The organism is Achromobacter marplatensis (assembly GCF_002209535.1).
GTDB classification, from domain to species: domain Bacteria; phylum Pseudomonadota; class Gammaproteobacteria; order Burkholderiales; family Burkholderiaceae_B; genus Achromobacter; species Achromobacter marplatensis.
Map to the genome: position 1 here is coordinate 1 of NZ_NJIG01000005.1, position 57,671 is coordinate 57,671.

Genomic DNA, 57,671 nt, shown 5'->3' on the forward strand with positions numbered 1-57,671 from the left:
TTGAGCGTGGTGTCGCCGCCCGACTGCATCGCCAGCACGTTGCCCGCCGTGATGTTGCTGTTGGTCCAGCTTTCATCGCGGCCGTTGGCGTTGCCCCGGCCGACCGAGGCGCCCAGTTCAAGGGTGAAGCCGTTCTGCTGGCCACCTGTCGAATAGCCGATGCCGATGCTGGCGCTGCTGCTCTTGCTGTCCGTCTTCTGCTCGAACGCATTGCGCGCCGCTTGCAGCACGATGTCGCCTTCGGCCTTGAGCACCGCATTGTTGCCCGCAGACAGGTTCGACCCCGTGACGGTAATGTCCGAGTCCTTGCCCGCGCCCTGCGCCACGATCGTCAGGTCTTTGCCGGCCGACACCGTCGAGCCGAATGCGCTGGACGAACTACGGTCGGTCGTGCTGCTGCTCTTGCTGGTGCCCAGGCTAAGCTTGATGCTGACGCCGCCAACCTTGTCGATCTCGTTGGAGGAACCGGGCTTGGCAAGTTCAGCCGCCGCCGCGGCTTTGGCCGAGGCCTGCACGGCGTCATACGCATTGACGGCCGCCAGGCCAGTCGTGGCGCCAGCCAGGCCCTTCATGACGGCGTTGTCCGTCTTGCCCGCAGCATCCGCCATGCGCACGCCGGTCTGCACTGCGCTGACCATGGGATTACTGGCGGTAAGCGTCACCCCCGTCTGCTTGATCTCGTGGAATTCCTTCTGCTGCGTGGTGTCCAGCGCCGCGCCGATGTTGACTTCCTTGCCAATCAGCGTGATGTCGCCTTGCCGTGCGACGACGTTGCTGCCCATGATGTTCAGGGCGCTGCCGGCGTTGATCAGCACATCGCCTTCGACGCTGCCGACGGTGCTGGCGTTGTGGTAGACCTTCTTGCTATCCAGCGAATCCGTCTGTTGGCTGGTGCCGTAGCTGAAGCCGCCCATCGCGCCGAAGCCCGACTTCTTGACCATTTTGTAGTCGTAGCCGTCCTCTGCGTTCTGGCCGGCCAGGATGTTGACGTCGCGGTCGGCCGACATCACCAAGTCCTTCTGCGCGCCAACGTTCGAGCCCGCCACGGTCAGGTCGCGTCCGGCCATCAGCACGGCAGTGTCGCCGGTGAAGGTGGTGGCCAAGGACTGCTCCCAGTCGAGGGCTGTCTTGGTGTGCGTGGTCTTGGACGAAAGGAAGCCCGTGGTCTTGTAGCGGACCTCGTCGTAAGCCGATCCGGTTTCTGCGCCGGCGATCAGGTTGATGTCGCGCCCGGCCCCCACGGCGAGCTGCTTGCCAGCGGTGACGTCGGCCGCACGCGCAGTGACGTCCTGGCCCGCGATCATCGTGAGGTTGCCGCCCGCGGCCAGGGTCGAGCCGATCTCCGTGCTGGTGCTCAAGTCGTGGCGGTTCTTGGCGTTCAAGACCAGGGATTCGCCGTGGCTTTCGGTAAGCGTTTCCAAGGCGATGTCGCGGCCTGCCTGCAGGCGCGCGTCGTCCTTGACGGAGACCTGCGCGGCAGTCAGGGTGATGTCGCGCCCGGCCTGCATGCTGAGGTTGCCGGCATCCACGCGGGCGACGCCGCTGATGTGCGAGCCCCAGGTGCTGCCGAAGTCCTCTGAGGCCGCGGTGGACGTAAGGGCGATGTCTCGTCCCGCCTTCAAGGCAACGTTGTCGCCCTTGATCAGCGAGACCAGGTTGGTCAGGTCTTCGCGCGCGGCAAGATCGACGGTGGATCCCTGGATCAGGCCGCCGGCCTGGTTGACGATATTGCCCGCCGTCATGACGGTGGCGTCGCGCGAGCCGATGGTGCCGCTGTTGACGATGTCGCCTTCGGCCGCCAGTTTGACGTCCCGGCCGGCCATGAGCGTGCCGTCGCCCTTGAGGTCGCCGTCGCGCACCAGCAGGTAGACCTGGGGCACGAGCACGCTTTCGGTGGTGCCGTCGGGCAACGTGACGGTCTGCTCCACCAGCCAGACCAGGTCGGTAGCCAGATGGCGCTGCTGCTCCTCGGTCAGTGCGACGCCAAGCTGGATGCCGTTGTCGCGTGCAAATTGCGCGCCGGCGGCGAGCAGAGCCTTGTACTGGCTGTCGTTGTCGCCGTAGTTTTCGAGGAAACGCTGGCCGGTGGTGGCCAGGATCTGGTCAGACACCAGCTTTTGCTCGTAGAAGCCGTCGCCCAGGCGCTTGGGCTGGCCCGAAGGCGTCAGGAACTTGGCGCCCGGGGGGACCAGGGAGTCCCAGCTGCCCAGGCGCGCACCCGACAGGTTATTGCCGCCGGCGACGGCGGCTGCGCCGCCCGCCGAGAGCGCGCCGCCCGCGCCCAGCGTGGCGCCGGTCGGGCCGGACGCGCCTTGTGCGTCCAGACGCTGGCCGTCCAGGCTGCCGCTGGCGCCGACCATGGCGCCGCCCTGGCCCGCACCCGAGACCGAGCCGGCGCCCACGCCGACGTTGACGGGTCCGGTGCCAACCTGGCCGTCCTGGCGCAGGCCGTCAAGACCGCCGCCCGAACCGGCGCCGCCGCCGATGATGGTGCCCGGCAGCGCGCCGGGCTGGTTCAACAGGTCGAGCAAGTAATCGCTGGAGACGGTGGGCCGCTGGCCGACGAAACGCGGATCGGTGGCGACGATGTAGGGCGCATCCGGCCGGCCGTTGACGGTGTAGAGCTGGCTGTCCGGAATGCCGGCCGGGTTGGAGACGGTGCGCACCACCGTTCCGCCGGGCAGGTCGACGCTGGCGACCAGCACCGGCCTGGGTCCGCTTCCCCCGTTGCTGGCGCCAGGTGCGGAACCGTCGAGCTTGACTGCGACGTAGCCCCCAGACGTGCCGACCGGAAGCTCGATGGGCTGGCCCGCCAGGGTGGCGTTGTACGCACTGGCGTATTCCTTGCGATCGCTCGAGCGCGCTTGGGTCACCGTAGCGGTGCCGACTCGCGTGACGATGCGTTCGCCGCCCGCGCCAATGTTGTTGATGGCGGGACCGGCGACGGTGAGCGCGCCGCCTGCGGCGATCTGGCTCTTGTCGTTGGTGACCGAGCCGGTGAGCGTCATGGCTCCGCCCGACAGGATCTTGCCGGGGTCGGAAGAAACGGTACGGGTCTCGGTGACGGTCTCCTGCACACGGTAGTAGGTGAACGTGCCCACCAGGCGGTTGCTGAAGTCGGCGTTGAAAGCGCGAATGCGCGCGTCCAGCAGGTCGTGCCGGCTCTCGTCTCGCGCGATCGCTGCGTCACGCTCCGGCGTGGACACCATTTCGCACTGCACGCCTCGGCACGACTCGACCATCGGCGGAATATTGCCCTCCGGCGGTGGCACCCCGAATACCGACCAGATCCTGTCTCCCGGCGCATAGCGCGTCTTTCCGACACAATTCTCGGTATTGACGCCGCTTGCCAGGCATTCGCGCAAATTCGCGATGCGCGCCGGAGCAATCGGTGCATCCTGCCCCGCCTTCCCTTTGTAGGAAGGCGCGTAGTCAAACGGGGGGCCGTACTGCGACGCCGGATACGTAGTCGACGGCAGCAGGAACATGCGCTCCGGATCGTCGTCCAGCCAGGCCGGATCCTTGCTGCACATGGGCGTCACTTCATCGCACAGCCAGTTCGTTTCGGCGTCATACATATCGGTGGTGCCGGCCGGTGTGAAGTACACCTTGGGTGTGGTCGACACCTGCACCGTTTCGCTGACATAGCGATCGTTCTGGTTGCGGATGGACGCCGCCGAGATGTTGGCGTTGCCGGCAGCCTCGATAGTGGCCGAGGCGTTCAGCAGGGAAACTGCCTGGCCCGTGGCACGGCCGGCGGCATCCAGCGCGCCGCCGATGCGCAGGTCAGCGCCCGTGTAGACCAGCGCGTGATCGCGGTTGACCAGCGAGCCCACGCCCAGGTCCATGCTGCCGCGCGAGGCGATGACGGCGCCGCCGCCCGCGCCCGCGCCGTTGACCAGCGAGCCTGCCTGGATCGCGACGGCATCGCCATAAATGCGGCCCGTATTGTCCAGGCTGCCCGCGGTGATGCGGGTCGAGCCGCCGTCGATCAGGCCGGCGTTGTTCAGGCCCTGGGCCACCTTGATGGTGTTCACGCCGCCGGCCAGCAACGCTCCGGAAGCCTGGTTGTTCAGCGAATCCGCCGTGATGCTCAGGTCGCGTGCAGCGGTGATCTTGGCGCGGTTGTCCATCGCGCCGCCGACCGACAGGTTCAAATCGCGGCCGCTGGCGATGTCGCCTTCCTGGTTCAGGGACCCGGCGTATTGGAACGACAGGTCGCCCGCCGATTGCAGCGTGCCCAGCCCCTGCAGCACCTGCGTAATGACCGTCAGGCTCTTGCCCGCCTGCAACTTGCCCTGTGCGTTCTTGAGCGTGTCGGCGATGATGCTGGCGTTGCCCTGCGAGGCGACTTCACCGCCTGTGTTGTCCAATTCCTTGGCGGTCAGGGTAAGGTCCTCGATTGCCTCGATGGAGCCCGCCTGGTTGTTGACGCGGTCCGCCACGATGGAGACCACCTTGCCCAGCACCCCCTTGGGCGGCGCGTCCGCGGCGCCCAGCGTACCGCTGTTGTCCAGACTGGCCGCGTTCAGGGTCAGCGCGTTGTCTGCCTGGATCAGGCCGCCGCGGTTATCGATTGCGCCGGCAGCGGTAAGGGTAAGATCTCGGGCGGCCAGCGTGCCGTCGCGGTTGACGATGCTTGCGGCTTCAATATGCGCGTCACCGGCTGCGGCAATCAGCCCGCCGGTGCTGTCGAGTTGCCCGCCCAGCTTGATCGCGGCGTCGCCCGTCGCGGTCAGCTTGCCGCCCTGGTTACGCAGATCGGCGCCGGTGATGTCCAGGGTTGCCCCCTGCACGACGGCATTGCTGGTGTCTATGTTGCCCGGTGTCGCCAGGGCAAGCTTGCCGACCGCGGACAGTTTGCCGCCCGCCAAATCCAGCCCTCCCGCGGACAAGGTCACATCCTTGCCGGCCAGGCTGGTGCCGCGATGGACGATGGATCCGGCCGTCAGCGCAATGCTGCCCGGCAGACTGAGCGAGCCGTCGGCGCCCACGCCAGCGACGAACCGGCCGGCGTTGGAAAGTTGCCCCAACGTGGTGGCGACCAGATCGCCGCCCGCCAATACCGACCCCGTGTTGTCCAGCATGGATCCGGCCGACAGGCGGGCGTCCGTGCCCGCCGAAGCGACCCCGGCGTTGCTCAGCGCGCCGCCGGCGCTCAAGTCCAGCGCCGCACCCGCCTGCAGGCGGGCATCCTCCAGGACGGAGAGCTTGCCGCCGGCGTTGACGATGAGGTCGCCTGCTTGCGTAGCGGCAATCCCGCCCAACGTTGCGTCCGTGCCTGCCCGCAGCGTCATGCCTTGTTCCGCCGCCGCCGCGCCGAAGGCGCTCAACGCGCCACTCGCTTGCGCGGTCAGCGATCCTCCCGCCTGCAGGCGCGAATCCGCCCCCAGCGATAGGTCGCCGCCCTGCGCGTGCAAAGACAGGTCGCCCTGCAAGGCGGCGACGGTGCCGTCCACCGTCATGCGGCCGCCCGCAGTCAGCGATTGCGCGCCGCCCGCCAGCAGGCGTCCGGCCGCTTGCAGCGAATCTTGGGCGGTGGCGATCAGATTGCGACCGGCCTGCGCCAGACCGGTGGCGCCGACCGCGATGTCACGGCCCGTCAGCGTCAGGTCCGCGTCCGTGGCTGCGGTGCCGTCCACGCGCGCGTCGCGCGCGGCAGCCAGCGCCATGTCACCCACCGAGCTCAGGGCGCCCGCCGCGTACAGGTCGCGGTCAGCGCGGGCAGTCAACGTACCCGCGGCCTGGACCTGGCCATTTTGCTTTGCGATCAGGTCGCGCCCGGCCGTGATCGTGGCATTACCCGCCGCGCTCTCGCCCAACGCGGCCACGACGCCGCCCAAACGGGCGTCGCCGGTTGCGGTAAGCGTCAGGCCGCCGCCGGCGGCAATGACGCCATCGGCGTCCAGGTCCGCGCCCGCGCTGGCGCTCAAGCCACCCGAAGCCTGCATTCTGCCGGCGGTGCCAACGCGCAGGTTCTCGCCGGCATTGGCCGTCAGGCCGCCTTCAAGCGCGGTGGCGATGCCGTCGATGCGAATATCGCGCAAGGCGCCCAGGACGATGGGCGAGCCAGCGGTCGCCGTGCCCGTGATGAACAGGTCGCGGCCCGCCTGGGCTTGCAGCGTGCCGCCGCCGCCGCCCGCACCCGCTGCGGTGCCCGCAGTGCCGGCGATGCGCAAGTCCTGGCCTGCGTTCAGCAGCAGCTCGCCGCTGCCCTGGGCCAGGCCCGCCTGGCCGATGGTCAGATTGCCGCCCGCGTCGGCGCTGAGACTGCCGTTGGCCACCGTCTTGCCGTTCAGCTCAGCGTCCGTGCCGGCCTTCAGAACGATGTCTTGCTGGCCGGAGATCGTGCCGTTCGCCAGCAGCTTGCCGCCAGCTTGCGCCTGCAGCAGCCCGCCCGCTTGCAACGCGCTTTGGCTGCCCAGCTTGATGGCGCCGCCGCTGCTGGCCTTGAGCGCTCCAGCATCGGCCAGAACCGTGCCATCCACCGACAGGTCCTTGTCGATTTGCAGTGTCGCGGATTGCCCCGCCACCAGCATGCCGGCCAGCGTCGCGCTGTCGACCTGCACGTCGACCGAGCCGTCGGCCTGCTGGCGCGAATCCGCCGCGGTAGCCAGCGCGCCGCCGGACAGGATCGTCAGCTTGCCCGCGGCCAGACTCTGCCCTGCAAGGCTGATGTCGGAGACCGCGTCCAGTATCACGTCCGCCAGCGAGGAAACCGTGCCCGCCGCCGACAGCGTGCCGCCTGCGCGCGCTTGCAGCATGCCGCCCGCCAGCGCCCGGCTACCGGCCGACAGCGCCATGTCCAGGCCCGAGATCAGATCGAGCGTACCGTTGGCCGACGCGGCCGTTCCGGACAGATCCATCCGGCCGCCAGCTTCCAGGCGCACGCCCTTGTCGCCGCGCACGGCCCCGGCCAGTTCCAGATTGCCCGCAGCCGCCAATCGCGCCTGCTCCGAGGCGTCGAGCTGCGCCGCTGCGCCGAGGCGCATGTTGCCCCCTGCACTGAAATCCAGCGCGCCGTCGGCGCCCAGTCTTCCGTCCACGCGGACGTCGCGCACCACGCGCAACTCCGCATCGGCGGAGGACACAAGGATGCCGTCCAACGCCAGATCGCGGCCCGCTTCGGCCTGCACGCCCTTGCCTTGCAACTGACTGGCGGCGCTCAGCCGCATATCGTTGCCGCTCTTCAGGTTCAGCGCACTGCCATAGGCGAGCGCGTTGCCGTCCACGCGCAGGTCGCGCGCGGCGTCCAGCGTCATGCCGCCTTCGGCCAGCGCCGTGCCTGCAAGGTTCAGGTCCTGCCCCGCCTGCAGCGTCATCGACGCGTCGGATTGAAGGTGCGAACCGGCCGCGGCCGTCAACGTCTGGCCCGCGCTGATGTCCAGGCCGCGCGCCGTGTAGACCTGCCCCGCCAAGGTCGCGGTACGCGCGGCCTGCATGGTCAAGGCGTCCAGCGAACTGAGCGCGCCCGCCACGCGCAGGTCGCCAAGCGTCGTCACATTGACCGGACCCTTTGCCGCCACCCGCGCAAGTTCGCTCATCGACAGGTCGCCTCCGGCGTCCAGACTCAGGCGGCCGCCGTTGGCGGCAAGCGCGCCATCGACGGACAGCTTGCCCGCGGCCGTCATGGTCATGTCGCCGTTGCCGCGCCATGCACCGGCCAGCGTCATATCGTTGCCGGCCCGGGCCTGCGACGCCCCTTCGGCATCCCATTGCGCCGTCGTGCCCATGGCGAGGTCGCGCCCAGCGACTAACGACAGGTTGCCAGTGGCCGCAGCCTTGCTATCGACGCGCGCGTCGCGTCCCGCGGTCAGCAGAATGTCGCCGCGTGACGCCATCGCGCCGCCCGCCAGCAAATCGCCGGTGGCGCGCGCCGACACGCCATTGCCCTGCGTGCGGCTGGCGTTGCCCAAACGCAGGTCGTTGCCTGCATCCATCGTCAACAGGCCGCCATAGGCCAGCGCCGCACCGTCCACGCGCAGATCGCGCGCGGCCTCCAGCGTCAGGCCCTTATTGGTTTCGGCCTCGCCGGCAAGGATCAGGTCCTGCCCGGCACGCAAGGCCATGCCACCCTCGGATTGCAGGCGCGCGTCGGCGCCCGCCAGCAACTGTCCCATTGCTTCCAGCAACAGCGGGCCGTCGGCCAGCAGCTTGCCCGTGACCGTGCCATCCGTTCCCGCTTGAGCCGTCAATCCGGCCAGCGACGACGCCGTGCCCGCGACGCTCAGCGCGCCCTTTGCGATCATGGACAAAGGCCCGCCCGCCTGCGCGCTGCCGCCCACCGCCATGTCACCCTCGGCGGCCAGGGTCAACGCGCCTTGGGCCGCGCCGGCCGTGCCGCTGACATCCAGCGCGCCGCCGGCGCGGACATCGGTGCCCTGGTTACTCAGCAGGCTGCCCGACAAGGCCACGTCGCCCCCGGCGTGCAGGCTGGCCCCTCCCGTCGTTTCGACCTGACCCGTGAGCGTCGCCTTGTCCTGCGCACGCAGCATCAACCCGCCATCGACGCTGAGCTTGGCGCCGAACACCGCGTCGCGGCCGGCGGTCAGGGTGGCCGATCCTACCGACACCATCTCGCCGCCGGCGATGAGGTCCCGCGCCGCCAGGGCGGTAACACCCTTGCCCTGCGTCTTGCTGGCATCACCCAGCAGCAGATCGCTGCCGGCGTTCATCGCCAAACCGCCGCCGTAGGCCAGCGCGCTGCCGTCCACGCGCAATCCGCGCACCGCGTCGATCGTAATGCCGCCGTCACTCAAGGCCGTGCCCGCCAAGCTGGCGTCCTGACCCGCGCTCAACGTCATGTTCTTGGACGATTGCAGTTGCGCGGCTGGGCCTGTCTGCAAATCCGTGCCTGCATGCAGCAACAAGGTATCGCCGGAGAGAAGTTTTCCGCCCACCTTTGCGCCGCCCGCCGATACCAGGGTCAACGCCCCCTGGCTGGCCAGTTCGCCGTCCACCGTCAAGGCGCCACCGCTTTCGCCGCGCAACGCGCCGCCTGCCTGCGCCTTGCCCTGGCTGCCCACCGTCAGGCCACTTCCTGCCAGCAGATCGATCCCGCCCGAAACCGCCAAGGTTTCACCGTCCAGCCACAAGGCGCCGGCGGCTTCGATGCGGTTTCCGTTGTTGCTGCGCACGGTGCCCGCCAGCGCCGCATCCTGCCCCGCCTTGAGTTCCGCTTTGCCTTCGGCGTCCAGTTGGGCGCCCTGCGCAACGGCCAGATTGCGGCCGCTTTCGAGTTTCACGTCGTTCGTGGCCGCGGCTTTGCCGCCCAGGCTGGCATCGCGGCCAGCGTTCAGCGCGATATCGCCGCGCGCGGTCATTGCGCCATCCGCCTGCAGATCGCCACCGGCACGCGCCGTCACGCCTTCGCCCTGCGCACGGCTGGCGCTGCCCAGCAGCAAACCGTTACCTGCGTTCAGGGACAACTCGCCGCCATAGGCCAAGGCGGCGCCGTCCACGCGCAGGTCACGGCTCGCGTCCACGTTCAGGCCCGCATTGGTTTCCGCTATGCCGGCCAGGGCCAAGTCGCTCCCAGCGCGCACTTGCATCGCACCTTCCGATTGCAGGCGCGAGTCCACGCCCGCCGCCACCCGGCCTATCGCGTCCAGCAGCAACGGGCCGCCGGCCAGCAGCTTGCCGTTGACGGTGGCATCGCCCGCGGCCTGGGCCGTCAGCCCGGCCAGGGATGACACGGTACCGGCCACGTTCAACGCGCCCTTCGTGTCAAGCGTCACCGGGCCGCCTGCCTGCGCGCTGCCGCCCACGGTCAGGTCGCCGTCCGACGCCAGGGTCAACGCGCCTTGGGCCGCGCCGGCCGTGCCGCTGACGACGAGCGGCCCGGCCGCGCGCAGCTCCACGCCCTGATTGCCGCTCATGCTGCCCGTCAGCGTGGCGCCGTCACCTGCTTGCAGCCGCGCGCGGCCTAGCGATTCCAGCTGTCCGGTCACCGCCGCGGCACCTTGCGCACGCACATCCAGGTCTCCGCGCGCCAGCACTCGCGCGCCTACCGCGGCATCGCGTCCCGCCTTGAGTTCTACCGTGCTCTCGGACACCAGTTCGCCGCCGGCCCGCAGATCGCGCGCCGCGTCCAGTCCGACGCGCGTGCCCTGCGCCTTGCTGGAATCGCCCAGGCGCAAATCGCCCCCGCTCTTCAAGTTCAGCGCGCCGCCATAGGCCAGCGCGCTACCGTCCAGGCGCAAGTCTCGGGCGGCCTCGATGGCCAGCGCACCATCCGTCAGGGCCGCTCCGGCCAGCGTGACGGCCTCGCCCGCCCGTATCGTCATGCCGCGTGCCGACTGCAGCTGCCCCCCGGCATCGGACACGACATTCGCGCTAGCCTGCGCCTGGAACGTGCCGGACGCGTATACCTGATTCGGCAACACCAGGTCACGACCCGCCTGCAGCGTGACGCCTTCCTTTGCGGACACGATGCCCGCCGCCATGGAAGCGCCGCCCCCCTGCCCACCGGGCGTGACGGGATCCGGCGTTTTACCGGATTCACTGCCAGCGTTTCCCGTACCCGTACCGGAACCCGTACCCGTACCGGAGCCCGTACCCGTGCCGGAGCCGTTTCCGCCGGCATTGCCGCCGGTCCCGCCCTGGCCCGGCTGCGGCGCGACCGCCTGGCCCGCCACCTTCAGGTTGCGGCCAGAGGTCGCGCTCACATTCTGATCGGTGGTCAGCAGATTGCCCGACAGCGACAGATCCTTGCCGGCAGCCATGCGCAAGGCGCCTTGCGTGCGCAGGCTGCCCTGCGTACCGACAAGGGCGTCACCGCCGGCCGCCACGCTCAAGGCCCCGCCCGCCGCGACGGCGCCCTGGACGGAGACGTTGCGCACCGCGGCGAGCGCGGCGGTTCCGCCGGCCTGCGCTGCGCCCTGCACGGCCAGATCACGGCCGCTGTCCACGCGCAGATTGCCCGCCGCCTGCACGGTGGCGCGCGGGGCGATGCGGACATCGCCCGCGGCGTTGACCTGCAGGTCGCCGGTCAGGGCGACCAGATTGCCGCCGATGTTCACGCCTACCCCTGCCTCGGTGCCGATCAGGCGCACACTGTTGGCGTACATGCCGCCCAGCGCCGCGCTATCCAGGGCGACCTCGGGCACCGCCCCGTCGCCCACCTGAGCGGAAACGGCGCCGGACGCGTAATCCACCCGGGCCGCGCCCGCGCTCACGTTGAGCCGGTCGGCCCAGACGTCCGCATTGATTTCCAGCGTGCGCGCCAGCAGGTCCACCTGACTCAGGTTGGTGCCGTTCAGCCCCGCGCCTTCGACGCGGATCTTGCCGGAGGCGATGTCGAACCCGATGCCGCCGTCGGCGCCGACCTGCGGCTTGCCCGTGGTCAAGGTGGCGCGATCGGCGTTGAGAAAGCCGCAGCCATTGCAGGTGATGCCCGCGGGATTGGCGACGATAACGTTGGCCCGGTTGCCGGCCACTTCCAGGATGCCAAGCAATTGGGACGGATTGGGCGCGGTGACCTGGTTCAGGATGGTGCTGGCGCGCTGATTGCCCAGCATGGGGTTGCCGCCCACCTGGCCCGCCAGTTGCGTCTGGCTTGCGCCGCCGCTGTTGTTGAGCACGGCGCCCGACGGGCCAACGTTGAATTGCGTGTAACGGTTGTTGGATACGCCGCCAGCCGAAGGCGGCGCGATGTTGATGACGGGTACGCCATTGTTGACGCCCACCGAAGGCTTGGCGCCAGGCACGCTCTTGTCTACCGAGATCGGCAAGGTCTGCGCCAACACCGGCGTCCAGATCTGCGTGAAGACAACGGACCAGACAATCAGAGAGCGTAGTTTGAACATCATGCGCATCCGGTGGAAATGAGATCAGAACTCGAACATCAGGACCGCCGCGAACACGGTCGAGGCGGTCTTCAGGGATTCAGGCTTTTTCAAGGGCCAGCCAGCTGACAGGTCGTAGCTGGCATTGACATAGGGCATGCCGACCCGCCCGCGCAGCCCGGCGACGGCGCCGACCAGCGTGCGGCCGGACAGCGACGCGGCAGACGGACCGCCCACGCGGCCCGCGTCCAAACCCGCGTACAACTGATGGCCAGGCACGTGCAAGAGCTTGTCCAGGCCTAGCGACAAGTCATTGCGAAGCGTCCAGCCGTCCTCGGCAGCCAATGTCAACTGCCCGTCAAAACCCCGTACCGCGTAACGATTGCCGATGGTGAAGTAATCGGACGGCACAATCGGGGTCTTGGCATGCTGGATCTGCCAGTTCACCTGGTAAGCCCAGGCCTGGTCCGCCAGTTCAAACGGCAGATGCAGGCCTGCATTCGCCGAGAGAATCGTGCTGCGGCCGTTCCAGTCCGGATCACCGTAGACGTAGCCAGGCCTGTCCGACAGGCCCGCCAGTGTGCCGCGCACGCCCCCACCCACGTCCAGCACTGCCCGGCCCAGATAGTGGCGGTGTCCCAGGTTGAACTCGTAGCCCGTGACGTCGCGCCGCTGCACGTCGATGTCTACGTCGTTAAGCGTGCTGGTCGTGCGCTTGCGCAGCAGCGTCAAGGACGACGAACCCTTGTAGGAAGGGCCGCGATAGGGCACGGCGGACACGCCCGCCTGCACCTGCTTGGTGGTGCCGCCGTAGATGATGGGTTCGTCGAAGCCGGCTACGGTTTGCCGGTAGGTCGACTTGCTGGTGCCCGCGAAGAACGCCCAATAGCCGAAGGGAATGCTGTAGTTGATGGACGCCGCACGCGTGTTTGAATTCGAGTCGCGCCAGCGCGCGTTGCTGTTCCAGGACACCGACAATTGGTCATACAGGAACAACGGTGAATCCAGTGTCAGCCCGGCATTGACCTGATACTTGCCGATGGCATCCATGCCACCGTTGTCGCCGCCAACATAACCGTGCCAGCGCTTGCCGGAGCCTGGGCGAATGACAATGTCCGAATCGCCCAGTTCGGGGCCGGGCGCCACGTCTATCGTCGCGTCTGCCTGACCGCCCAGCCGGCGAATATTCTCCAACGCCTGATCCAGATCGCGCTGGTTCAGTTCGCCGCCTGGGCCCGTCGGCACCGCCGTACGCCACCAGCCAACGGTGTTGTCGCCTTTGACGCCGGATATCCGCCCCGGCACATAGCGCAGCGTCAGCCTGCCCTCCGCCAACGATTGTTCGGGCACCAGCACCCGAGCGGTCACCCTGCCGCTGTCGATCAGTTCACTGGTCAGATATTCCTGCAATGTCCGCAAGCCTTGCCCGCCCACGCAGTGATCCACCACCGCGCGGCTGGCTTGCAACACGAATGCGGGCGGCTGTGCGCCAACCCAAACCAGTTGCTTGATGACGAAGCAGGGAGTCTCGGCCGGAAATTGCAGGGCTTTTGCGGCAGGCTGACCTTCAGGCGTCAGGACGTCAGGGCGTTCAGCGGCCCGCTGGCGTTGTGCATCGATTTCAAGTTCCTGCCGGCGCTGGATTTCGGCGGCGCGCCCGCCATCAGGCAGAGGCTGAGCAAAAGCGGCTGCCGAAGAACCGATCACGGCGACTGCAGCCAGCCCTCTCCCTCGCCTGAAAAAAGCAACTCCCATATGTATGTCTCACTGCAAAAACCGCGATGTTTTGTCTATTTTGGATATTTATAGTTACTTATTTGCCACACACGGACGATATGTATCTATTTGTCTCCTTTTATATTGAAACTTTCGCCCCCCCCCCAAATTAGAAGAACTTGCGCGAAAAAGAAATCAGATGAATCCGAATTTCGAGCCTTATCGCGGGTTCCAAAATATCGGTAGCCGTTTCCGATCTCTCAGGTGACGCACCCGCCCCCTTATTCCCTCGGGTTATCCCGAATGCCTCCATATCGACAAATCGTCAATAATTCGCCAACATTTTGTCATCGATCCGTCCCTCAGCTACCTTGTCCATGTCCGTATCCGTCCGGGACGCCATTGTTTCCTCCGCCCATCTCGCCTCGTCCGCCCCGGAGCTGTCCGAGGTGGAATTCGGCCTGATCATCGCGTCCCACGCCTTCAACCGCTGGATGGTGCGCTGCATGGCGTGCGCCGGCTTGCCCGAACTGACCTCGCTGGACATCCTGGTGCTCAACCACGTGTTCCATCGCGGCCGAGGCAAGAAGCTGGCGGACATCTGCTTCACGCTGAATGTCGAAGACACCCACCTGGTGAACTATTCGCTGAAGAAGCTGGAACGGCTGGGCGTGGTGCAAAGCGCCAAGACGGGCAAGGAAGTGATCTACACGACCACCGAAGCCGGCGCCGCCGCGATCCAGCGCTACGCCGAAGTGCGCGAGCAATGCCTCGTCAAATCGTTCATCGACTCCCCCGCCGCGGACGACGCCAACCACCAGTTGGCCAACACCCTGCGCACCCTGTCGGGCCTGTACGACCAGGCTGCCCGCGCCGCCACCTCGCTGTGAGAATCCACGTTGTCTAGCACTACTGCCTCTTCGTCCGCCCCGTTGCTGTCCGTACGCGGCGTATCGGTTGATTTCAATACCGACAACGGCGTGTTCCGCGCCGTCGACGGCCTGGACTTCGATGTCCGGCCCGGCAGGACGCTGGCAATCGTCGGCGAATCGGGCTCGGGCAAGTCCGTCACGTCCATGGCGATCATGCGGCTGACCGACTACACGAGCGGCCGCATCGCCACGGGCCAGATCCTGTTCCGCGACAACGACGGCCGCGAGACCGACCTGACGAAGGCCACTGACGAGCAGATGCGCGCGATCCGCGGTAACGACATCGCGATGATCTTCCAGGAGCCGATGACCTCGCTGAACCCGGTCTTCACGATCGGCGACCAGATCGTCGAGGCCATCATGCTGCACCAGCAGCTGTCTCGGTCCTCCGCCCGCCAATCGGCGCGCAAGCTGCTTGAGAAGGTACGCCTGCCGGACGCCGAGCAGCTGCTTGACCGCTATCCGCATCAACTATCCGGCGGCATGCGCCAGCGCGTGATGATCGCGATGGCCCTGTCGTGCCAGCCGCGCCTGCTGATCGCCGACGAACCGACCACTGCGCTGGACGTGACCATCCAGGCGCAGATCCTGAACACCATCCGCGAATTGCAGCGCGACCTGGGCACGGCCGTCATCTTCATCACGCACGATATGGGCGTGGTGGCCGAGATGGCCGACGACGTGGTCGTGATGCTGCGCGGCAAGAAGGTCGAGCAAGGCACCGTCGACGAGATCTTCAACGCGCCCAAGCATCCCTATACCCGCGCGCTGCTGGCCGCCGTGCCGCGGCTGGGCAGCCTGACCGGCAGCGACCTGCCGCTGCGCACGCCGCAGACCGTGCTGGATGGCGACACCCTGCGCGAAGTGGGCGAAACGCGCGAACAGGACACGGCGCGCTACGACGAACCGGTGCTGCGCGTTGAAAAGCTGACCACCCGCTTCGATGTGGGCCACAACCTGTTCGGCCGCGTCACGCACCGCGTGCATGCCGTGGAAGAAGTGAGCTTTGACGTCTACCCGGGTGAAACGCTCGCGCTGGTGGGCGAATCGGGCAGTGGTAAATCGACCATCGGCAAGACCCTGCAGCAGCTCGTGGCCCCCACCTCGGGCGCGGTGCGCTACAACGGCCAGGACATCTTTTCGATGGACGCCGCGGGCCGCCAGCGCCTGCGCCAGGAAATCCAGTACATCTTCCAGGATCCCTACGCGTCGCTGGATCCGCGCAAGACGGTGGAGTTCAGCATCGCCGAACCCATCCGTACGCACGGCCTCCTCGCCGGCGACGCCGCCATTGCCCGCCGCGTGGGCGAACTGCTTGAGCAGGTGGGCCTGAAGCCCGAACACGCCAAGCGCTATCCGCACGAATTCTCGGGCGGCCAACGCCAGCGCGTCTGCATCGCGCGCGCCCTGGCCAGCAACCCCAAACTGATCATCGCCGACGAATCCGTGTCGGCGCTGGACGTGTCCATCCAGGCGCAGATCCTGAACCTGCTGATGGACCTGCAAAAAGACCGCGGCCTGTCCTACCTGTTCATCACGCACGACATGGCGGTGGTGGAAAAGGTCAGCCACCGCGTCGCGGTGCTGTATCTGGGCCAGATCGTGGAACTGGGCACGCGCCGGCAGATCTTCGAATCGCCGCAACATGCCTATACCCGCAAGCTGCTGGCCGCGGTGCCGGTCGCTGAACCCGGCCGCCACATCGACACGTCGTTGATCGAAGGCGAAATCCCCAGCCCGGTCCGCCGTGTGGGCGACGAACCCGCCATCATCCCCCTGATCGAATTCGCGCCCGGCCACCAAGTGGCCCGGGCGGCTTGAATCCCCCTTTTTCCCTCGGCCCGACCCGACTTCCCGTCCCTGGAGCGAACATGCAATCCCTACGCACCACCTTCACCGCCGCCGCCCTGACCCTGGCGCTGGGCGGCGCGCTGCCCGCCGTCTTCTCGACCGCGCATGCCGCGGGCACGCTCAGCGTGGCCATCAACCAGGACCCGGGCAGTTGGGATCCGATCGACACCTTCGTGACCTTCTGGGGTTCCGTGGGCGGCAACCTGTACGACGGCCTGACGATGCGCGGCGCCGACCTGAAGCTGCAGCCGGGCCTGGCCACCAGCTGGGAATACCTGGACGAGAACAAGCGCCTGCGCTTCAAGCTGCGCGAAGGCGTCAAGTTCCACAACGGCGAACCCTTCAACGCGGAAGCGGTGAAGTTCACCTTCGACCGCCTGCTGGGCGCGGAAGGCGCCAAGGGCCCGCAAAAGTCCAACTACGACTCGATCGGCGAGGTCAAGGTCGTGGACGAGCACACCGTCGACTTCATCCTGAAGCAACCCGACCCCGTGCTGCTGACCAAGCTGGCCGGCTACGGCGCCATGATCGTGCCGCCGAAGTACATCAAGGAAAAGGGCGAAGACTTCTTCAACACGAACCCGGTCGGCACCGGCCCGTTCAAGTTCGAAAGCTACCAGCCCAAGGTCAATGTGACCCTGGCGCGCAATGACGAATACTGGGGCGGCAAGCCCAAGCTGGACAAGGTCGTGTACCGCTTCATCGGCGAACCCGGCACCCAGGTCGCCGAACTGCAGGCCGGCCGCATCGACATCGCCACGCTGATCCCGCTGGGCCTGATCGACACCGTGAAGAAGTCCGGCAACGCCGACGTGATCTCGACCGGCGGCCCCGTGGCCTTCGCCCTGCGCTACAACACCAAGGGCGGCATCACCCAGAACCGCGACGTGCGCCGCGCGCTGATCATGGCCGTCGACCGTGAAGCCATCGTCAAGCAGCTGCTGCTGGGCCAGGCCAAGGTCATCGCCAGCTTCCAGGGCCCGCAGTCCTTCGGCTACAACCCCGAACAGAAGCCCCTGCCGTTCAACCCCGCCGAAGCCAAGAAGCTGCTGGCCGCGGCCGGCGTGAAGCCGGGCGCCACCGTGCAGATCGACGTGCGCGGCAGCGACTCGAACTTCCGCGAAGTGGCCCAGGCCGTGTCGGGCTACCTGCAAGCCGTGGGCGTGCGCGCGACCATCAAGCCGTACGAAACCGGCGTGCTGCTCAATGACATCATCCCGGGCGGCAAGACCGGCGAAATGTGGCAGAACCAGTGGGGCGGCTGGACGTACGACTACGACAACACCGCCTACCTGATGTACCACACGGGCCAGAAGTGGAACCCGTACGACAACGACGCCAAGCTCAACGGCATGCTGGAAGCGCAACGCACCGTCTACGACGTGAAGAAGCGCGAAGCCATGCTGCAGGAGATTGCCGGCTACGTGGCCGACCAGGCGCTGGAACTGCCGTTGTACAGCCTGAATACGATCGTGGGCGTGAACAAGCGCGTGAAGAACCTGGAAGTCCCCGGCGACATCCGTTTCCGCTTCCTTGAAGCCAGCGTAGATTGAACCCACCCCCGAAGCGCTCACGCGCTTCCCCCTCAAGGGGGCATGCCTAAGGACCGGCGGAGCCGGCTCCTTGGCATCCCACTGGCACTGTGCCCCTTGTGAAGCAATAACATTACCGACCCTCTCCGGCGCAAGCCGGGGCGGCGCCTTATGACCGGATTTCTCATTAAACGCGTGTTGCAGGCGGTCTTCGTGATCGTCGCCGTGACGCTGCTTGTCTCCTATGCCGTGCGCCTGACCGGCGACCCCGCGCTGATGCTCAGCCAGGGCTCGGGCAGCGTCACCGAACAGGACCTGGCCAACATCCGCCAGGCGCTGGGCCTGAACCGCCCCTTCCACGAGCAATACCTGTCGTACATGCAGGGCCTGTTGCACGGCGACTTCGGCCGCAGCTTCATGGGCGGCACGTCGGTCGCCAAGCTGATCGGCGACGCGCTGCCCGCGACGCTGATGCTGGCTTTCACGTCGCTGATCTTCTCGATCCTGATCTCGCTGCCGCTGGGCATCCAGGCGGCCATCAAGCGCGGCAAGACCACCGACCAGGCCATCCGCATCCTGTCGCTGGTGGGGCTGTCGTTCCCCAACTTCTGGCTGGCGCTGATGCTGGTGCTGCTGCTGTCGATCACGTTCCCGCTGCTGCCGCCTTCGGGCTGGAGCGGCCCGGCCAGCCTGATACTGCCGTCCCTGACGATGGCCATCATCCTCAGCGCCACCAATATCCGCCTGGTGCGCACGACCATGCTGGAAACGCTGTCGGCGCAATACATCATGGTGGCGCGCAGCAAGGGCTTGAAGGAACGCGTGGTGCTGTACAAGCACGCGCTGCGCAATTGCGCAATTCCGCTGATCACCTACCTGGGCCTGCAGTTCGGCGGCCTGATCGGCGGCATCGTCGTCATCGAGATGGTGTTCAACTGGCCCGGCCTGGGCACGCTGGCGTTCGACGCGATTTCCGGCCGCGACTACCCGGTGCTGCAAGGCACGGTCACCGTGCTGGCCACCGTCATCGTCCTGGTCAACCTGATCGTCGACATCGCCTATGGCATCGTCGATCCCCGTATCCGCACGCGGTAAGCATCATGCAGACAACCACCCCCACCGCCGCCGCTCCCAAGCCCTTCAAACCGCGCAGCCGCTACCGTTCGCTGGAATTCGTGCTGGGCGCCCTGCTGACCGGCGTCATGGTCCTGCTGGTGCTGACCTCCGGCTGGCTGTTCCCGGACGGCGGCGAATCGATGGACCTGGCCGCCCGCCTGATGGCGCCCTTCTCGTCCGCCGCGCATCCGTTCGGCACCGACCCGCTGGGCCGCGACGTGCTGGCCCGCGTGATCGTCGGCGGCAAGATTTCGCTGATGGTGGGCTTCGCGTCCGTCCTGGGCGGCGCCCTGCTGGGCATCATCATGGGTCTGATCGCCGGCTACTACCGCGGCTTCTGGGACATGATCGTCATGCGTTTCGCCGACGTGCAGCTGGCGCTGCCCTTCATCCTGGTGGCGATCACGTTCATCGCCATCCTGGGCGGCGGGCTGTTCAACGTCATCTTCTTCATGATCGTGTCGCAATGGGTGCAATATGCGCGCCTGGTGCGGGCGCAGGTCCTGGCGCTGCGTGAACGCGAGTTCGTGCTGGCCGCCCGCGCCTTTGGCGTGCGCGATCTGGCGATGATCCGCCACCACATCGTGCCCAATCTGCTGGGTCCGCTGGTGATCCTGATGACCTTGAACGTGGCCAACAACATCCTGCTGGAAAGCAGCCTGACCTTCCTGGGCCTGGGCGTGGATCCGATGATCCCCAGCTGGGGCGGTATGCTTGCGGATGGCCGCACCTACATGCAGACCGCATGGTGGGTCAGCGTCTTCCCGGGCCTGGCGATCATGCTGACCGTACTGGGCCTGAACCTGCTTGGCGACTGGCTGCGAGACCGCCTGGACCCCACCGGCAAGGTGTAAAGCACAAATGCCCCGCAAGGGGCATTTTTCCCATTGCCGGGTGACGAAAGAACTCCGAAGGAACACAAAGCATGTCTTTGCTGGAAAAAACATTCGACCGCACGCTGGACGCCTGGACCCACGCCTACATGGCGCCCGCCTGGCGCGGGGCGGTCGTGGAAGGTTGGCTGTTTGAGGGCGTGGACGCCCGCCGCGCGGCGGAAGCCCGGCTGGCGCAGGCCGGTGTGACGGCGCGCTTTCGCAGCGCGTACAAACCGCTGGTGCATTTCTTCCTGGAAGACGTCGAGCGCGAGGGCCTCGTGTCCGCCCTCGTGCGTTACCCGTTGCACGAGCATGCCCAGGCCAAGCGCTTCACGCTGGAAGCCTACCCGCTGGTCGCCCTGATGGAAGGCGTGCGCGTGGTGATGCAGGCCGGCGCATCCGACCTGCACTATGACGTCACGCTGACCTACGCCGACGGCCGCAAAGTAGAGACGCGCGTCTTCGCCCCCAACCAGCTGGGCCAGGCCCAGGACGGCAAGCCTGAACTGTCGCCCACCGGCTGGCTGCGGGTACGCGACGCCGATGGCCAGGTGCAGACCGATGCCGCCCAGGCCACCGAATACCAGCAAGTGTTCCGCAGCATCGTCGACACCGTGCGCAACCACCCCTGGGGTGCGCACGAGCCGTACTTCGACCGCCTGGAAATCCGCGTCGACCTGCCGGGCATGGACTTCGCCCTGCCCGTGGACGAAGAGATCGTCAGCACCTTCGAAGCGCTGCACGAGGATGTGTATTTTTCGTTGCTGGAACATTTCCAGCACCACTCCGGCCGCCCCTCCGGCGACCGCGGCCTGCAGCCCGGGCAGATCATTCCCGACATCCGACGCCATGACGGCGCCGCGCGCGTGCAGATTTCGGTCGAACCGTTCGAGGCGCCGGCGCCCGTTGTGGCCACCCCGCTTGACGCCCCGCTGGACCAGCGCCGTGAACCCCTGACGGCCGGCCAGATCGCCGGCTGCATGGCGGCGTTCGGCGGCGATGCGTTCCAGGCCGTCTCCCGCCAGGGCCGCCCGGTGCTGGGCACCTATGTGCGCGGCCCCGGCCCCGCCGTCTTCATTTCCGGTGCGCAGCACGCCAACGAGACCTCGGGCGTCGTGGGCGCCCTGCGCGCCGCGCAGACGCTGGCCGCCCGCGGCAACGCGCACTTTGCGCTGATCGCCGCCGAGAACCCGGATGGCTACGCGCTCTTTAACCGCCTGCGCGAACACCATCCGCGCCACATGCTGCACGCGTCGCGCTACAGCGCCCTGGGCGACGACATCGCCTACCGCGAACACGCCCCATTCTTCGAACGCGACGGCCGCCACCAGGCGCACGCGATCAGCGGTGCGCAGCTGCACATCAACCTGCATGGCTACCCCGCGCACGAATGGACGCGTCCGCTATCCGGCTACCTGCCTCGCAATTTCGAACTGTGGACGGTCCCCAAAGGCTTCTTCCTGGTGTTGCGCCATCATCCGGGCTGGAGCGAACGCGCGCGCCGCCTGATCGAAGGCGTGACGGCCCGGCTGGCCCGCAATGTACCGGGGCTGGTGGAATTCAATGCGCGCCAGTTGGAACTCTTTCATGCGCACGCGCTCGAATCCGGCTTCGACGTGCTGAACGGCATTCCGGTGCAGATCACCGAGAGCGATCGCGAAGAGCTGCCGCTGGCGCTGATCTCGGAGTTTCCGGATGAAACCGTGTACGGCGACCGCTTTGTTTTCGCGCATACTGTGCAAATGGAAACCGTCCTGGCGGCTACCGAGCTTTACCGTTCAGGACTGTAGGCAGGATGAAGGCGCGGCGGCCAAGGACCGCGGCGCCTTTGGACAAACAGAATCAATAAGAAAATGAATATCCGAGAACGCAATCACGGCGACGACCTGGTCCTGGCGGACATCTGGCTCCGTTCAGTGCGCGCCACGCATTCCTTCCTGACCGAAAAAGAAATCCAGGCCATGTACCCGCAGGTGCTCAACACCTACCTGCCATCGGTACGCGTGTGGGTCTGTGAAGACGATGCCGGTGAACTCGCCGGCTTCATGGGCCTGTCCGGCAACAAGGTGGAAATGCTGTTCGTGGACGCCAACAAGCGCGGCAAAGGCGCCGGCCGCCGGCTGCTGAACTTCGCGCGTTCGCTGCACGGCACCCTGCTGGTGGATGTGAACGAACAGAACCCGCAAGCTCACGGCTTCTACAAGCACTACGGATTCGAAGACGTGGGCAGGTCGGCCCAAGACGACGCGGGCCGACCGTTCCCGATCATCCACATGAAGTTGGCAGGTTGACCTGCACTTCGTGGCGGGCGCGCCAGGCCTTTAGCGCCTCGCGGTAGGCTTCCATGGCCTCGTCATAGCGGTCGTATACGCAGGGGATGCAACCGCTGTTGCAGCATTCCTCGGGCGCGGGGCGCTCCGGCGGAACGGGCTGCGGGTCGTTGTCTTCGGGAAGGGTCGTCGTGCTCATGACGCAATGTTAGCGCCGATCCGCCCGCCCTCAGGCACTGGCTGGCGCGTGGGCGGCCCGCCATTCCCTGCGCCGGATTTCATAGCGGACCTTGGCGCTGGCATCGTCACCCCCCGTTTCGCCCACATACCGCAAGCCGGTCTTTTCCATGACGCGGCGAGACGCCGCATTGGAGCGCAGCGCCACGGCTGACAGCACGTCCACCGGCAACAATTCGAACCCCATTTCGATCAACGAGGCGGCGATCTCGCCCGCGTAGCCCTGCCCCCAGCAGTCGGGCTGAAAGGCGTAGGCAAGCTCGATGGCGCCGTGGTCGCCGGACACCGTGTACTTCAGGCCGGCACGGCCCGCCAGCGCACCCGTGTGGCGATCTTCCAGCACATACATGCCATACCCGTACTCGTCCCAATGCGAGACGTTCTGCGCCACGTAGAGCCGGCTGGCGGCGGCGTCGCGGGTACCGCCCATCGTCTCCATCAGATCGGCATTGGCGTGCATGTCGGTGATGAACGGCAGATGCCCCTGCCGCATGCGCTGCGCGCGCAGCCGCGGAGTCAGGAAAATGTCAGGAAACACGGATTGCGGCATGACAAACGGGCCTATGAGGTGACGGCTCCATCATAGCGTCGCCGGGCCGCTACCGGCATCATGTCTGCCGGTGCGACCCGTGTCTTACGCCGCCGTCGAAGCCGAAAACGGTACCCGGCTTACTTGGGCGGAAGCGCGCGCGCCGCCAACGGCGGATCAGCCTTCAGGATGTCGAAAATGCGCTTGCCCACGCGGCCGTCCTGCGGCAGGTTGCGGCGCTCTTGCTCGGCGCGCACCGCGTCGCGGGTCTTGGCGCCGGGAATGCCGTCCGCCACGCCGATGTCATAGCCGCGGCCATAGAGGTCTTCCTGCAGTTGCTTAATCTCGGCGCGCGACAGGCCGGGATCGTCGGTGGGCCAGGCCGCGACGATGCCAGGGCCGCCCTGCAAGCGGTTCAGCAGCAGCGACACGGCCAGGCCGTAGCGGCGCGACTGGTTGTAATGCAGGATGGCGTCGAAATTCACCGTGGCCAGGAACACCGGGCCCTTGGCGCCGGTGGGCGCAAACAGATAGGCCTGCTCGTCGTTGCCCGACGGCAGCTTGAGCACCGAGCCGTCGCCTTGTTTCAAGCCTGCCTGGGCCCATTGCGCGATGCTGCGGCGGTCTTGCGAACCCACGTACTCCGCGTCGGGCTCGGGCGGAATCGCAGCGGCGATTTCAGCCGGCACGCGCACTTCCACGACAGCCGGCAGGCCATGCGTCCACTTGGCGCGGCGCTTGCGCAAATGGTTGGCGGTGGAGGCCAGCGCATCGGGCAGCGAGTTGTAGAGGTCGATACGGCCATCGCCGTCGCCGTCCGCGGCCAATTCGTAGAACGAGGTCGGGATGAACTGCGTCATGCCGAATGCGCCGCTCCAGGAACCCACGAAACTGTCGGCGGGGACCGTGCCGTCGCGCAGCAGGCGCACCGAGGCGTAGGCGTTCTTTTCCCACAGCGTCTTGTTTTCGGTGCAGGCGCGCGTCAACCAGGCGTTGAGCACGTCGGTCTTGCCGATCTGGCGGCCGTAGTTCGTTTCGATACCGAAGATGGCGACGAGCGTGGCCGGATCCACCTGATACTGCTGGCCGATCGCATTCAGTTGCGGCCCGACCTTCTTCATCACGGCGCGGCCGTCGTTGACGCGTTCATCATCAACCGTCTTGGCGATGTAGTCCCACCAGCTTTCGCGCCCTTCCGGCTGGCCCTTAGCGGATGCCACGGTCGTCGGCAACAGCTTGGCGTTGGCGGTGTACTTGTCCCAGTCGGCCACCGTCAGGCCGTTTGCCGTGGCGCCCTTGCGCAGCTTTGCGATGCACGCCTTGGTGTCCAGTTCGGTCGGGATAATGACCGTGGGCGCCGCGGCAGGCTCCGTTGTGGCCGTCGCGGCGGGCACTTGGGCCGGGGCCGGGGTCGCCGTGGCGGCCGGAACCTCTGTGGCGGCGGGCTTTTTCGCCGCCTCTTGCGCGGCCGTCACATCGTCGAAGGAGCGCTTGGGCGTCAAGGCCGGTTGCACCGGCGCCGGGGCGGGCGATTGGACGCGCGAACCGGTCGCCGACTCGGGCGATTGCGCGTGGGCGGCGCCGGCGGCTGCCGCCATCACGGCGGCAGCCAGCAAGGCGCGGGAAAAGGTATCGATTCGAGGGCCTGAGGAACGCTGGCGCATGGTAATCCTGAAAAATCGAAGTCAGGCAGGATCGTACCGCGACCAGCCGCCGAAATCGAACCGTGCGCCGTCGCACCGCAACCTGGCGCTAGGCGCCCCGCTTGGCCAACAGCGCGGCCGGCGGCTCGCGCAGCACGCGCAGGCAGACGATCATGGCAATCACGCTGAACAAGGCAAAGCCCAGGCTCTGCCCCAGCATCACCCCTTCGGGCCCGCCGTAGTGCGCGCCCAGCCACACGAACGGCAAGGTGCCCAGGGTGGATCGCAGCCAGCCGATGACCGTGGAATAGGTGGCGTAGCCCAGGTTGTTGAACACGGCGATCGACACGAAGAACAGGCTGTTCACCGCCCAGGCGAAGCTGCCGTAGCGGCAGAAGAAAATGATCAGGTCGCGGCCCGGGCCCGTGACCTGGAACACGTCCGGCACCCAGGGCGCCAACACCGCCAGCACCGTGGCCGCGGCAAAGCCGTAGCACAACGCCCAGCGCGCAGTCAGCCTGACGGTCTGTTTCACCCGCTCCCACTGCCCCGAACCCAGGTTCTGCCCAAGAATGGGGCCGATGGCGCCGGGCAGCACGAAGAACAGCGAGTAGGCCAATTGCAGCACGCGGTCCACCACCGTGGCGCCCGCCATGACGCTGGGGCCGAAGCCCGCGTACGTCGAGACGGTGAAGATCACCGCTGCGGGCGTAGCCAGCGTGGTCAGGGCGGCAGGCAGCGCAATCTTGCCGATGGCCGCCAGGTCGGCCTGCAATGCACGCAACGCCGGCCAGGCCACCAGGCGATGCTTGCGCAACACCAGCCATGCGCCCAGCGCCACCGTGGCCAGGCGGCCCACGCCGCTTGCCCAGGCGATGCCTTCCATGCCGCCATCCAGCACGAAGATGACGATGGGATCCAGCGCGGCCACCGTGGCGGTGCCCGCCAGCAGCACCCACATGGACTGGCGGCCGTGACCCGCCGCGCGCAGCAGGTTCGACAGCATCATGCCCACCCCCATCACCACCGCGAAGGGCGTCGTGATCAGCACATACGACAGCAAGTGGCCACGCACGTCTTCCGCCAGGCCGATGGCCGCGGTAAACGGCCCGATCGCCGCCAGGAAGATTGCGCCGGCTGCCACCGCCGATCCCGCCATCAGGATCAGCGACGCCCCGGCCAGCGTCCGCGCGCGCCGCGCATTGCCGGACCCCAACGCACGCGACACCAGCGCCGCGCCGCCCACGGTGACGCCGATGCACACCGACGTGATCGTGAACTGCGTCATCGACCCGAAACCGACTGCGCCCAGCACCGCTTCATCTTTCAACGTGCCCAGGTAAAACAGCGACAGGAATTCCACCGCGAAGACGGCCAGCATGCTGGCCCAGCCCGTCAGGATCATTTCCAGCACATGTGGGCCCAGGGGCCCGGACACGAAGCGGGCGCGCGGATCGGCGGCAGGAGCGTCCAAGGCCCCCCCTACCGCAGCGCAGGCTGCTCGCGCAGCTGCCGCAAACGCTCGATGGCGTCTTCGTACCCTTGCGCGGCTGCCGCCTCGTACCAGCGCAGCGCGGCTTCCCTATCGACCGGCTCAAGCATCACGGCCTGCATGAACTGGGCGCCAGGATTGCCGCGCTGCGCGTCGGCCAGCAAGGCGCGCTGGGCCATGGCGTCCTGCCGCGGCGACTCGCCGTAGATGTGCGTGTCGCCACTCAATTCCCCCTCGACCTGATGGCGCAGCGAAGGCGGCGTGTGCGCGAACTGATGCCGCCAGAACAGCGCGGTCAGCACCAAGGCGACAAGCAGGAAGACAATAGAGATGAACAGGCTTTTACGGGTCATGGATAACGCAGGTTGAGGGCGACCACAGCCGCCCGAACGTGAAAGACAAGCAGGCAGCAGGAACCGCGCTTACCGCGCGGCCGGCGCGAACCAATACTGGAACACGCTGCCTTCGTTGGAATACCAGGGCAAGAGGCCAATCGAATCGGATTCGCTTCGCACGGTCACCAGCAGGCCGCCGGCCTCGGGGCGAAACAGCGCCACATGCCGCCGCACGCCCATGGATTCGTACTGGCGCCAATCGTGCCGCACGCTGACCCACAGCCGGCCCTGCGCGCAACCGGTATGCCGGCGAATGCCGTCCGGCACGCCGGCCCTGGCATCGTGAGCCAGGGCGGCCGTATCCTGCGCGCCATTCAGCTCAGGCAGATATGCGGCCGACCGTGCCCCACGCCCGTCAAGCGCCAGCACGTCCCATCCGCCGCCCGCGCGCGTGAAGGCCACGGTGGCTGCTGGCGTCGACTGCCATTCGGGCAGCACAGGGTCGCGCATGCCCTGAAGATCCAGCGGGTAGATCAGGAAATTGCGCAAATCGTTCAAGGATTTTGCTTCGCGGTCGCCCGAGCGGTATTCGCCCTGCGCCTGGTACGTGCCCGTCAAATCCGGGCATTGCGTCGGGTCCGACGGCAGCACCACGGGCGTACCGTCCCGGAAAGGCGGCCACTTGACGGAGACCTCGTCCACCTTGGCGACGCCGCAAGCGCTCAAGGCCAGCGCCATCAGCCCCGCGCCGGCAAGCCGGATCGTCCGTCGCGCGCCCAATACCGCTGCATTCATGACTGTCTCCCTACGAGCCGGCTTGCGGGCCGCTCCCACTGGCGTGCCCCGCGTTATCCGTTGTTTTGCCTGGCGACGAACTATATCCGAATCCCGCGCCGTCGTTGCCAAGCGCCCGGCACGGGAGAATAATCGGCACATCCCCTCCGACCGCGCGCCATGACACCCTTCCGAGGCAAGCTCCGCATCCGGCACCTGGAAATCGTGCTGACCGTCTCCGAATTGGGCAACCTGTCCAAGGCGGCGGCGCAGTTGCACAGCACGCAATCCGGGCTGTCGCGCGCGATCGCCGAGATCGAAGAGCTGGTGGGCGCCCGTCTCTTCGAACGCACGGCCAAGGGCACCACCTGTACGCCGCTGGGCGAGGCCATGTGCCGGCATGCCCGCCTGCTGTTGACCGACTTCCGTAAAGCCGAGATCGATCTGGCCGCCATGTCGCGCGGCGACGAAGGCAGCCTGACCGTAGGGTGCTTTTCGATGTTCGCCGGCTGGCCGGTCGCGCAGGCCGCGCGCGCCTTTCGGCAAGCCTATCCGCGCATCACCCTGACTATCGAGATCGGCACGCACGAACGCCTGATCGAAGACCTGGACGCAGGCGGCGTGGACGTGCTGATCAGCCGCTTCTCGTCCACGGTCAATCCGCAGATCTACCGTTCCACTACCTTGCTGGAGGACCAAGTGGTGCTGGCCTGCGCCACCGGCCATCCGCTGGCGGGGCGCACCGGCACCACGTTGGCGGACTATGTGGCCTACCCGTGGATCACTGCGCTGCCGGGCAGCCGCATCCGGGGCGAACTGGAAATGTCCCTGCGCAAGGCCGGATTGGCGATTCCGGATATGATCGGCGCCCTATCCCTGGAATTCGGCCGCGAAATACTGCTGGACTCGCAGTATCTATGGATGCTGCCGGGCAGCGTGGCCGCCGTGCGCCAGGCCCGCGGCGAACTCGTCGTGCTGCCGGCCCGCCCGGCCATCGGAAAATCGCCCCTGGCTGCCATCTGGCGCCGCGACCGCCCCAGTACGCTGCAGGCCCGCGCCTTCACCGAGCAGGTCGAACGCGCCATCCAGGCAGACAACATCGCACTGGCCGCGTAGGCGCGCGGCCTCTGCCTTTGCATCACCCATTTTTATCGGAGCACCCATGTACGACTGGCTCAACGCATTGCCCAAGGCGGAACTGCACCTGCATCTGGAAGGCTCGCTGGAACCCGAGCTGCTCTTCCGGCTGGCGCAACGCAATGGCGTGGCGCTGCCCTGGCCCGACATCGATGCCCTGCGCGGCGCCTACAACTACGGCAACCTTCAGGAATTCCTGGACCTGTACTACCTGGGCGCGGACGTGCTGCGCACCGAGCAGGACTTCTACGACCTGACCTGGGCTTATCTGCTGAAGTGCCGCGAGCAGAACGTGGTGCACACCGAACCCTTCTTCGACCCGCAGACCCATACCGACCGCGGCGTGCCATTCGCCGTTGTGGTCAACGGCATCCGCCAGGCGTTGGATGACGGCCGCAAGCAGTTGGGCGTGACCAGCGGCCTGATCCTGAGTTTTCTGCGCCACCTGCCCGAAGAGCAGGCCATGCGCACCCTTGACGAGGCGCTGCCCTTTCGCGACGCCTTCATCGCGGTCGGCCTGGACAGCAGCGAAAAGGGCTTCCCGCCGCGACTGTTCCAACGGGTGTTCGACCGCGCCCGCGCGGAAGGCCTGCCGGCCGTGGCCCATGCGGGCGAGGAAGGCCCGCCCGAGTACATCTGGGAAGCGCTGGACCTGCTGAAGGTGCTGCGCATCGACCACGGCGTGCGCGCCGCCGAAGACCCGAACCTGATCGCCCGCCTGATCGACGAACAGATCCCGCTGACCGTCTGCCCCTTGTCCAACACCCGGCTGCGCGTGTTTGAACACATGCGCGACCACAACATCCTGACGCTGCTGGACGCGGGCGTGAAGGTCACCGTCAACTCCGATGATCCGGCCTACTTCGGCGGCTACGTCAACGAGAACTTCCATGCGCTGTACGAGCACCTGGGCATGACCCAGGCGCAGGCGCAAGCGCTGGCCGACAACAGCCTGGACGCCCGAATCGCCAAATAGGCGGCACGTGAACCCTGCGACGCCCCGGCCATGCGGGTTGCGCATGGCAATGTTCAAAACCGGCATGGCTGCCCTGCCCCGATCGTCCCTACCATAGCCCCACGGCTGCGGCGTCCTCCGGACGCCGGCCGCACGACAACGATGCAAGGGGCAGGATATGAATCAACCCGTTCAGGCGGTGCTGCGGGCCGGCACCCTGACTGGCGTGCGCGATGCGGGCGGCATCTGCCGCTATAGCGCCATTCCTTATGCGCAGGCGCCCGTGGGCAACCTGCGCTTCGCGCCGCCGGAACCCGCGGCATGGCGCGGCGAGTTTGACGCCTCGCGTCTGGGTCCCGTGGCGCCGCAACTGCCCTCGCGGCTGCGCGGCGCCATGGGCGATTTCGATGCCCCGCAATCCGAAGACTGCCTGCACCTGACCGTGTGGACGCCCGGCGCGGACCGCGCGCGGCGGCCCGTGGTGGTGTGGCTGCACGGCGGCGCCTGGCAAAGCGGCGGCGGCGCGCTGGACTGGTACGACGGCGCGCGCCTGGCGGCCCGGGGCGACCTGGTGGTCGTGGCCGTCAACTACCGCCTGGCCGCGCTGGGCTGGCTGTATGTGCCCGGGCAAACGGCCAACATGGGCCTGCTCGACCAGGAAGCGGCCATCGACTGGGTGCTGGAGAACATCCAGGACCTGGGCGGCGACCCTGAACGGATCACGGTCATGGGCCAGTCGGCGGGCGCGTCCTCGATCTGCGCCATGCTGGCCCGGCAACCCCGCTTCTCGCGCGCCATCTTGCAAAGCGCGGCACTGGGGCGCGGTTTTCGCAGCGCCGCGCAGGCCGACGTGCTGGGACAGGCGTTTCTGCAAGCCGCAGGCGTCGACTCCCTGGACGCGGCACGCGGCTTACCGGTGTCCGCCCTGCTGGCGGCGCAGCAAGCCCCTGCCGTGCAGGACGTGCTGCGCGCCGAAGGCAGCAGCCGCAGCCAGTTCTGCCCGGTGCTTGACGGCCAGGTGCTGCCGCAGGACATCGCGCCTGCGCTGAAGCAGGGCGCCTCCCGCGCGGACGTGCTGGTGGCTTATACCCGCGACGAAATGGCCGCCTTTCCCGGCCACACGGCCGATGCAGACGGCCTGCGGGTGGGCGAGCAGGTCTTCGGCGCGCCCTCGCGCCAATGGGCCGAGGACGCCGTCGCGCAAGGCCGGCAAGCCTGGCTGGCGCGCTTCGACGTCGCGCCGACCGCGCGCTTCGGCGCCTGCCACTGCATCGAGTTGCCGTTCGTCTTCGACACCGTGGACACCTTTGCGGCCGCCCCCATGCTTGCCGGATTGCCCGAGGCCCACGCCGCCCAACTGACGCGCCGCACCCAGGACGCCTGGATCGCCTTCATCCGTGGCGATGCGCCCGGCTGGCCGATGGCGCCACACCAGCACATCCTGGCCTGATTCCGCGGCCAACGCACACACCAACAACACAAGGGGAATTTCATGTTCAAGCAAACTGCGCTGGCGCTCGCGCTGGTCACGCCATTGGCCGCCGCGGCCGCGTATCCCGACAAGCCGGTGAAGATCATCGTGTCCAACCCGCCCGGCGGGCCGGTGGACGTGATGCTGCGCGTGCTGGCCAGCAAGCTGGGCGCCGCCTGGGGGCAGCCGGTGGTGGTGGAGAACCGGCCGGGCGCCTCCGGGATCATCAGCACCAGCGCCCTGGTCAAGTCCGCGCCCGACGGCTACACGCTGGGCATGGTGGTGGCGTCCACCGTGACGATCGTGCCGTTCGCCGTGGATGCCCTGCCCTTCGACACGCAAAAGGACCTGCAGCCGATTTCGCTGGTGGCGCGCACCCCGTTCATCTTCATCGTCGCCAAGGAAAGCCCGATCAAGACCTGGGAAGACTTCGTGCGCGAAAGCCGCGCGCGCAACCTGAGCGTGGGCTCGTTCTCCATCGGCACGGCGTTTCATCTGGTGTGGGAACAGACGGCCCGGCGCGCCGGCATCAAGGCGCTGTACGTGCCGTCGTCCTCGTCCGGCAAGACGCAGAACGACCTGATCGGGGGCCAGCTGGATGTGGGCCTGGACGCGCCGTCCAGCGCCAAGGGCCTGATCGACAGCGGCCGCCTGCGCGCGGTGGCCATCACCAGCCCGGAACGATTCGGCGGCCTGCCCGACACGCCGACCTTGAAAGAGTCCGGCCTGGACTATGCGCCGCAACCCTGGATCGGGCTGATGGCGCCGGCCGGCGTTCCCAAGGACCGCGTCGCGCTGATCCAGAAGTCGGTGTCCGACATCCTGAAAGACCCGGCGATGCGTGCGCAGATGCAGACGCTGGGCATGATCCCCATCGGCAGCACGCCGGAGGAACTGGGCGCCACCATCGACGCGGACCGGACCGAGATGGCGCCGCTGATCAAGGAACTGGGCATCAAGCTGCAATAGGCGTCACCCCCTTGGCAAGCGCCGCCGCACCGGTAGCGGCGCTTGCCGGATGGTATCGAGAATGCGTTCTTTTCAATTGACCGACGGTCAGTCGATAATTAGAATGATCTTTTCCCTAGCCGGTTTCTTCCATGCAACCCTCCCGCCGCCGCGCTCTCGTCCTGGCCGTCAACCTGGGCAGCTTCATCACCATCCTGGACATCAGCATCGTCAACGTGGCGTTGCCGACCATGCAAGCCGCGCTGCGGATCGACATGGCGGGCCTGCAATGGGTGGTGGACGCCTATGCGCTGTTCCTGTCCGCCTTCATGCTGTCGGCGGGGCCGTTGGGCGACCGCTATGGCCGCAAGCGTTCGTGGCTGGCGGGCGTGCTGTTGTTCACGGTGGGTTCGGCGCTGTGCGGGTGGGCGACCACCCTGCCCGTGCTGCTGGCCGGGCGCGCCGTGCAGGGCGTGGCAGGCGCGCTGCTGATCCCCGGCGCGCTGTCGCTGCTGACGCAGGCGTTTCCCGATCCCAAGGCCCGCGCGCAGGCTATCGGTGTGTGGGCGTCATGCAATGCGATTTCCCTGATCGTGGGGCCGATGCTGGGCGGCCTGCTGGTGGCGCATCTAAGTTGGCAGAGCATCTTCCTGATCAACCTGCCGGTCGGCGCGCTGGCCATCGCGCTGGGCGCATGGGGCATCCAGGAAAGCGCGAACCCCGAGCACGCGGCGTTCGATCCGGCGGGCCAGGCGCTGAGCGTGGTGTGGCTGGGCGCGCTGACATACGGCCTGATCGCTGCGGGCGAACACGGCTGGCGTGCGGTGGACGCGATGGTCTCTCTTTGCGTGGCGGCCGTGGGGCTGGCCGCTTTCCTCGTCGTCGAACATCGCGCGGCGCGGCCGCTGTTGCCGCTGGCCCTGTTCCGCGACACCGGCTTCGCCACCACCAACTTCGCGTCTTTCGTGTTGGGCTTTTCCGGCTACAGCAGCCTGTTCTTCTTTTCCCTGTACCTGCAGCATGTGCAGGGCCTGTCGCCGCTGGCGGCGGGATGGCGGATGGCGCCGCAGTTCGTCGCGGCCGGACTGGTGTCCACGGTGTTCGGCCGCCTGAATCTTCGCTTCGGCCTGCCGCGGCTGATGGTCGCGGGCTATGGCCTGATCGGCGTGGCCATGCTGGGCATGATGCGGTTCGAGGCGCACACGCCCTGGCTTGAGACCGGCTCCCTGATGGTGATGCTGGGCCTGGGCATGGGGCTGGCGGTGCCGTCGACCAGCATGGCGGTCATGGCCACGGTGCCGCGCGAACGCTCGGGCATGGCGTCCGCCACCATGAATGCGCTGCGCCAGACCGGCATGACGATCGGCATCGCGCTGCTGGGCGCATTGATGAGCGGGCGCGCGGTCGACGCGTTGACGCGCACCCTCGCCCACGCCGGCGTCAGCGATGCGCACGGCGTGGCGCGCGCTGCCGTCACCCGGCATGTGATGCCCGAGCAGCCGGCAAGCGTCGCCGGGTGGTTCGCCGATGCGCTGGCCGGCGGCTTTCACGCCGCGATGCTCATCGCGGGCGGTGCATCGGTGGTGGCAGCCATGCTGCTGTGGGTCGTGGCGCGCGGCGCAAAACCCGCGCTGCACGCCGCCTGAATGTGCGATTTTGGCGTTCGGAATTCCACCTTTCGGAATCAAACGGGGCGGATTTTAAGCATCCGTAACAAAGCTGCCGGCCACGCGGCGCTTGGGTAAGATCCTCATCCAATAACAGGTTAACAACCACGAGGAGAAGACCATGCAGTCCCGCAAGACAGTGTTCCGGCTGGCCCCATTGGCGCTTGCCGCCCATCTGCTGATGGCCGGCCCCGCCGCCGCGCAAAGCGCGCCCGGCACGCAAGGCCCGTTGGCTCCCGCGCCCAACGCCGCCCTGTCCGAACAGATCGACCAGCGTGCGAAAGCGATCGAAGACAAGCTCATCGCCTGGCGCCGCGACATCCATCAACACCCCGAACTGGGCAACCAGGAAACGCGCACCTCCAAGCTTGTGGCCGACCATCTGCGCGGGCTGGGCATGGACGTGAAGACCGGCGTGGCAGGCACGGGCGTCGTCGCCGTGCTCAAGGGCGGCAAGCCCGGCCCGGTCGTGGCGCTGCGCGCCGATATGGACGCCCTGCCCGTCAAGGAACAAGTGGACGTGCCGTTCGCCTCCAAGGCCAAAGGCACCTATCTGGGCAAGGAAGTGGACGTGATGCACGCCTGCGGCCACGACACCCACACCGCCATCCTGATGGCCACCGCCGAAGTCCTGGCCGGCATGAAAGACCAGTTGCCCGGCAGCGTGAAGTTCATTTTCCAGCCCGCCGAGGAAAGCCCGGCCGACTTCGAACCCGACGGCAAGAAGATCTGGGGCGCCAAGATGATGGTGCAGGAGGGCGTGCTGGACAATCCCAAGGTGGATGCCATCTTCGGCCTGCATGTGTCCAGCGCCTACCCGGCCGGCTGGCTGTCGTGGCGTAGCGGCCCGGCCATGGCCGCCGCCGACCAGTTCTGGATCGACGTCACCGGCAAGCAGACGCACGGCGCGCGCCCCTGGTCGGGCATCGACCCCATCGTCGTCAGCTCGCAGATCATCCTGGGCCTGCAGACCATTCCCAGCCGCCAGATCAACAGCATGCTGGAGCCGGCCGTCATCACGGTGGGCGCCATCCACGGCGGCAACCGCATGAACATCGTGCCGGACAACGTCGCCATGACGGGCACCATCCGCACGTATGACGAAGGCATGAAGAAGGACATCCATCAACGCATCGCCCGCACCGCCGAGATGATCGCGCAAAGCGCCGGCGCCCGCGCCGACGTGCGCGTGGTCGAACTCTATAACGCCACCGTCAACAACCCGGCGCTGACCGAGCAGATGGGTTCCACGTTGCGCCGCGTGGCGGGCGAAGGCAACTATGGCCTGCAGCCGAAGTCCACGGCATCGGAAGACTTTTCCTTCTACCAGGAAAAGGTGCCCGGCATGTTCTTTTACCTGGGCGTGACGCCCAAGGGCACCGATGTAGAGAAGGCCGCTCCCAACCACTCGCCGCGCTTCTACGTGGATGAGTCCGGTTTGGTGAACGGCGTGCGCGCCTTGTCGAACCTGACCATCGACTATATGGCCCGCGCGCAGAAAGGCAGCTGACGATCGGGCCATTCGCCCTTGAAGTGAACCCGCCGCGGCTTGCCGCGGCGGGCATAAGCAAACGGCTACAAATTCTTTGTCAGGCGTTGCCCGGTTTTCTACATTACGCCCCTTTGCCGCCCGCGCGGCCGCCATGTAGAAGCCCCGCCATGCCGCTCTCCCGTCGAAAATTCATGCTTGCCAGCGCATTGGCGCTGCCCTTGGCGCGCCCGCGCGCCGCACGCGCCGCCGTCTGGCCCGACCGCCCCATCCGCCTGGTCGTCACGTTCCCGCCCGGCGGCGCCAGCGATATCGCCGCGCGGCTCATCGCACCGGTGCTGGCCGAACGGCTGGGCCAGCCGATCGTCATCGAAAACAAGCCCGGCGCGGGCTCCACCATCGGCGCCAGCCTGGTGGCCCAGGCGCCGGCCGACGGCTACACCCTGCTGATGTCGAATTCGGCGCCCTTGTCGATCTCGCCCGCGCTGATGCCGCAAGGCGGCTATGACGCGCTCTCCAGCTTCAACCACATCGCCTATGTCGGCGCGGTGCCCACCGTATTCGTCGTGCATCCGTCGGTGCCGGTCACCACCTTCGCGGAGTTGACCGCGTGGATCCGCGCACAAGACCAGCCCGTGCAGTACGGCAGCGGCGGCCTGGCCTCCGTGGGGCAGATCGTGGGGGAACTGTATTCCCGACAGACGGGCGCACGCCTGCAGCACATTCCCTACAAAGGGTCCGGCGCCATGCGCAACGACTTGCTGGGCGGGCAGATCCGCGTTGCCGTCGACGCCCTGCCGCAAAACCTGCCGTTCCTGCGGACAGGCCAATTGCGCCTGCTGGCCGTCACCACCGCGCAGCGCGTGCCGCAAGCCCCCGACATCCCCGCTGTCGGTGAACTGGGTTATCCCGGCCTGATCGCCGAAAACTTCGTCGGCCTGTCCGGTCCGCGAGGCTTGCCCGATGCGGTGTCGCAGCGCGTGAACGAGGAAATCGGCCGCGTGCTTGAGACGCCCGACATCCGTGCGAAGCTTGAAGGGCAAGGTTTTGTGCTGGCACGCAAATCGCCCGCCCAATTCACGGACTTCGTCCGTCTTCAGGCCGAGGCCTGGGGGCCGGTGGTGCGGGCCACGGGAGCCAGCCTGTGAGCCCCCGCCGAATACTGGTGCTGTTCGGCCATCCGGGCCGTGGCGGATTCAACGAAGCCGCCGTGCAAGGCGCCGAACGCGCCGCGCAGGCCGGCCTGCCTTTGCAGCGGGAATGGATAGCCGCCAACGACGCCAAGACGCGCGCCGAGCGCATCGCACAGTTGTGCGACACGGCCCCGGATCTCGTCATCGTGCATGGCGGCCAGGGCGACGCGCCCGTCGCCGAGGTAGCGCCGCGATTTCCGGGCACGCAATTCGCCATCACTCAGGGGCACCACACCGGCCCCAATGTCGCGTCGTACGAGATCCTGCAGGAACACTCAGCCTTTCTGGCAGGCGTGCTGGCCGGCTTGCGCGCCAGCAACGGCCGGGCCGCCCACCTGTCGGGCGAGCGCGTGCGGCCGGGGTTAAAGGGCCGCGCCGCCTATGCCGATGGCGTGCGGCGCGTGACCGGCCAGGACCCGCTGACCGCATTCTGCGGCAACCAGCACGACCCGGAACTGGGCGCGGCCTGGACCCGCGCACTGTCCGCACGGGACGCCCGCGTGCTGTTCGCCATGATGGATGGCGGCCGCGACGGCGTGACGCGGGTATGCCGCGAAACCGGCGTGTGGCAGATCGGCAATGTACTGGACTGGGTGGCCCGCGATCCGCAGGTGTACCTGGCATCTGCCCTGGCGGACTCGGGGCTGTGCGTGGAGCGCGCCGCTGCCGACCATGCCGCGGGCGCGCTGGCGGTTGGCCGGATCACGCGCTTCGGACTGGAGGAAGCCGCGTCGCTGCGCCTGGTGGTCGGCGCCAAGGTCGGCGCGGAAGAACGCCGTGTGCTGGACGACTGGGCTGGTCAATTGGCCTCAGGCGCCATCGATATCGCGCCGGACTATGCCGGCGTGGAATTCGAGATGCCGGTCCGATCCCTGCCCCGGGCCGTTGGCGCCGCGATTTCACATCCCGGGCGATAGGTGACGGGCCGGGCGCGGCCCCTCATTGCGCATTGACGCCCGCCGGCACGGTAGCTACAGTGGCCGGCAGCCCAGCGCCGTGTCAATCGGCGCCCCCGCCCCGTGAACCGCCGCGGTCCGCCGCAGCCCTCTTCTGGACCCTTATGAACAGCTACCGCGTCGGCATCGCCGGCTTCGGCGCCATCGGCCAAGCCGTGGCGCAATCCCTGGATGCCGGCTTACCCGGCCTGACCCTCGCCGCCGTCGCCGTGCGCGACCCCAAGGCTCCGCCGGCCTTCGCCTGGACGCAAGCCGCCCCGACCTTCACCACCATCGATGCCCTGCACGAACATTGCGACGTGGTGGTGGAATGCGCGCCGGCCGCTGTGTTCCGCAACATCGCCGAACCGGTGCTGCGCAGCGGCAAGAAGATGGTGGTGCTGAGCTCGGGCGCCCTGCTGCGCCACGACGACCTGATCGAACTGGCACGCCAGCACCACGGCCAGATCCTGGTGCCGTCGGGCGCCATCCTGGGCCTGGACGCCATCACCGCCGCCGCCGAAGGCGTGATCCATTCCGTCACGATGATCACCCGCAAGCCTGTGCGCGGCTTGCTGGGCGCGCCTTACCTGACCGACAACAATATCGACATCGCGGACATCACCGAACCGCGCCTGATCTTCCGCGGTTCGCCACGCGAGGCCGCCGTCGGCTTTCCGGCCAACCTGAACGTGGCGGTCAGCGTGTCGCTGGCGGGCATCGGGCCGGACCGCACCACCTTGGAAATCTGGGCGGACCCGTCGCTGGAACGCAATATCCATCGCGTTGAAGTCGTGTCGGATTCGGCGTCTTTCTCGATGGAGATCCAGAACATTCCGTCGGCCAATCCGAAGACCGGCCGCATCACCGCGCAAAGCGTGATCGCCGCGCTGCGCAAGCTGACCGGGCCGCTGCGCGTGGGCACGTAAAGCTCACCCGAGGCGCCCGGCCCACGCGGCCGGGTGGCCTCAAGCCGCAGCGCGCAACGGCGTGCCGGCGGCAGGCGGCGCCATCGGCCCCGCCGTCCAGTTGCCCGCGCCGTCCAGCGCCAGCCGATGCGTGTGGAACGGGTCCAGCGTGCTGCGATGGCCCACGCTGACCAGCATGCAATCGGGCAAGGCGCCGCGCAGCAAGCTGTACAGCATGTACTCCAGCCCTTCGTCGGTGGCAGACGTGGCCTCGTCCAGGAACACGATGGCGGGCCGGTTGAACAGCACCCGCGCAAACGCCACCCGCTGCTGTTCGCCCAATGACAGGATGCGGGACCAATCCGCGACTTCATCCAGGCGCTGGGCCAGATGTCCCAGGTTGACTTGGCGTAATGCCTCGGCCAGGCGTGCATCGTCTTCCGGTTGCGCCTCTCCAGGGTAGGCCACGGCGCCGCGCAGATCGCCCAGCGGCAGATAGGGCCGCTGCGACAGGAAAAGCGCCGCCGCGCCCTGCGGCCGGCGCACGTGGCCTTGCGCGTAGGGCCACAAGCCGGCCAAGGCGCGCAACAGCGTCGTCTTGCCGCTGCCCGAGGGGCCTTTGATCAGCAAGCTCTGCCCCGCGCGCATCTGCAGGTTCAGTTCGCGCAGCAACGTGCTGCCATCCGGCCGCGTCACCGTGACGCCGTGGATCTCCATCGCGTCGGGCAGCGGCTCGGTCTGCACGGACGGCAAGGCGCGCGCGGCTTCGTTGGCATCCAGGAACCCGTTCAGCCGGTCCAGCGTGGCACGGTATTGCGCAAAGGAATCGTAGGACGTGCGAAAGAACGACAGGGCATCCTGCACCTGGCCGAACGCCTGCGACGTCTGCATCACATCGCCCAGCTTGATCGCGCCGCTGAAGAAGCGCGGGGCCTGCAGGATGAAGGGAAACACCACCGCCACCTGGCTGACCGACAGGTTGAACCCGTCGAACTTCAGGCCCCGGTAGACCCGCGCCCACAAGTTCGCGATATAGGCCGTGAACCGCGTCCACAACGTGGCGCGCTCTGCCGCTTCGCCCTGGTAGAACGCCACGTTCTCGGCGTTTTCGCGCAGTCGGACCAGCGCGTAGCGGAAGTTGGCGGTCAAGCGTTCGGACAGAAAATTCAGCTGAATCAAGGGCCGGCCGATCTTGAAGGCGAACCAGGTCGCGACGATCACGTACAGGAAGACCACGAACACCATGGCGCGCGGGATCTCGACGCCCGCGACCGCCAAGGGGCCGGACAGGCCCCACAGAATGCCCGTGAACGCCACCAGCGATACGATCGCGCTCAACGCGCCGATGGCCAGCGTGCGTGAACCCGTGACGAACATCGCGATGTCCTGCTCGATGCGTTGGTCGGGGTTGTCGACGGGCGCATCGACGAAATGGCCGCGGTAGTAGGCGCCCGCGCCCAGCCAGTCACGCGTCAGCCGGTCGTTGAGCCACACGCGCCAATGGATGTCGAAGGACTGGCCGGCATAGCTATCGGCCAGGGTGCGCACCACGTGCACACACGCCAGCACCGAAAAGATGCCCAAAAAGCGCCAGAATGCGGAGGGGTCGAGTGCCTGCAGCGCACTGTAGAAGCCGTTGTACCAAAAGGAAAACAACACGGTCATGCGTACCGCCGCCATCGCCAGAAGCAGCAGCATCGCCAACGTCAGCAGGGGGCGCCAACTGCGCCGCGGCGTCAGGTACGGCCAGGCCAGGCGCCAGAATTTCCGGCCCCAATCGGTGCTGCGGGCCAGCACCATCGTCATCGCGACCATCGCGATGGCCGTGATGCCGAAGGCGCGCACGAGCCACAGCGCGCTTTCCGTCAATTGCTGCTGCCAGTTCAGATCCATGGGCAAGCCCCCGAATAACCGTTTCTGGTTAGACGGGGCGGATGGCCCGGGTTCCGAAGAAAATGCCGTTTTAAGCCAGGCTTAAGCGTTCTGAAAGCGCGGCTGAACGCGCAGTGAAAGGCTGAGCGAAAATCAGCGCGGACCGAGGTCCAGATTGGCGAAAAGATCAGCCAGCGTGGGCACCGAACGGGCCGGCCAGATCGCGCTCAGGTCGAAGCTGGGCAAGCTGTGGCCGTCGCGCACTTCGCAAAAACGCACGCCGCCGAAATTCATCGTGCGGATCCAGCTGGGCAAGAGCGCCACGCCGCACCCGCCCGCCACGCAGGACAAGACGGTCAACGTCCGGTTGGCCTCCTGCGCCACCTGGGCGTCGTGCCCGCCCTTGCGCATGGCGTCCAGGATGCCCGCATAGAACGCCGGCAACTGCGCCTGCGGATACATCACCAGCCCCGCTTGCGCGATCTGCGCCATTGATACCTGCCCGTCTTCCGCCACGACGAACTCGTCGGGCACCGCGGCCACCAGCCGGTCGCGCAACAACTGCCGTTCCCGCATGCGCCCGCCCACGGCGACCGGCGTGTGCATCAGGCCGATGTCGATCTCGCCCGTCTGCAGGGCCTCGGCTTGTTCGGCGTTACTCATTTCGCGCAAGATCACGCGCACGCCAGGCGCCTGCCGCCGCATTTCGCGCAGCGCGCGCGGCAAGGTGTCGAAAAGCGCCGATGACACCAGCCCCACCGTCAACTGCCCCGCGCTGCCGCGGCCGATCTCGCGCGCCCGCTGCGCCGCCGCATCGATACGCGCCACGCTGGTCCGCACGTCTTCCAGGATGGCAAGCGCGGCCGGCGTGGGTGCGGCACCCTGGCGCGAGCGTTCAAAGAGGCGCACCCCCAGATCCTTTTCCATGCGGGCGAGCGCCTGGCTCAAGGCGGGCTGGGCGATGCCCAGCCATTCCGATGCGCGGCTGACGCTGCCGTGGTCCACCACCGCCAGGAAGTAGCGCAGGTGCCGGGTTTCCATATTAATCCGATATATAAAAAGCGATTTTCCACAATAGAAAACTATACCCTGACTTCTTAGAATCCCGCCTTACAGAACAGCGTGGACAACGTCCACGCACAGAACAGGAGACCGCCTTGCCCCCGCTCGCGACCGGCGTTGCCGTCGACACCCATGCGCACGTATTCCAGCAAGGCCTGGCGCTTGCCGATACGCGCCGCCACACGCCCGATTACGACGCGACGCTGGCCGATTACCTGGCGCTACTGGATACGCACGGGCTCAGTCACGGCGTGCTGGTGCAACCCAGTTTTCTAGGCACCGACAACCGCTACCTGCTGGACGCCCTGCGCGCTGCTTCTGGACGCCTGCGTGGCGTGGCGGTCGTCGCCCCCGGCATCGCAGACGGCGAATTGCAGGCGCTGGCCGACGCCGGCGTGGTAGGCATCCGCCTGAACCTGATCGGCTTGTCCGTGCCCGAGCTTGCCGCCCCTGGCTGGCAGGCCCTGCTGGCTCGCGTGAATGCGCTGGGCTGGCACGTCGAAGTCCATATCCAGGCGGCTCGCCTGCCGGATATCCTGCCCGCCTTGCTGGCTGCCGCTTGCCGCGTGGTCGTCGACCATTTCGGCCGGCCCGACCCGGCACTCGGCGTGGCGGACCCCGGCTTTCTGTACCTGCTGCAACAGGCCGGCAGCGGCCGCGTATGGGTCAAGCTGTCGGCGCCTTACCGCAACTGGCAGGCCGCGGACTGTGCTGCATCCGGCCGATTGGCCACGCAGCAATTGCTGGCCGCCTACACCGCGGACCGCCTGATGTGGGGCAGCGACTGGCCCCATACCGAACACCGCCACCTGGCGTCCTACCCCGCGGCAACGCAATGGCTGGACGCCTGGATCGACGACCCCACGCAACGGCATGCCGTGCTTGCCGGCACGCCGTTGCAGCTGTTCCAATTCCAAGGAGACAAACCATGACCCACCTGATCAAACGCCTGGCGCGCGGTAGCGGCCTGCTCGTTGCCGCCGGCCTGCTGGCCGGCGCCGCTAGCACGGCATCCGCCGCCTATCCCGAACGCGCCGTCACGCTGGTCGTGACCTATCCGCCCGGCGGCACCGTGGACGTCGTGGCCCGCCTGATCGGCCCCAAGCTGGCCGCCGAACTGGGCCAGCCCGTCGTCATTGAAAACCGCGGCGGCGCCGGCGGCATGATCGGCGGCGCGGTCGTCGCCAAGGCGCAGCCCGACGGCTACACGCTGATGCTGGACGCCTCGAACCACGCGCAGAATCCCGCGCTGCATTCCAAAATGCAGTTCGACACGCTGACCGCGTTCGCGCCTGTGTCGTTGCTGCTGCGCGTGCCGAACGTGCTGGTCGTCACGCCCTCGTACGAGGTCAAGACGGTGGCAGACCTGATCAAGCTGGGCCAGCCCGGCGCCAAGGACCACGTGTATTTCGCGTCGGCCGGCCCCGGTTCGGCGCAGCACCTGGCGGGCGAACTGTTCAACCTGTTGGCCAAGACGCAGTTGCAGCATGTGGCCTACAAGGGCGGCGGCCCGGCCATGATCGACGTCATGTCCGGCCAGGTGCCCGTCATGTTCGCCAGCATGGGATCGGCCTGGCAGCACGTAAAGAACGGCAAGCTGCGCGCAGTAGCCGTCGGGGGTCTGGAACGCTCGAAGACTGCGCCCGACCTGCCCACCATCGCCGAATCCGGCGTGCCGGGCTATGAGACGTATGAATGGAATGCCGTGTTCGCTCCCGCCGGCACGCCGCCCGCGATCGTCGACCAGGTGTCGCAAGCGCTGGCCAAGGTGTTGAAGGACCCTGCCATCGCCGAACAGCTGGCCGGCATCGGCGCTGAGCCGATCGGCTCGACACCCGCCGAACTGGACACCTTCCGCCGCGCCGAAATCGCCAAGTGGCAGCGCGTCGTGAAGGAAGCGGACCTGAAGCTGGATTGAGTACTGCCGGGCCAGCCAGCCCGGTTGCCGGATTGCCGGTCTTGCGGCGCCCTTGTCGGGCGCCGCTTTTTTTCGCGCAGCGGCGTGCTGCCGGCGCAGCTATCATCATGGCTTGAAGCAGAATTGCGCTTAGGACAGCCAAAATGGACAAGATTCGACTCGACAAATGGCTTTGGGCCGCCCGCTTCTACAAGACGCGCAGCCTGGCCGTGCAGGAAATCGGCAAAGGCCGGGTCTTCGTGAACGACCAGGCCGCCAAGCCCTCGCGCGAAGTCGCCCCCGGTGATCGGGTCACCGTCCGCAAGGAAGACCCGGCGCTGCAGGTGCGCGTGGTTGCGGTGAGCGGCGTGCGCGGCCCCGCGCCGGTCGCCCGCCTGTTGTACGAGGAAACGCCGGAAAGCGTCGCGGCGCGCGAGCGCGCGGCCGAGATGCGGCGCCTGGCGCCGGAACCCGCCCTGGGGATCGAAACAGGCCGCCCGACCAAGCGCGACCGCCGGCTGATCGACCAGATGCGGGGCAAGTAAGGCGCGCCGGGCTGGCATAATCCGGCGCATATCCTTGAATTTCCGCAACGTCCATCATGAAACGCAGCTCAACCGGCGGCTTGGTCTATTCCACTGAAAGCGGCCGCATGTGCCCCGATTGCCGGCAGGCGCTGGCGCAATGCCAATGCAAGGCCGCCTCTGCCGTACCCGCTGGCGACGGCGTGGCCCGCGTATCCCGCGAAACCAAGGGCCGTGGCGGCAAGAGCGTGACCGTAGTCAGGGGGTTGGCGCTGGACCCGATCGCGCTGGGCGTGCTGGGCAAGCAGCTGCGCACCGCTTGCGGCTCGGGCGGAACGGTCAAGGACGGTGTGATCGAAGTCCAGGGCGACCACTGCGACCGCATCATCGATACCCTGATAAAAAGCGGCCATCGCGCCAAGCGCGCCGGTGGCTGAACCTGACGAGACCACCATGAACGATGTCGCCGTAAGCAGCGTCGCCAGTTGGCACGCCCATGTGTATTTCGACGGCGCCAGCCGTAATGCCGCGTTTGCGCTGCGCGAACGCGTGATCGCGCAGTTCGACGGCAAGATGGAAATGGGGCGCTTCCATGAGCGCCCCGTCGGCCCGCATCCGCAATGGAGCTACCAGATCGCATTTACCCCCGCGCACTTCGCCGAGATCTCGACCTGGCTGACCCTGAACCATGGCGCGCTGGATGTCTTCATGCATCCCAATACCGGCGATTCGCTGCGCGACCACCGCGACTGCGCGGTGTGGATCGGACGCAGCTACACGTTGAACCTGAAGGCGCTGGGCGCCTGAACGCCTACAGCGCCCGGCCCACGATCAGCGGGTCCAGCGCCATGCCGGCGTCGCCACTCTTGCCTTCGTACGGCAGGCGGCTCAGCACATAGCGCATCGCATTGAGCCGCGCGCGCTTCTTGCAGTCGGACTTGACCACGATCCACGGCGCGTCCGCGGTGTCGGTATGCGCGAACATCGCTTCCTTGGCGCGCGTGTAGTCGTCCCATTTGTCCAGCGAGGCCAGATCCACCGGGCTGAGCTTCCACTGCTTGAGCGGGTGCACCTTGCGTTGCAGGAAGCGGCGGCGCTGCTCTTCCTGGCTGACCGAGAACCAGAACTTGACCAGATGGATGCCGCTCGTGACCAGATGGCGTTCGAAGTCCGGCACCTGGCGCAGGAAGTCCAGATACTCCTGCTGCGAGCAAAAGCCCATCACGCGTTCCACGCCGGCACGGTTGTACCAGGACCGGTCGAACATCACGATCTCGCCCGCCGTGGGCAGATGCTGCACATAGCGCTGGAAATACCACTGGCCCCGCTCGGTGTCCGACGGCTTTTCCAGCGCGACCACGCGTGCGCCCCGCGGATTCAAGTGTTCCATCATGCGTTTGATGGTGCCGCCCTTGCCCGCGGCGTCGCGCCCTTCGAACAGGATCACCACCCGCTGGCCGGTCGCCTTGACCCAGGCCTGCAGCTTCAAGAGCTCGACCTGCAGTTGGTACTTCTGCTTTTCGTAATTGCGGCGCAGCATGCGGTGGCGATAGGGATAGATGCCCTCGCGCCAATCAGTCGCCAGTTCCTCGTCGGGATTGCGGCGGCTGCTCGGCCCCTGCGTGCTGGCATCCAGCAACGCGCGATGCACGGCGCGCGCATCGTCGGGCGACAGGTCTTCGATGACGGAACGCAAGGCTTCGTGGGCCTGCGCCTCGGGTCCGACGGTGTAGCGGCGCGCGATGTCGGATAGCACCGACACGGTTTCCTGGCGGGCGGCGTCTTCCCGGGCGGCCACGCGCTTGCGGGCCTGCACCACCGGTTCGATAGGCGGCGCCGCCGTCGGCTGCGCCCGGCGCGAACCCGTGCCGGCGCGGGTGCTGGCGGTACGCTTGGCGGCGGCCCCCGCGCGCTTGTTCGGCGTGGCGGCTACGGCTTGTTCGGCTTGCGGGGTCTTGTCTGTCATGAATCCTGTCCTTGCTGCGCTTGTCGTCTGGCCCACGCCGGCCGGCAGATCGCCGGCGGCCCCATCAGGCAAAGGCGAAACCCTACCGTGCGCGCCGAGGCGTGGATTTGACGAGAATCAAAGGTTGTAACATTTTTTACAGAATGCCGGCCCGGTACACTGCGCCATCTGTCTCCGATTCCGCCCCTTGCCTGTCATGTGGTCACGCCTCAAGCGCTTCCTGAACGGCCCACCGCCCCCTGAAGATCCCTTGCGCGAGACCGTGCACTTCGATGACGCCGGCCTCACCCGCGAAAGCGAACTGGCGCGCGCGATGGGCATCCAGGAGTTCTGGCCCTGGAGCGACATCCACGAATTCGGCTTCGTCTTCACGCAAGCGATGTACCCCGACCCCTGGTTCGGCGACTACATGGAAAGCTTGTGGTTCGTGCGCGTGCCTACCGACGGCGGTGGGCTGATGCGCATGGATCTGGACGAGCGCGTGCTGGACATCGATCACCTGCCGCCCGCCCTGCTGCGCAACCTGCCGGGGCTGGACATGGACGTGCTGCGCGCAGGGCGGGCAACCGCCGCCCGCGGCCTGCGTCATTTCGACGGGGCAGGCGAATGGGTCGCATGGCGGCGTGAGGCCTGCGCCCCGTCCCCTACACCCGATCCAGGCCCTGCTTGAGATCGGCCAGGATGTCCTCCGGCGTCTCCAGCCCGACGGACAGGCGCAGCAGCCCTTCGGACAAGCCGTACTTTTCGCGGTCTTCTGCCGAATAGCTGGCGTGCGTCATCGACGCGGGATGCTGGATCAGCGTTTCCGGGTCGCCCAGGCTGACGGCGATGCGCGCCAGTTTCAGGCTGTTCAACAGGGTCCGCCCCGCAGTGAGCCCGCCCTTGAGCTCGAAGGCCACCAGGCCGCCGCCGGACGCCTGCTGGCGGCGCGCGATCTCCGCGCCGGCGGTGCCTTCCAGGCCCGGATAGAACACGTCCGCCACGGCCCCGTGCTCGCGCAGCAGCTTGGCCACCTTCAAGGCAGATTCGCTATGGCGTTGCACCCGCAATTCCAGCGTCTTGATGCCACGCAGCACCAGGAAGGCCGTGAACGGCGACAAGGTCGCACCGGTGAAGTAGCGCAGCCCTTGCAGACGGATGGCGTCAATATGTTCCTTGCGGCCCACGACGGCGCCTGCCAACAGGTCGCCGTGGCCGCCCAGGTACTTCGTGGCGGAATGCAGCACGATGTCGGCGCCATGTTCCAGCGGGCGTTGCAGCACCGGCGTGGCGAAAGTGTTGTCCACGATGGTCAACAGGCCCTTGCCGCGCGCGATGGCGGACACGGCCGCGATATCGACCAGGCGCAGGTTCGGATTGGCCGGCGTTTCGAAATAGACGGCGCGCGTCTTGGGACCGATCGCCGCGGCAACCGTCTCGGGCCGCGTAAAGTCGGCGAAGACGGCATGGATGCCAAAGCGGCTCAACCCTTGCGTGAACAAGGTGAACGCGGTGCCGTAGACGATCTGGTCCACCACGATCTCGTCGCCGCTTTGCAGCAGCGAGAACAAGGTGGCGGAAATGGCTGCCATGCCGGATGCGGTCACAACGCCGGCTTCGGCCCCTTCCAGCGACGCCAGCCGTTCTTCCAGCAGCGCCTGCGTGGGGTTACGCGTGCGGCCATAGACATAGCCCTGCTTTTCACCCAGGCGGATCTGGTCGAAGGTCTCGATGCTGTCCTGGGTGTAGGTGGACGTCAGGTACAACGGCGGCGACAAAGCGCCCTGTTCCTCCAGCGGGTCGTACCCCAGGTGGATGGCGCGGGTGGCAAAGCCTTGCTGCGTGGTGTCGGACATAGCTGAACTCCTGTCATCGGATATTGCAAAGGCGTCACGCCCTCGCGGGAAAACTGCGTTACATTCAAAACCGTGTCCCCAATTTCTGGTGCGCCATGATTTCCCAGGACAAGCCTTTGCGATCCCCGCGTGCACGGTCTGGCTGGCTGCGCATTGCGCTGTTCGCCGGCCTGGTGGTGCTTGTGTCGGCCGTGGTGATCGGCCTGCGCAATGCCTGCGAACGCGAGCAGGAAAAAGTGGCCGCGGCCGAAATCCGCAAGGTCGCAGACACTTTGCAGCTGATGGTCACGAGCCCGGAAGGCGTGCCCGACGCCCTGCCGGTCATCGACCCCACGCCCAAGGCCACCGGCTTCTACGGCGAGCTGGAACGCATCATCAAGACCGTGGCCGGCGAGCGGCTGGCGCAGCACAAGGCCTACCTTCAAGACCTGAACGACATCGGCATGCCGCGGCTGCTGGACGCGCACCGGCTGGCCCGGGACACCGGCCTGGTGGAAAGCCGGATGATTCTTGAGCAGGCCGAGCGTCTGGTGCCGAAATACCAGCAGCAAAGCCTGCAGGTCTTGAAGGACATGCCCGCGACGATCCGTTCGCTGGCGATCCGCGAACCGGAAAAGCAGAAAATGCTGACGGGCCTGAACGCGTCGCTGGCGCGGCGCAGCGCCAGCCTTGCGCAGGTCTGGACGCTTGAAACGCGCATCCTGCAGGAGTTCGGCCAGATGATCACGTTGCTGGACGACAACCGCCAGCACTGGTACGCGGACCACGACGAACTGCTGTTCGACCGCGACGACGACCTGAACCGGTTCCGCCAGCACATGGCGGCGATCGGCAAGATGTCCGCCGAACAGGAACAACTGGGCAAGCAGCAATTGGCCAGCATCCTCTCGGCGCTGCCCTGACCCGATTTGTCCGCCCGCCCGCATCGCCGCCCCGTGCCTACCGCTTGTGGTCGGCCCGGCGCGACAGCCATTCACCGGTGAACTGCACGATCGACACCAGCGCGATCAGGATCACGATCACCTCGAACATCACGCGGGTTTCATAACGCTCGTAGCCGTAGCGGATCGCCAGGTCGCCCAAGCCGCCGGCGCCCACGGCGCCGGCCATGGCCGATGCGTTGATCATGGCGATGACGCTGACCGTCATGCCGCCGATGATGCCGGGTAAGGCCTCGGGCAACAGCACGTGGCGCACGATGTGCCAGCGCCGGCATCCCATCGCGCGCGCCGCCTCCACCAGCCCGTGATCCACATCGTTCAGACTGACCTGCGCGATCCGCGCAAAGAACGGCACCAGGTTGGCCGACAGCGGCACGATGGCCGCCCAGGTTCCCAACGTGGTGCCCACCAGGAAGCGCGTGAACGGCAGCATGGCCACCAGCAGGATGATGAAGGGGATAGCGCGGAACGTGTTCACCGTGATCGACAGCGCCTTGTTCAAGCGCGGCTTGGGGTACAGGTTGCCCGGCGCGGTCACCGTCAGCACCACGGCCAGCGCCAGGCCCGACACGATCGCGATGACGGCGGAGACGCTCACCATCGCCAGGGTCTGCAGGAACGCCTGCAGGTATTTATCAAGCATCGGCAGCGACATAACCCAGCACCTTGATCTGATCGGCCACCAGCGCGGCGCGCGCGGCCTCTTCCTGTAATGCGCCCGCGGGCACCGACACCAGCAGACTGCCCTGCGCATGGCCGCGCAACCGGTCCAGTCCACCATGCAGCAAGGTGGCGCCCGGCCCCATTGCCGCCAAGGCCTGCAGCGACACGCCGTCAGGCCGACCCTGCCCCGTGAAACGCAGCCGCAGCACGGCAACGCCATCGCGGCCCTGCAAGTCGGGCACCAGCCGGGCCGCCAGGTCCGCGGGCAGTTCGTGCTTCAAGGGGCGCAGGAGCGCGCGCGTGGCGTCCGCCTGCGGGTTGCCGAACACGCGCCAGACCTCTCCTTGCTCCACCTTGCGGCCGCCGTCCAGCACCAGCACCTGGTGGCAGACTTCGCGGATCACTGCCATGTCGTGCGTGATGAGCACCACCGTCAGCCCCAGCTTGCGGTTGATGTCCTGCAGCAGCGCCAGGATGGATTGCGTGGTCTCCGGGTCTAGCGCGGACGTAGCTTCATCGCACAACAGGATTTCCGGCTCATGCACCAGCGCGCGCGCGATGCCCACGCGCTGCTTCTGGCCACCTGACAGTTTGGACGGATAGACGTCCGCCTTGTCCCGCAACCCCACCATGTCCAGCAGGGCTTCAACACGCGCGCGCGCGGCGGCGGGCTTCACACCGGCCACGCGCAGCGGCAGCGCGACGTTTTCGGCCACCGTCTTGGCGGACAACAGATTGAAGTGCTGGAAGATCATGCCGATGCGGCGGCGCAGGCGCACCAGCCCGTCTTCGTCCAGTTGGCCCACGTCCACCCCGTCGACCAGCACGCGGCCGGCGGAGGGGCGTTCCAGCATGTTGATGGACCGCAGCAGCGTGGACTTGCCCGCGCCGCTACGCCCGATGATTCCGAAGACCTCGCCCCGCGCCACCGAGAACGACACATCAGACAGCGCCGCCACCGCGCCTTGCGGGCTTTGATAACGCTTTTGCAGCCCGTCGAAAACGATGTGGGCGTCCGGCCCAGCAGGCGACCCGGCCGCTACCGCCGGGCCGGGGTTGGAGAATTCGTGCTGCATCTCAGAAGACCGGGATCACAGAGCCTTCGTACTTGCTCAGGATGAACTGGCGGACTTCTTCAGAGTGGTAGGCCTTGATCAGCTCAGGCACCCACGGCGCGTTCTTGTCCTTTTCGCGCACGGCAATGATGTTCACGTAAGGATTGTTTTCCTTCTTCTCCACCGCAATGCCGTCGCGCGTGGCGATCAGGCCCGCCTGGTAGGCGAAGCTGTTGACGATGGCGGCGGTGTCCACGTCCGGCAGCGAACGCGCCAGCACGACCGAGGCGCTTTCAACGAAATTCAGCTTCTTGGGGTTGGAGGTCACATCGGCCAGCGTGGCGGTGCCGGTTGCCGGGTCAAATCCGTCCTTCAGCGTGATGAGACCCTGGTCGCGCAGGATCACCAGCGCGCGGGTCTGGTTGCTGGGGTCGTTCGGGATGCCGACGCGGGCGCCGTCCGGCAGCTCTTTCAGCGACTTGTACTTCTTGGAATAGAAGGCGATGGGCGAGATCAGCGTGTTCGCCACCGGCACCAGCTTGTAGCCGCGCTGCTTGATCTGGTCGTTCAGGAAAGGAATGTGCTGGAAGGCGTTGGCTTCCAGGTCGCCGTTGTTCAGCGCTTCGTTGGGGCTGGCGGTGCCCGTGATCACGACGGGTTCGACGGCCAGGCCGTTCTTCTTGGCCACCTGCGTCACCACTTCCCAGATCTGCTCGTCCACCCCGCCGCGCACGCCCACTTTCAGAGGCTTGGGATCCGCGGAGAACGCCGGGCCATGGAACATCGCGGCGGATGCCAGCACGGCGCCCAACAGCGTTTTGAGGACGAGACGCGTCCGCTTGACGGGCGGGGTGTTGCCCTGCGCGCTGCGCGCACCTAGAAAACGGGTAGTCATGATGGAATCGCCTCTAAGTCAATGCAGTTATGAGAGAGACGATTCTAGGGAGGGCCCCGACGGGCACGAACGAATACTTCGTTGAGTCCTTATTACGGGGATCTTTGGATATGGCCCGGCGGCATAAGCCGCCCGCAACACGTCAGAACGGTTTGACGACGACCAGCGTCACGATGACCGCGCAGGCGATGACGGTGAACGGCGCGTAGAGATCCACCGCCGGCGGCCGTTTCGGGCTGCCCTGCGCCATACGGCGCAACGCGGCGCTCTGGATGCCCAGCAGGGCGGACAAAGCCAGCGCGAAGCCGACCTTGATCCAGATCCAGTTCATCGCGAACCAGCCGAAGGTCATCGCCAGGTGCAGGCCGATCATCCAGGAGACGACCATCGCCGGCGTGGTCACCCACAGCGTCCACCGGCGCAAAGCACCCAGCATCTTGCGTTCTTTGGGCGCGTCATCGCCGTCTTGCGGCTGCGACGACAACAGGAACAGGGAGACGAACAGCGATCCGACGATCCAGGCGACGACGGCCGCTACATGGGCCATCTTGAGAAGTTGGTATGTCATGGCCGGCATTATCACCGCTGGCGTGCGGCCTGAGGCGCCGAAAGCCCGCGCCGGATTGCGCCAAGGCAAACCGGCGCGACGCGCGGACCGGGCTAGTTGCCGGACGCGGGCGCAGCGGGCGTTGCGGCGGGCGTCGCGCCAGGGGCCGGCGCCTGCACGGCCGGGGTGGCTGCGGACGGGGTTGCAGGCGTGGCGGCAGGCGCCGTGGCCGGTGCGGTCGCAGGCGCGGCAGTCCCCGCTTCCGAATTGCCCGACGCGGACGGCGTTGCCGCGTGATTCGGTTCCGCCGCGGGCGACGTCTTGTCGGCTGCCGCCGGGGTGCCGTTGGCGAGAGCCGGGTTCAGGGTGTCGGCCGGCGCGTCCGGCGTGACCGCCGGATCCGCCGGCGCCGCCTGCGGCTTGCCCGAGTTAGCGCGTGCACGAACCGGCGACGGCACATGCGGCGCAGCGGCGGCTTCGGCGTCCGGCAGGAAGCGCTGCAGCAGCTGGAAGAACCCTTCGTAGAACTTGGGCCGCGACACGGTCTGGCTGGCCGTCTTCACCAGCGAATCGTCGCTGGATCCGAACGGCATCGACACCTGCCCCAGCACGCTCACGCCTACGCTGGCGGAACTGCTGGTGCGCTTGATCGAATAGCGATCCTGCACGGCATTGGCGAATACCGTGGCGCGCTGGTTGGCGCTGCCGTCCGAGGCGCAATCGATGTTGAAATTGATCTGGGTATGCAGCCCGTCTTCACCCTGGAAATTCTTGTGTCCCGACACCCGCGCCGGATCGAACCGGTCGATGTTGTAGCCCTGGCTCAGCAAGGCGCGGCGGCCGGCGTCGCAGGCGGTGGTGCTGGCGGTGGGGAACGTGCGGGAAAACACGTCGTTCTGGGTGAAGTCCTCGCGTTCATAGGCCGGTTTAGGGGAGGTGCATCCCGCCAAAACGGCCGACAGGATGGCGAACAGAGGCAAAGCAACACGACGGGCAACGCAGGGCATAAGGGGTCCGGCTGGGAGCAACAGCAAGCATTATCGGCCAAGAATGAAAATCCATATCAGGGACAGATTGCGCCGGTGATAGGTTGAAACAGGTTTGCCGCCGCTACTGGGTCTCGGCCACCCGGATGCACCGTACCTCGTGCCCCGGCGCCACGGGCTCGATATCGGGCACCGCCGCCTGGCAGCGGGGCTGCGCCAAGCTGCAACGCGGCGCGAACGAACAGCCGGGCGGCAAGGCAGCCAGGTCAGGCGGGGAGCCCGGGATGGTTTCAAGTCGTTGCCCTTTGCGCATCGCGCCGTGCGCCCTGCCCTTCAGCAAAGCCAGGGTGTAGGGGTGGCGCGGTGCACGCAACAGGTCGGCGACCGTGCCTTGCTCGACGATCCGGCCGCCATACATGACGGCGACGCGGTCCGCGATTTCGGCGGCCGCGCCGATGTCATGGGTCACGAAGACGATGGACAGGCCCAGTTCGCGCTGCAGTTCGCGCAACAGCAGCAGAATCTGGATCTGGACGGTGGCGTCCAGCGCGGTCGTGGGCTCATCGGCCAGCAGCACCTTGGGATTGCAGGACAGGGCCAGCGCGATCATCGCGCGCTGGCGCATGCCGCCGGACATCTCGTGCGGATAGGCCTGCAGGCGGCGCTCCGGGCTGGGGATGCGCACCCGTTCGAACAACGACAAGGCCTGCGCACGCGCTTCGGCAGCCGTCTTGCCCGTATGCCGGCGCACCATTTCTTCGATCTGGCGGCCCACGGTGTAAACCGGATCCAGCGCCAGCAGCGGTTCCTGGAACACCATGGACACCACCGGCCCGCGCATGTCCGCCAGTTCGCGCGAGTTCATCGCCAGCACGTCGCGCCCGTCCACCTGCATCTCGCCGCGGATGCGCGTGCGGCGCGGGGGATGCAGCCGCATCAGCGCGCGCAACGTCACGCTTTTGCCCGAGCCCGATTCGCCGATCAGCGCCACGGCCTCGCCGCGCCCGACTTCCAGGTTCACGCCATTGAGCGCATGCACGGTCTTTGCGCCGGCCTGGAAAGCGACTTCCAGGTTGTGGATACGGACGAGCGGTTGCGGGGCGGACGTCATGCCAGCGCTCCTGAGGCGGCGTAGCCGGAATCGGGTTGATGGATCAGGCAGCGCACCGCGTGGCCGTCGCCCTGCCGCGTCAGGTCGGGCGCCTGCTGCGCACAGACGGCGCGCGCCTGGGCGCAGCGCGTATGGAAGCGGCAACCCGAGGGAGGATCGATGGGGTTGGGCGGGTCGCCTGACAAGGGCGCGGATTCGGTGCGCTGCCCCGGCTCCATCGACGGCATGGATCTCAGCAAAGCTTGCGTATAGGGGTGACGCGGCGCGTCGAACACTTGATCCACGGGGCCGAGTTCGACGACTTCGCCCAGGTACATGACCATCACGCGGTCAGAGATGTACCGCACCACATTCAGGTCGTGGCTGATGAACATGTACGTCAGCCCGAAATCGTCCTTCAGGTCCAGCAGCAGGTTCAGTACCTGCGCCTCGACGGACTTGTCCAGCGCAGAGACCGCTTCATCCAGGATGACGAGACGCGGATGGAGCGCCAGCGCACGCGCGATGTTCACGCGCTGGCGCTGGCCGCCGGACAGTTCGTGCGGATAGCGGCCGGCGAAGCGCTGCGGCTCCAGCCCCACGCGCCCCAGCAGTCCGCGCGCCACCGCAATGGCGTCGTTCCTGGGCGTGCCGTGCACCAGCGGGCCGAAGGCGACCGAATCTTCGATGGTCATGCGCGGGTTCAACGACGAATAGCTGTCCTGGAACACCATCTGCGTCTGGCGGCGAAATTCGCGTAGCGCCAGTGCCCGCGAGCCGACCGCCATGCCGTCAAAGACCAATTCGCCGCGATCCTGAGCGATCAGCTGCATCACGAGCCGCGCGGTGGTGGACTTGCCGCAGCCCGACTCCCCCACCACGCCCAGGGTTTCGCCCTTCTTCACGTCAAAGTCGACGCCATCCACCGCACGTACGGCGTTGCCGCCCCGCTTGCGCGACAGCGGGTCCCGCTTCAGCGGAAAGTGCTTGACCAGCCCACGCACGCTCAGCAGCGGCTGGGCCGGCCCGCCCACATCGCCGTGTGCGGCGCGTGCCGTCTCGATCAGTGCGCTCATTCCTTGACCTCCATGGCGGACCGCAGTCCGTCGGACAGCAGGTTGAATGACATGGACGTGATGAAGATCATCACGCCGGGCAACGCCGCCACCCAGGGCTGGGTGTAGATGGCGGTGCGCAGCGTGTTGAGCATCAGCCCCCATTCGGGTTCCGGCGGCCGCACGCCCAGGCCCAGGAACGACAGGCCCGAGGCCAGGATCATGGACACCGAGATCAGGCTGGTGGAATACACGAAGATCGGACCCAGCACGTTGGACAGCACGTGCGCCCGCACGATCGTGAAGGGCGAGGCGCCCGACGCCCGCGCCGCATCGACGTAGTCGCTGCGCCGTACCTGCGCGGTGACGCTTTCGGCCACGCGCACCACCTGCGGGATGAAGACGACGGTCAGCGACACGATGGCGTTGAAGATGCCCGCCCCCAGCGTGCCGGACAACGCGATCGCCAGCAGCACGGACGGAAACGCGTAGAACACGTCCACCACCCGCATGATCAGCGTGCTGGTCCAGCCGCCCGCGTAGCCCGCCAGGATGCCGATGGCGCTGCCCACCACGAAGGCCGCGATCACCGGGACGATGCCCATGAACAACGAGAGGCGCGCGCCCAGCATCAGGCGCGACAGCATGTCGCGCCCCAGTTCGTCGGCGCCCAGCGGATAGCCTTCGCTGCCGATGGGCCGCAAGCGCTTGAGCATGGACGCCTGGAAGGGGTCCGCCGGCGAGATCCAGGGCGCCAGGATCGCCAGGACGATCAGCGCCAGGATGACGGCGCCGGCGGCCAGCGCCACCGGATCGCGCCGCAGGCGGCGCAGCACGTTGGACCAGTAACCGGGCGACCGCGCCACCGGCGCCACGGCCGGGGCGGCCGCCAGGCTTGCAAGGGAATCGGTCATACGATCAGCTCCTTTCGATACGCGGGTCGAACAGGCCTTGCAGGATGTCGACGGCCATATTCAAGACCACGAAGAACAGCGCCAGCACCAGGATCGTGCCCTGCAGCAGCGGCAGGTCGCGCTGGAAGATGGCGGCATTGAGCAGAAAGCCCGTGCCCGGCCAGGAAAAGACGGTTTCGATCAGGATGGAGCCGCCCAGCAGGTAACCCAGCTGCAGGCCCATCACGGCCAGCGCGGTGGGCGCGCAGTTCTTGGCCACGTGCAGGAAGACGCCCAGGTCGGTCAGCCCGCGCGCGCGCAGCCCCACCACGAATTCCTGCGACAAGGTCTCGGCCACCAGCGCGCGCACCGTGCGAGCGATGATGCCCATCGGGATCACCGACATGGTCACGGCGGGCAGGATCATGTGGCGGAAATGCGCCCAGTCCGCCACCCACTCCCCCGAACCGCCCGGGCCCGCGCCGGTAGGCGGCAGCCACATCAGTTGGGTCGAGAACACGATGACCAGCACCATGCCCAGCCAATAGTGCGGCACGCTGACGCCGACGACGGACACGAACGAGGCGACGCGGTCCATCGGCGAGTTGCGGTAATAGCCGCCCACGAACCCCAGGAACGCTCCCACGACGAAACCCAGCATCGTCGCCAGACAGGCCAGCCGCAGCGTATTGCCCACGGCGTTCAGCACTTCGGCGGCGACGGGGCGACCGGTGGCGATCGAGGTGCCCAGATCGCCATGCAGCGCGCGCCACAGCCAGCCCGCGAACTGCTCGACGAGCGGACGATCGAAGCCGTAGAGCTGCATCAGTTGCCGCTGCAGGTCGGCGGACGCGTCGGGCGGCAGGATGGATACCAGCGGATCGCCGGGCGCCAGGTGGATCAACAGGAAACAGAGCAGCGCGACCCCCACCATGATGGGCAGGGCGTACACCACGCGCCGGAAAATGTAAGACAGCATAGGCGTCACCGGCTAGTGCGGGAAGGACGCCACGCCGGGCGCCGTCCTTCCCGCGTTCAGGGTCAATCCATCGACATCGTGGCGATATCGATGAACCAGCTCTTGGGCTGCACCACGCCCTTGACCTTCGGCGACATGGCCCGCGGGCCGACGTCATGCGCAATCCAGACGAACGGCGCCTCTTCGACCACGCGCGCATGCAGCTTGGCGAGCGCGGCGTCGCGTTCCGTGGGCGTGAAGGTCGTGCGCGCGTCCTTGATCAAACCGTCGATCTCGGCGTTGCCGAAATAGCCCCAGTTGTTCGACGTGGGCGGGAAAGTCTTGGTGCTGACGAAGCGCACGATGGCGAAGAACGGATCCATGGCCGCGAAGCTGACGTTGATGGCGTCGCTGCCGTTGGCCGACGGGTCCTTGGCGCCCTTGCGCCAGTTGGTGAACAGCGTGTTCCACTCCACTACGTCGAAGCTCACGTCGAAGTAGCAGTCTTTCAGGTTCTGCTGCACGAACTCGTTCATGGGCAGGGGCTGCATCTGGCCCGAGCCCGAGGCCGAGGTCTGCACCTTGACCTTCACGGGCTTGGCCTTGGAGTACCCCGCTTCAGCCATCAGCTTGCGGGCGGCGTCCGGGTCGTACCTGATGTCGAACTTGGGGTTGCCCCACCAGGGATGGCCCGGCGGCACCGTGCCCTTGGGCTCGGCCATCATGCCGCCCAACAGCTGCTTCAGTTCGCCCCGGTTCACGCACAGGTTGGCGGCCTGGCGCACACGCTGGTCCAACCACGGAGACCCTTCCTTGAACGACAGTTGCCACGGCCACACGTGCGGCTGCTCATTGGAATAAATGACGAAACCCCGAGCCTTGATCGCGTCGAACGCGTCGGGCGCGGGCGCCTCGATCCAATCGACCTGACCGGACATCAGCGCGGCCGTGCGCGAGTTGGCTTCGGGCAGCGGCAGCATCACCACGCGGTCGATCTTCGGCCGGCGCTTCTCGTCCCAATACCCGTCGTACTTCACGACTTCCAGCCTTTCGCGCGGCACGAACTTGGCCATCTTGAAGGGGCCGGTACCTGCGGCGTCGGCCGCAAACGCGGCCCAGGCCTTCTGCGAGCGCTCGGCAGCGTCCGTCACCGACGCCGGAACCGCGGCCAGCTTCTTCTGCCATTGCGCAGGCGACGCCATGTACAGGTTGGTCAGGTTGATCGGCAGGAACGAATCGGGCTCCGACGTGGTCAGCTCCACCGTCAGGTCGTCGATTTTCCGGGCAGACACCAGCGTCGGCATGCGCGATGCCGTCACGCCCACCTGGCTGGGATCGAACTGCGGCGCGCTCTTGTCGAGCACCTTGCCCACGTTCCACACCACCGCGTCCGCATTGAAGTCCGATCCGTCATGGAACTTCACGCCTGGGCGCAGCTTGAACACCCACTTGGTCTTATCGGCGGCATCCACGTCCCAGGACAGGGCCAGACCGGGAATCAGCACACTGGGGCCGTCCTGCTTGGACAGGTCCCACTGGGTCAGGCCGTCGTACATCGGAATACCGGTGAAGCGGTTGCCCTCGAACCCCTGGTCAGGCTGGCCCAGCGTGCGCGGGATGTCCCCCGCCGTCATGCCGATG

At 67.1% G+C, this 57,671-nt stretch carries 45 protein-coding genes (1 of these 45 running past the window's edge); 23 read left to right on the plus strand and 22 right to left on the minus strand.

What is annotated here, in order from left to right; translation table 11 throughout:
- Together CEY09_RS12850 and CEY09_RS12855 are read right to left on the minus strand one after the other, a co-directional pair.
- A partial coding sequence (locus tag CEY09_RS12850; protein ID WP_158218667.1) for a two-partner secretion domain-containing protein occupies positions 1 to 11,810 on the minus strand: 11,810 nt, incomplete at its 3' end.
- Positions 11,811 to 11,831: 21 nt separating this feature from the next.
- Complete coding sequence (locus CEY09_RS12855; protein WP_377785535.1) at positions 11,832 to 13,493, minus strand: ShlB/FhaC/HecB family hemolysin secretion/activation protein; 1,662 nt, start codon at positions 13,491 to 13,493, stop codon at positions 11,832 to 11,834.
- Between the two features lie 386 nt (positions 13,494 to 13,879).
- Between CEY09_RS12855 and CEY09_RS12860 the strand changes: the two genes are divergently transcribed.
- The 7 genes from CEY09_RS12860 to CEY09_RS12890 all read left to right on the plus strand — a co-directional run bounded on the left by CEY09_RS12860 (position 13,880) and on the right by CEY09_RS12890 (position 22,099).
- Entirely contained in the window at positions 13,880 to 14,392 is a 513-nt protein-coding gene (locus CEY09_RS12860) for a winged helix DNA-binding protein (protein ID WP_035213506.1), read from the plus strand.
- Positions 14,393 to 14,401: 9 nt separating this feature from the next.
- Positions 14,402 to 16,255 (plus strand): ABC transporter ATP-binding protein, encoded by a 1,854-nt coding sequence (locus tag CEY09_RS12865; RefSeq protein ID WP_088588912.1) that lies wholly within the window; start codon positions 14,402 to 14,404, stop codon positions 16,253 to 16,255.
- 50 nt (positions 16,256 to 16,305) lie between these two features.
- Positions 16,306 to 17,838 (plus strand): ABC transporter substrate-binding protein, encoded by a 1,533-nt coding sequence (locus tag CEY09_RS12870; RefSeq protein WP_006225780.1) that lies wholly within the window; start codon positions 16,306 to 16,308, stop codon positions 17,836 to 17,838.
- Positions 17,839 to 17,988: 150 nt separating this feature from the next.
- Positions 17,989 to 18,912, plus strand: coding sequence for an ABC transporter permease (locus CEY09_RS12875; protein ID WP_006225779.1), 924 nt, complete (start codon positions 17,989 to 17,991; stop codon positions 18,910 to 18,912).
- Positions 18,913 to 18,917: 5 nt separating this feature from the next.
- Positions 18,918 to 19,787 carry an ABC transporter permease gene (locus CEY09_RS12880; RefSeq protein ID WP_006225778.1) on the plus strand — a complete coding sequence of 290 codons (870 nt, stop codon included), beginning with the start codon at positions 18,918 to 18,920 and terminating at the stop codon, positions 19,785 to 19,787.
- Between the two features lie 71 nt (positions 19,788 to 19,858).
- On the plus strand, positions 19,859 to 21,598 hold the full coding sequence (locus CEY09_RS12885; protein WP_088588913.1) for a M14 family metallopeptidase: 1,740 nt from the start codon (positions 19,859 to 19,861) through the stop codon (positions 21,596 to 21,598).
- A gap of 63 nt (positions 21,599 to 21,661) precedes the next feature.
- Positions 21,662 to 22,099, plus strand: a complete 438-nt coding sequence (locus tag CEY09_RS12890) for an acetyltransferase (protein ID WP_006225776.1) — start codon at positions 21,662 to 21,664, stop codon at positions 22,097 to 22,099.
- Here the strand turns inward: CEY09_RS12890 and CEY09_RS12895 are convergent.
- The 6 genes from CEY09_RS12895 to CEY09_RS12920 all read right to left on the minus strand — a co-directional run bounded on the left by CEY09_RS12895 (position 22,074) and on the right by CEY09_RS12920 (position 27,109).
- Positions 22,074 to 22,277 carry an oxidoreductase-like domain-containing protein gene (locus CEY09_RS12895; RefSeq protein ID WP_088588914.1) on the minus strand — a complete coding sequence of 68 codons (204 nt, stop codon included), beginning with the start codon at positions 22,275 to 22,277 and terminating at the stop codon, positions 22,074 to 22,076. The genes CEY09_RS12890 and CEY09_RS12895 overlap by 26 nt on opposite strands.
- Positions 22,278 to 22,307: 30 nt before the next feature.
- Positions 22,308 to 22,865 (minus strand): GNAT family N-acetyltransferase, encoded by a 558-nt coding sequence (locus CEY09_RS12900; RefSeq protein ID WP_088588915.1) that lies wholly within the window; start codon positions 22,863 to 22,865, stop codon positions 22,308 to 22,310.
- 119 nt (positions 22,866 to 22,984) lie between these two features.
- Positions 22,985 to 24,508, minus strand: coding sequence for a lytic murein transglycosylase (locus tag CEY09_RS12905; protein WP_088588916.1), 1,524 nt, complete (start codon positions 24,506 to 24,508; stop codon positions 22,985 to 22,987).
- Positions 24,509 to 24,596: 88 nt separating this feature from the next.
- Positions 24,597 to 25,961 carry an MATE family efflux transporter gene (locus CEY09_RS12910; protein ID WP_088588917.1) on the minus strand — a complete coding sequence of 455 codons (1,365 nt, stop codon included), beginning with the start codon at positions 25,959 to 25,961 and terminating at the stop codon, positions 24,597 to 24,599.
- An 8-nt stretch (positions 25,962 to 25,969) separates the two neighbouring features.
- Positions 25,970 to 26,332: an SEL1-like repeat protein gene (locus CEY09_RS12915; protein WP_088588918.1), complete on the minus strand. Its 363-nt coding sequence runs from the start codon at positions 26,330 to 26,332 to the stop codon at positions 25,970 to 25,972.
- Positions 26,333 to 26,401: 69 nt separating this feature from the next.
- Positions 26,402 to 27,109 carry a hypothetical protein gene (locus tag CEY09_RS12920; RefSeq protein ID WP_088588919.1) on the minus strand — a complete coding sequence of 236 codons (708 nt, stop codon included), beginning with the start codon at positions 27,107 to 27,109 and terminating at the stop codon, positions 26,402 to 26,404.
- 159 nt (positions 27,110 to 27,268) lie between these two features.
- Here CEY09_RS12920 and CEY09_RS12925 point away from each other — a divergent pair, with 159 nt between their 5' ends.
- The 9 genes from CEY09_RS12925 to CEY09_RS12965 all read left to right on the plus strand — a co-directional run bounded on the left by CEY09_RS12925 (position 27,269) and on the right by CEY09_RS12965 (position 37,812).
- Positions 27,269 to 28,204, plus strand: a complete 936-nt coding sequence (locus CEY09_RS12925; protein ID WP_088588920.1) for a LysR family transcriptional regulator — start codon at positions 27,269 to 27,271, stop codon at positions 28,202 to 28,204.
- Positions 28,205 to 28,250: 46 nt separating this feature from the next.
- A complete protein-coding gene (locus CEY09_RS12930) occupies positions 28,251 to 29,201 on the plus strand; it encodes an adenosine deaminase (protein WP_088588921.1) in 951 nt (316 codons plus the stop codon).
- Positions 29,202 to 29,358: 157 nt separating this feature from the next.
- Entirely contained in the window at positions 29,359 to 30,630 is a 1,272-nt protein-coding gene (locus CEY09_RS12935; protein ID WP_088588922.1) for a carboxylesterase family protein, read from the plus strand.
- A gap of 42 nt (positions 30,631 to 30,672) precedes the next feature.
- Positions 30,673 to 31,620, plus strand: coding sequence for a Bug family tripartite tricarboxylate transporter substrate binding protein (locus CEY09_RS12940; RefSeq protein ID WP_088588923.1), 948 nt, complete (start codon positions 30,673 to 30,675; stop codon positions 31,618 to 31,620).
- Positions 31,621 to 31,751: 131 nt separating this feature from the next.
- Positions 31,752 to 33,245, plus strand: a complete 1,494-nt coding sequence (locus CEY09_RS12945) for an MFS transporter (RefSeq protein ID WP_088588924.1) — start codon at positions 31,752 to 31,754, stop codon at positions 33,243 to 33,245.
- A 142-nt stretch (positions 33,246 to 33,387) separates the two neighbouring features.
- Complete coding sequence (locus CEY09_RS12950; RefSeq protein ID WP_088588925.1) at positions 33,388 to 34,776, plus strand: amidohydrolase; 1,389 nt, start codon at positions 33,388 to 33,390, stop codon at positions 34,774 to 34,776.
- Positions 34,777 to 34,925: 149 nt separating this feature from the next.
- Entirely contained in the window at positions 34,926 to 35,903 is a 978-nt protein-coding gene (locus tag CEY09_RS12955; protein ID WP_088588926.1) for a Bug family tripartite tricarboxylate transporter substrate binding protein, read from the plus strand.
- Entirely contained in the window at positions 35,900 to 36,865 is a 966-nt protein-coding gene (locus CEY09_RS12960; protein ID WP_088588927.1) for a BMP family ABC transporter substrate-binding protein, read from the plus strand. Before CEY09_RS12955 ends, CEY09_RS12960 begins: the two co-directional genes overlap by 4 nt.
- Before the next feature lie 143 nt (positions 36,866 to 37,008).
- Complete coding sequence (locus tag CEY09_RS12965) at positions 37,009 to 37,812, plus strand: aspartate dehydrogenase (RefSeq protein ID WP_006225760.1); 804 nt, start codon at positions 37,009 to 37,011, stop codon at positions 37,810 to 37,812.
- Positions 37,813 to 37,851: 39 nt separating this feature from the next.
- Here the strand turns inward: CEY09_RS12965 and CEY09_RS12970 are convergent, their stop codons facing one another.
- Entirely contained in the window at positions 37,852 to 39,684 is a 1,833-nt protein-coding gene (locus CEY09_RS12970) for an ABC transporter ATP-binding protein/permease (protein WP_088588928.1), read from the minus strand.
- Positions 39,685 to 39,816: 132 nt separating this feature from the next.
- Positions 39,817 to 40,704 carry a LysR family transcriptional regulator gene (locus CEY09_RS12975; protein ID WP_006225758.1) on the minus strand — a complete coding sequence of 296 codons (888 nt, stop codon included), beginning with the start codon at positions 40,702 to 40,704 and terminating at the stop codon, positions 39,817 to 39,819.
- 116 nt (positions 40,705 to 40,820) lie between these two features.
- Here CEY09_RS12975 and CEY09_RS12980 point away from each other — a divergent pair, with 116 nt between their 5' ends.
- From CEY09_RS12980 to CEY09_RS13000, 5 genes are all read left to right on the plus strand, one after another.
- Positions 40,821 to 41,657: an amidohydrolase family protein gene (locus CEY09_RS12980; protein WP_088588929.1), complete on the plus strand. Its 837-nt coding sequence runs from the start codon at positions 40,821 to 40,823 to the stop codon at positions 41,655 to 41,657.
- Positions 41,654 to 42,643, plus strand: coding sequence for a tripartite tricarboxylate transporter substrate binding protein (locus tag CEY09_RS12985; protein WP_088588930.1), 990 nt, complete (start codon positions 41,654 to 41,656; stop codon positions 42,641 to 42,643). The genes CEY09_RS12980 and CEY09_RS12985 overlap by 4 nt, the downstream gene beginning before the upstream one ends.
- A gap of 143 nt (positions 42,644 to 42,786) precedes the next feature.
- On the plus strand, positions 42,787 to 43,167 hold the full coding sequence (locus tag CEY09_RS12990) for an RNA-binding S4 domain-containing protein (RefSeq protein WP_088588931.1): 381 nt from the start codon (positions 42,787 to 42,789) through the stop codon (positions 43,165 to 43,167).
- A 56-nt stretch (positions 43,168 to 43,223) separates the two neighbouring features.
- A complete protein-coding gene (locus CEY09_RS12995) occupies positions 43,224 to 43,583 on the plus strand; it encodes a translation initiation factor Sui1 (RefSeq protein ID WP_088588932.1) in 360 nt (119 codons plus the stop codon).
- Positions 43,584 to 43,599: 16 nt separating this feature from the next.
- Entirely contained in the window at positions 43,600 to 43,953 is a 354-nt protein-coding gene (locus CEY09_RS13000; protein WP_088588933.1) for a DOPA 4,5-dioxygenase family protein, read from the plus strand.
- Between the two features lie 4 nt (positions 43,954 to 43,957).
- Here CEY09_RS13000 and ppk2 read toward each other — a convergent pair whose 3' ends face one another.
- Positions 43,958 to 45,112 (minus strand): polyphosphate kinase 2, encoded by a 1,155-nt coding sequence (gene ppk2 / locus CEY09_RS13005; RefSeq protein ID WP_088588934.1) that lies wholly within the window; start codon positions 45,110 to 45,112, stop codon positions 43,958 to 43,960.
- 196 nt (positions 45,113 to 45,308) lie between these two features.
- Between ppk2 and CEY09_RS13010 the strand changes: the two genes are divergently transcribed.
- Complete coding sequence (locus tag CEY09_RS13010; RefSeq protein ID WP_088588935.1) at positions 45,309 to 45,782, plus strand: hypothetical protein; 474 nt, start codon at positions 45,309 to 45,311, stop codon at positions 45,780 to 45,782.
- On the opposite strand, the gene CEY09_RS13015 is transcribed toward CEY09_RS13010, so the two are convergent.
- Positions 45,757 to 46,947, minus strand: a complete 1,191-nt coding sequence (locus CEY09_RS13015) for a trans-sulfuration enzyme family protein (protein ID WP_088588936.1) — start codon at positions 46,945 to 46,947, stop codon at positions 45,757 to 45,759. The genes CEY09_RS13010 and CEY09_RS13015 overlap by 26 nt on opposite strands.
- Before the next feature lie 116 nt (positions 46,948 to 47,063).
- On the opposite strand from CEY09_RS13015, the gene CEY09_RS13020 reads away from it, so the two are divergent.
- A complete protein-coding gene (locus CEY09_RS13020; RefSeq protein WP_234818291.1) occupies positions 47,064 to 47,849 on the plus strand; it encodes a hypothetical protein in 786 nt (261 codons plus the stop codon).
- Between the two features lie 37 nt (positions 47,850 to 47,886).
- Here the strand turns inward: CEY09_RS13020 and CEY09_RS13025 are convergent, their stop codons facing one another.
- The 10 genes from CEY09_RS13025 to CEY09_RS13070 all read right to left on the minus strand — a co-directional run.
- Positions 47,887 to 48,543 (minus strand): methionine ABC transporter permease, encoded by a 657-nt coding sequence (locus tag CEY09_RS13025; protein WP_088588938.1) that lies wholly within the window; start codon positions 48,541 to 48,543, stop codon positions 47,887 to 47,889.
- Positions 48,524 to 49,627, minus strand: coding sequence for a methionine ABC transporter ATP-binding protein (locus CEY09_RS13030; protein WP_088588939.1), 1,104 nt, complete (start codon positions 49,625 to 49,627; stop codon positions 48,524 to 48,526). The genes CEY09_RS13025 and CEY09_RS13030 overlap by 20 nt, the downstream gene beginning before the upstream one ends.
- A 1-nt stretch (position 49,628) precedes the next feature.
- Positions 49,629 to 50,390 carry a MetQ/NlpA family ABC transporter substrate-binding protein gene (locus CEY09_RS13035; protein ID WP_234818307.1) on the minus strand — a complete coding sequence of 254 codons (762 nt, stop codon included), beginning with the start codon at positions 50,388 to 50,390 and terminating at the stop codon, positions 49,629 to 49,631.
- 253 nt (positions 50,391 to 50,643) lie between these two features.
- Positions 50,644 to 51,069: a CopD family protein gene (locus CEY09_RS13040; RefSeq protein WP_234818292.1), complete on the minus strand. Its 426-nt coding sequence runs from the start codon at positions 51,067 to 51,069 to the stop codon at positions 50,644 to 50,646.
- Between the two features lie 92 nt (positions 51,070 to 51,161).
- The gene (locus tag CEY09_RS13045; protein WP_167390072.1) at positions 51,162 to 52,055 is read right to left on the minus strand and encodes a DUF2242 domain-containing protein; all 894 of its coding nucleotides are present in this window, start codon (positions 52,053 to 52,055) and stop codon (positions 51,162 to 51,164) included.
- Positions 52,056 to 52,158: 103 nt separating this feature from the next.
- The gene (locus CEY09_RS13050) at positions 52,159 to 53,145 is read right to left on the minus strand and encodes an ABC transporter ATP-binding protein (RefSeq protein ID WP_088588941.1); all 987 of its coding nucleotides are present in this window, start codon (positions 53,143 to 53,145) and stop codon (positions 52,159 to 52,161) included.
- Positions 53,142 to 54,200 (minus strand): ABC transporter ATP-binding protein, encoded by a 1,059-nt coding sequence (locus tag CEY09_RS13055; protein ID WP_088588942.1) that lies wholly within the window; start codon positions 54,198 to 54,200, stop codon positions 53,142 to 53,144. Before CEY09_RS13055 ends, CEY09_RS13050 begins: the two co-directional genes overlap by 4 nt.
- The gene (locus CEY09_RS13060; protein ID WP_088588943.1) at positions 54,197 to 55,093 is read right to left on the minus strand and encodes an ABC transporter permease; all 897 of its coding nucleotides are present in this window, start codon (positions 55,091 to 55,093) and stop codon (positions 54,197 to 54,199) included. Before CEY09_RS13060 ends, CEY09_RS13055 begins: the two co-directional genes overlap by 4 nt.
- 4 nt (positions 55,094 to 55,097) lie before the next feature.
- A complete protein-coding gene (locus CEY09_RS13065; RefSeq protein ID WP_088588944.1) occupies positions 55,098 to 56,051 on the minus strand; it encodes an ABC transporter permease in 954 nt (317 codons plus the stop codon).
- A 62-nt stretch (positions 56,052 to 56,113) separates the two neighbouring features.
- Positions 56,114 to 57,671, minus strand: the 3' portion of a protein-coding gene (locus CEY09_RS13070) for an ABC transporter substrate-binding protein (RefSeq protein WP_006225739.1). Its footprint extends 110 nt past the window's final position; 1,558 of the gene's 1,668 nt are visible here — the last part of the coding sequence; its start codon lies off the right edge, out of view; the stop codon is at positions 56,114 to 56,116.

What these genes read in the sequence shown, in the direction of transcription:
- CEY09_RS12860 (WP_035213506.1), top strand. Translation starts at nt 13,880, where the DNA reads ATGTCCGTATCCGTCCGGGACGCCATTGTTTCCTCCGCCCATCTCGCC.
- CEY09_RS12870 (WP_006225780.1), top strand. Translation starts at nt 16,306, where the DNA reads ATGCAATCCCTACGCACCACCTTCACCGCCGCCGCCCTGACCCTGGCG.
- CEY09_RS12875 (WP_006225779.1), top strand. Translation starts at nt 17,989, where the DNA reads ATGACCGGATTTCTCATTAAACGCGTGTTGCAGGCGGTCTTCGTGATC.
- CEY09_RS12880 (WP_006225778.1), top strand. Translation starts at nt 18,918, where the DNA reads ATGCAGACAACCACCCCCACCGCCGCCGCTCCCAAGCCCTTCAAACCG.
- CEY09_RS12885 (WP_088588913.1), top strand. Translation starts at nt 19,859, where the DNA reads ATGTCTTTGCTGGAAAAAACATTCGACCGCACGCTGGACGCCTGGACC.
- CEY09_RS12890 (WP_006225776.1), top strand. Translation starts at nt 21,662, where the DNA reads ATGAATATCCGAGAACGCAATCACGGCGACGACCTGGTCCTGGCGGAC.
- CEY09_RS12895 (WP_088588914.1), bottom strand. Translation starts at nt 22,277, where the DNA reads ATGAGCACGACGACCCTTCCCGAAGACAACGACCCGCAGCCCGTTCCG.
- CEY09_RS12900 (WP_088588915.1), bottom strand. Translation starts at nt 22,865, where the DNA reads ATGCCGCAATCCGTGTTTCCTGACATTTTCCTGACTCCGCGGCTGCGC.
- CEY09_RS12905 (WP_088588916.1), bottom strand. Translation starts at nt 24,508, where the DNA reads ATGCGCCAGCGTTCCTCAGGCCCTCGAATCGATACCTTTTCCCGCGCC.
- CEY09_RS12915 (WP_088588918.1), bottom strand. Translation starts at nt 26,332, where the DNA reads ATGACCCGTAAAAGCCTGTTCATCTCTATTGTCTTCCTGCTTGTCGCC.
- CEY09_RS12920 (WP_088588919.1), bottom strand. Translation starts at nt 27,109, where the DNA reads ATGAATGCAGCGGTATTGGGCGCGCGACGGACGATCCGGCTTGCCGGC.
- CEY09_RS12925 (WP_088588920.1), top strand. Translation starts at nt 27,269, where the DNA reads ATGACACCCTTCCGAGGCAAGCTCCGCATCCGGCACCTGGAAATCGTG.
- CEY09_RS12930 (WP_088588921.1), top strand. Translation starts at nt 28,251, where the DNA reads ATGTACGACTGGCTCAACGCATTGCCCAAGGCGGAACTGCACCTGCAT.
- CEY09_RS12935 (WP_088588922.1), top strand. Translation starts at nt 29,359, where the DNA reads ATGAATCAACCCGTTCAGGCGGTGCTGCGGGCCGGCACCCTGACTGGC.
- CEY09_RS12940 (WP_088588923.1), top strand. Translation starts at nt 30,673, where the DNA reads ATGTTCAAGCAAACTGCGCTGGCGCTCGCGCTGGTCACGCCATTGGCC.
- CEY09_RS12945 (WP_088588924.1), top strand. Translation starts at nt 31,752, where the DNA reads ATGCAACCCTCCCGCCGCCGCGCTCTCGTCCTGGCCGTCAACCTGGGC.
- CEY09_RS12950 (WP_088588925.1), top strand. Translation starts at nt 33,388, where the DNA reads ATGCAGTCCCGCAAGACAGTGTTCCGGCTGGCCCCATTGGCGCTTGCC.
- CEY09_RS12955 (WP_088588926.1), top strand. Translation starts at nt 34,926, where the DNA reads ATGCCGCTCTCCCGTCGAAAATTCATGCTTGCCAGCGCATTGGCGCTG.
- CEY09_RS12965 (WP_006225760.1), top strand. Translation starts at nt 37,009, where the DNA reads ATGAACAGCTACCGCGTCGGCATCGCCGGCTTCGGCGCCATCGGCCAA.
- CEY09_RS12970 (WP_088588928.1), bottom strand. Translation starts at nt 39,684, where the DNA reads ATGGATCTGAACTGGCAGCAGCAATTGACGGAAAGCGCGCTGTGGCTC.
- CEY09_RS12975 (WP_006225758.1), bottom strand. Translation starts at nt 40,704, where the DNA reads ATGGAAACCCGGCACCTGCGCTACTTCCTGGCGGTGGTGGACCACGGC.
- CEY09_RS12985 (WP_088588930.1), top strand. Translation starts at nt 41,654, where the DNA reads ATGACCCACCTGATCAAACGCCTGGCGCGCGGTAGCGGCCTGCTCGTT.
- CEY09_RS12990 (WP_088588931.1), top strand. Translation starts at nt 42,787, where the DNA reads ATGGACAAGATTCGACTCGACAAATGGCTTTGGGCCGCCCGCTTCTAC.
- CEY09_RS12995 (WP_088588932.1), top strand. Translation starts at nt 43,224, where the DNA reads ATGAAACGCAGCTCAACCGGCGGCTTGGTCTATTCCACTGAAAGCGGC.
- CEY09_RS13000 (WP_088588933.1), top strand. Translation starts at nt 43,600, where the DNA reads ATGAACGATGTCGCCGTAAGCAGCGTCGCCAGTTGGCACGCCCATGTG.
- ppk2 (WP_088588934.1), bottom strand. Translation starts at nt 45,112, where the DNA reads ATGACAGACAAGACCCCGCAAGCCGAACAAGCCGTAGCCGCCACGCCG.
- CEY09_RS13010 (WP_088588935.1), top strand. Translation starts at nt 45,309, where the DNA reads ATGTGGTCACGCCTCAAGCGCTTCCTGAACGGCCCACCGCCCCCTGAA.
- CEY09_RS13015 (WP_088588936.1), bottom strand. Translation starts at nt 46,947, where the DNA reads ATGTCCGACACCACGCAGCAAGGCTTTGCCACCCGCGCCATCCACCTG.
- CEY09_RS13025 (WP_088588938.1), bottom strand. Translation starts at nt 48,543, where the DNA reads ATGTCGCTGCCGATGCTTGATAAATACCTGCAGGCGTTCCTGCAGACC.
- CEY09_RS13030 (WP_088588939.1), bottom strand. Translation starts at nt 49,627, where the DNA reads ATGCAGCACGAATTCTCCAACCCCGGCCCGGCGGTAGCGGCCGGGTCG.
- CEY09_RS13035 (WP_234818307.1), bottom strand. Translation starts at nt 50,390, where the DNA reads ATGTTCCATGGCCCGGCGTTCTCCGCGGATCCCAAGCCTCTGAAAGTG.
- CEY09_RS13040 (WP_234818292.1), bottom strand. Translation starts at nt 51,069, where the DNA reads ATGACATACCAACTTCTCAAGATGGCCCATGTAGCGGCCGTCGTCGCC.
- CEY09_RS13045 (WP_167390072.1), bottom strand. Translation starts at nt 52,055, where the DNA reads ATGCCCTGCGTTGCCCGTCGTGTTGCTTTGCCTCTGTTCGCCATCCTG.
- CEY09_RS13050 (WP_088588941.1), bottom strand. Translation starts at nt 53,145, where the DNA reads ATGACGTCCGCCCCGCAACCGCTCGTCCGTATCCACAACCTGGAAGTC.
- CEY09_RS13055 (WP_088588942.1), bottom strand. Translation starts at nt 54,200, where the DNA reads ATGAGCGCACTGATCGAGACGGCACGCGCCGCACACGGCGATGTGGGC.
- CEY09_RS13060 (WP_088588943.1), bottom strand. Translation starts at nt 55,093, where the DNA reads ATGACCGATTCCCTTGCAAGCCTGGCGGCCGCCCCGGCCGTGGCGCCG.
- CEY09_RS13065 (WP_088588944.1), bottom strand. Translation starts at nt 56,051, where the DNA reads ATGCTGTCTTACATTTTCCGGCGCGTGGTGTACGCCCTGCCCATCATG.